The organism is Micromonospora sp. NPDC005215 (genome assembly GCF_040607915.1).
Classification (GTDB): Bacteria; Actinomycetota; Actinomycetes; order Mycobacteriales; family Micromonosporaceae; genus Micromonospora.
Genome location: NZ_JBEXHQ010000057.1, coordinates 1 through 48406 on the forward strand (window position 1 = coordinate 1; position 48406 = coordinate 48406).

At 72.8% G+C, this 48406-nt stretch carries 49 protein-coding genes and 3 pseudogenes; 10 read left to right on the forward strand and 42 right to left on the reverse strand.

Annotated features, from left to right (window positions below; all coding sequences use genetic code 11):
• Positions 1-250 precede the first annotated feature (250 nt).
• The 3 genes from trpA to trpC are packed head-to-tail and all read right to left on the reverse strand — an operon-like array spanning position 251 to position 3132.
• Positions 251-1054 (reverse strand): tryptophan synthase subunit alpha, encoded by an 804-nt coding sequence (gene trpA / locus ABZU25_RS29825; protein WP_355032691.1) that lies wholly within the window; start codon positions 1052-1054, stop codon positions 251-253.
• Position 1055: 1 nt separating this feature from the next.
• On the reverse strand, positions 1056-2294 hold the full coding sequence (gene trpB, locus ABZU25_RS29830) for a tryptophan synthase subunit beta (RefSeq protein WP_355032692.1): 1239 nt from the start codon (positions 2292-2294) through the stop codon (positions 1056-1058).
• Between the two features lie 34 nt (positions 2295-2328).
• Complete coding sequence (gene trpC / locus ABZU25_RS29835) at positions 2329-3132, reverse strand: indole-3-glycerol phosphate synthase TrpC (RefSeq protein WP_355032734.1); 804 nt, start codon at positions 3130-3132, stop codon at positions 2329-2331.
• Positions 3133-3619: 487 nt separating this feature from the next.
• Between trpC and ABZU25_RS29840 the strand changes: the two genes are divergently transcribed.
• Positions 3620-3889: a hypothetical protein gene (locus ABZU25_RS29840; RefSeq protein WP_355032693.1), complete on the forward strand. Its 270-nt coding sequence runs from the start codon at positions 3620-3622 to the stop codon at positions 3887-3889.
• A gap of 18 nt (positions 3890-3907) precedes the next feature.
• Here the strand turns inward: ABZU25_RS29840 and ABZU25_RS29845 are convergent, their stop codons facing one another.
• The 4 genes and pseudogenes from ABZU25_RS29845 to ABZU25_RS29860 all read right to left on the reverse strand — a co-directional run.
• A complete protein-coding gene (locus tag ABZU25_RS29845; RefSeq protein ID WP_355032694.1) occupies positions 3908-4498 on the reverse strand; it encodes a Trp biosynthesis-associated membrane protein in 591 nt (196 codons plus the stop codon).
• A 114-nt stretch (positions 4499-4612) separates the two neighbouring features.
• Positions 4613-6166: an anthranilate synthase component I gene (locus tag ABZU25_RS29850; RefSeq protein WP_355032695.1), complete on the reverse strand. Its 1554-nt coding sequence runs from the start codon at positions 6164-6166 to the stop codon at positions 4613-4615.
• Positions 6167-6224: 58 nt separating this feature from the next.
• Positions 6225-6656 (reverse strand): phosphoribosyl-AMP cyclohydrolase, encoded by a 432-nt coding sequence (gene hisI, locus ABZU25_RS29855; protein ID WP_355032735.1) that lies wholly within the window; start codon positions 6654-6656, stop codon positions 6225-6227.
• Between the two features lie 180 nt (positions 6657-6836).
• Positions 6837-7673: pseudogene (locus ABZU25_RS29860) on the reverse strand (hypothetical protein); the annotation flags it as partial.
• A gap of 45 nt (positions 7674-7718) precedes the next feature.
• Here ABZU25_RS29860 and ABZU25_RS29865 point away from each other — a divergent pair.
• The 3 genes from ABZU25_RS29865 to ABZU25_RS29875 all read left to right on the forward strand — a co-directional run bounded on the left by ABZU25_RS29865 (position 7719) and on the right by ABZU25_RS29875 (position 9885).
• Positions 7719-8474, forward strand: coding sequence for an ABC transporter ATP-binding protein (locus ABZU25_RS29865; RefSeq protein ID WP_355032696.1), 756 nt, complete (start codon positions 7719-7721; stop codon positions 8472-8474).
• Positions 8471-9226: an ABC transporter permease gene (locus tag ABZU25_RS29870; RefSeq protein ID WP_355032697.1), complete on the forward strand. Its 756-nt coding sequence runs from the start codon at positions 8471-8473 to the stop codon at positions 9224-9226. The genes ABZU25_RS29865 and ABZU25_RS29870 overlap by 4 nt, the downstream gene beginning before the upstream one ends.
• 62 nt (positions 9227-9288) lie before the next feature.
• Complete coding sequence (locus ABZU25_RS29875) at positions 9289-9885, forward strand: TetR family transcriptional regulator (protein ID WP_355032698.1); 597 nt, start codon at positions 9289-9291, stop codon at positions 9883-9885.
• Between the two features lie 71 nt (positions 9886-9956).
• Here the strand turns inward: ABZU25_RS29875 and ABZU25_RS29880 are convergent, their stop codons facing one another.
• The 3 genes from ABZU25_RS29880 to ABZU25_RS29890 form a co-directional block, all read right to left on the reverse strand.
• A complete protein-coding gene (locus tag ABZU25_RS29880; RefSeq protein ID WP_355032699.1) occupies positions 9957-10706 on the reverse strand; it encodes a DUF2470 domain-containing protein in 750 nt (249 codons plus the stop codon).
• Positions 10707-10780: 74 nt separating this feature from the next.
• A complete protein-coding gene (locus ABZU25_RS29885) occupies positions 10781-12547 on the reverse strand; it encodes an ABC transporter ATP-binding protein (protein ID WP_355032736.1) in 1767 nt (588 codons plus the stop codon).
• 127 nt (positions 12548-12674) lie between these two features.
• Complete coding sequence (locus ABZU25_RS29890; RefSeq protein WP_355032700.1) at positions 12675-14558, reverse strand: ABC transporter ATP-binding protein; 1884 nt, start codon at positions 14556-14558, stop codon at positions 12675-12677.
• A gap of 173 nt (positions 14559-14731) precedes the next feature.
• Between ABZU25_RS29890 and ABZU25_RS29895 the strand changes: the two genes are divergently transcribed.
• The 3 genes from ABZU25_RS29895 (at position 14732) to ABZU25_RS29905 (ending at position 18401) form a co-directional block, all read left to right on the forward strand.
• Positions 14732-15361 (forward strand): TIGR03085 family metal-binding protein, encoded by a 630-nt coding sequence (locus tag ABZU25_RS29895; RefSeq protein WP_355032701.1) that lies wholly within the window; start codon positions 14732-14734, stop codon positions 15359-15361.
• A gap of 199 nt (positions 15362-15560) precedes the next feature.
• Positions 15561-16436, forward strand: a complete 876-nt coding sequence (locus tag ABZU25_RS29900; RefSeq protein ID WP_355032702.1) for a terpene synthase — start codon at positions 15561-15563, stop codon at positions 16434-16436.
• 138 nt (positions 16437-16574) lie between these two features.
• Positions 16575-18401 (forward strand): long-chain fatty acid--CoA ligase, encoded by a 1827-nt coding sequence (locus ABZU25_RS29905; protein ID WP_355032703.1) that lies wholly within the window; start codon positions 16575-16577, stop codon positions 18399-18401.
• A 63-nt stretch (positions 18402-18464) separates the two neighbouring features.
• Here ABZU25_RS29905 and ABZU25_RS29910 read toward each other — a convergent pair whose 3' ends face one another.
• The gene (locus ABZU25_RS29910) at positions 18465-19922 is read right to left on the reverse strand and encodes a PLP-dependent aminotransferase family protein (RefSeq protein WP_355032704.1); all 1458 of its coding nucleotides are present in this window, start codon (positions 19920-19922) and stop codon (positions 18465-18467) included.
• Between the two features lie 59 nt (positions 19923-19981).
• Here ABZU25_RS29910 and ABZU25_RS29915 point away from each other — a divergent pair, with 59 nt between their 5' ends.
• On the forward strand, positions 19982-20653 hold the full coding sequence (locus ABZU25_RS29915) for a hypothetical protein (protein ID WP_355032705.1): 672 nt from the start codon (positions 19982-19984) through the stop codon (positions 20651-20653).
• Positions 20654-20755: 102 nt separating this feature from the next.
• Positions 20756-21217, forward strand: a complete 462-nt coding sequence (locus ABZU25_RS29920) for a hypothetical protein (RefSeq protein ID WP_355032706.1) — start codon at positions 20756-20758, stop codon at positions 21215-21217.
• Between the two features lie 5 nt (positions 21218-21222).
• Here ABZU25_RS29920 and hisF read toward each other — a convergent pair whose 3' ends face one another.
• From hisF to hisD, 12 genes are all read right to left on the reverse strand, one after another.
• Positions 21223-21999, reverse strand: coding sequence for an imidazole glycerol phosphate synthase subunit HisF (gene hisF / locus ABZU25_RS29925; protein WP_355032707.1), 777 nt, complete (start codon positions 21997-21999; stop codon positions 21223-21225).
• 76 nt (positions 22000-22075) lie between these two features.
• On the reverse strand, positions 22076-23074 hold the full coding sequence (locus ABZU25_RS29930) for an NADP-dependent oxidoreductase (protein WP_355032708.1): 999 nt from the start codon (positions 23072-23074) through the stop codon (positions 22076-22078).
• 46 nt (positions 23075-23120) lie between these two features.
• Positions 23121-23552, reverse strand: coding sequence for an organic hydroperoxide resistance protein (locus tag ABZU25_RS29935; protein ID WP_355032709.1), 432 nt, complete (start codon positions 23550-23552; stop codon positions 23121-23123).
• A 5-nt stretch (positions 23553-23557) separates the two neighbouring features.
• Positions 23558-24004, reverse strand: a complete 447-nt coding sequence (locus ABZU25_RS29940; RefSeq protein WP_355032710.1) for a MarR family transcriptional regulator — start codon at positions 24002-24004, stop codon at positions 23558-23560.
• A gap of 84 nt (positions 24005-24088) precedes the next feature.
• Entirely contained in the window at positions 24089-24478 is a 390-nt protein-coding gene (locus ABZU25_RS29945; protein WP_355032711.1) for a RidA family protein, read from the reverse strand.
• Positions 24475-25200: a bifunctional 1-(5-phosphoribosyl)-5-((5-phosphoribosylamino)methylideneamino)imidazole-4-carboxamide isomerase/phosphoribosylanthranilate isomerase PriA gene (priA, locus tag ABZU25_RS29950; protein WP_355032712.1), complete on the reverse strand. Its 726-nt coding sequence runs from the start codon at positions 25198-25200 to the stop codon at positions 24475-24477. Before priA ends, ABZU25_RS29945 begins: the two co-directional genes overlap by 4 nt.
• Positions 25201-25214: 14 nt before the next feature.
• Positions 25215-25538: a hypothetical protein gene (locus ABZU25_RS29955; protein ID WP_355032713.1), complete on the reverse strand. Its 324-nt coding sequence runs from the start codon at positions 25536-25538 to the stop codon at positions 25215-25217.
• A 36-nt stretch (positions 25539-25574) separates the two neighbouring features.
• Positions 25575-26207: an imidazole glycerol phosphate synthase subunit HisH gene (hisH, locus tag ABZU25_RS29960; protein WP_355032714.1), complete on the reverse strand. Its 633-nt coding sequence runs from the start codon at positions 26205-26207 to the stop codon at positions 25575-25577.
• Positions 26204-26377, reverse strand: coding sequence for a hypothetical protein (locus tag ABZU25_RS29965; RefSeq protein WP_355032715.1), 174 nt, complete (start codon positions 26375-26377; stop codon positions 26204-26206). The genes hisH and ABZU25_RS29965 overlap by 4 nt, the downstream gene beginning before the upstream one ends.
• A complete protein-coding gene (gene hisB / locus ABZU25_RS29970; RefSeq protein WP_355032716.1) occupies positions 26377-26988 on the reverse strand; it encodes an imidazoleglycerol-phosphate dehydratase HisB in 612 nt (203 codons plus the stop codon). The genes ABZU25_RS29965 and hisB overlap by 1 nt, the downstream gene beginning before the upstream one ends.
• The gene (locus ABZU25_RS29975) at positions 26985-28058 is read right to left on the reverse strand and encodes a histidinol-phosphate transaminase (RefSeq protein ID WP_355032717.1); all 1074 of its coding nucleotides are present in this window, start codon (positions 28056-28058) and stop codon (positions 26985-26987) included. Before ABZU25_RS29975 ends, hisB begins: the two co-directional genes overlap by 4 nt.
• Complete coding sequence (gene hisD, locus ABZU25_RS29980) at positions 28055-29377, reverse strand: histidinol dehydrogenase (protein ID WP_355032718.1); 1323 nt, start codon at positions 29375-29377, stop codon at positions 28055-28057. The genes ABZU25_RS29975 and hisD overlap by 4 nt, the downstream gene beginning before the upstream one ends.
• 106 nt (positions 29378-29483) lie before the next feature.
• Here hisD and ABZU25_RS29985 point away from each other — a divergent pair, with 106 nt between their 5' ends.
• On the forward strand, positions 29484-30188 hold the full coding sequence (locus ABZU25_RS29985; protein ID WP_355032719.1) for an LON peptidase substrate-binding domain-containing protein: 705 nt from the start codon (positions 29484-29486) through the stop codon (positions 30186-30188).
• Here the strand turns inward: ABZU25_RS29985 and ABZU25_RS29990 are convergent.
• The 19 genes and pseudogenes from ABZU25_RS29990 to ABZU25_RS30080 all read right to left on the reverse strand — a co-directional run bounded on the left by ABZU25_RS29990 (position 30103) and on the right by ABZU25_RS30080 (position 48178).
• A complete protein-coding gene (locus ABZU25_RS29990) occupies positions 30103-31101 on the reverse strand; it encodes a DUF2567 domain-containing protein (RefSeq protein WP_355032720.1) in 999 nt (332 codons plus the stop codon). The two genes, ABZU25_RS29985 and ABZU25_RS29990, sit on opposite strands and share 86 nt — an antisense overlap.
• 56 nt (positions 31102-31157) lie before the next feature.
• Positions 31158-32906, reverse strand: coding sequence for an ATPase (locus tag ABZU25_RS29995; protein ID WP_355032721.1), 1749 nt, complete (start codon positions 32904-32906; stop codon positions 31158-31160).
• A 95-nt stretch (positions 32907-33001) separates the two neighbouring features.
• Positions 33002-34033, reverse strand: coding sequence for a hypothetical protein (locus ABZU25_RS30000; protein ID WP_355032722.1), 1032 nt, complete (start codon positions 34031-34033; stop codon positions 33002-33004).
• Between the two features lie 42 nt (positions 34034-34075).
• A complete protein-coding gene (locus tag ABZU25_RS30005; RefSeq protein WP_355032723.1) occupies positions 34076-35020 on the reverse strand; it encodes an RluA family pseudouridine synthase in 945 nt (314 codons plus the stop codon).
• Positions 35017-35631, reverse strand: coding sequence for a signal peptidase II (gene lspA / locus ABZU25_RS30010; RefSeq protein WP_355032724.1), 615 nt, complete (start codon positions 35629-35631; stop codon positions 35017-35019). Before lspA ends, ABZU25_RS30005 begins: the two co-directional genes overlap by 4 nt.
• A gap of 65 nt (positions 35632-35696) precedes the next feature.
• Positions 35697-36116: a TraR/DksA C4-type zinc finger protein gene (locus tag ABZU25_RS30015; protein ID WP_088988421.1), complete on the reverse strand. Its 420-nt coding sequence runs from the start codon at positions 36114-36116 to the stop codon at positions 35697-35699.
• Positions 36117-36343: 227 nt separating this feature from the next.
• Positions 36344-37843, reverse strand: coding sequence for a potassium/proton antiporter (locus ABZU25_RS30020; protein ID WP_355032725.1), 1500 nt, complete (start codon positions 37841-37843; stop codon positions 36344-36346).
• A 22-nt stretch (positions 37844-37865) separates the two neighbouring features.
• The gene (locus ABZU25_RS30025; protein WP_355032726.1) at positions 37866-38171 is read right to left on the reverse strand and encodes a DUF167 domain-containing protein; all 306 of its coding nucleotides are present in this window, start codon (positions 38169-38171) and stop codon (positions 37866-37868) included.
• Positions 38172-38181: 10 nt separating this feature from the next.
• Positions 38182-38412, reverse strand: a pseudogene (locus ABZU25_RS30030) (hypothetical protein); the annotation flags it as partial.
• A 252-nt stretch (positions 38413-38664) separates the two neighbouring features.
• Positions 38665-39009, reverse strand: a pseudogene (locus ABZU25_RS30035) (hypothetical protein); the annotation flags it as partial.
• Positions 39010-39089: 80 nt separating this feature from the next.
• Positions 39090-39890, reverse strand: a complete 801-nt coding sequence (locus ABZU25_RS30040) for a DivIVA domain-containing protein (protein ID WP_355032727.1) — start codon at positions 39888-39890, stop codon at positions 39090-39092.
• A 44-nt stretch (positions 39891-39934) separates the two neighbouring features.
• Positions 39935-40240 carry a YggT family protein gene (locus tag ABZU25_RS30045; RefSeq protein ID WP_030334503.1) on the reverse strand — a complete coding sequence of 102 codons (306 nt, stop codon included), beginning with the start codon at positions 40238-40240 and terminating at the stop codon, positions 39935-39937.
• Positions 40241-40271: 31 nt separating this feature from the next.
• Complete coding sequence (locus tag ABZU25_RS30050; protein WP_355032728.1) at positions 40272-40964, reverse strand: cell division protein SepF; 693 nt, start codon at positions 40962-40964, stop codon at positions 40272-40274.
• A gap of 189 nt (positions 40965-41153) precedes the next feature.
• A complete protein-coding gene (locus ABZU25_RS30055; protein ID WP_355032729.1) occupies positions 41154-41897 on the reverse strand; it encodes a YggS family pyridoxal phosphate-dependent enzyme in 744 nt (247 codons plus the stop codon).
• Between the two features lie 9 nt (positions 41898-41906).
• Positions 41907-43022 (reverse strand): cell division protein FtsZ, encoded by a 1116-nt coding sequence (gene ftsZ, locus ABZU25_RS30060; protein ID WP_355032730.1) that lies wholly within the window; start codon positions 43020-43022, stop codon positions 41907-41909.
• A gap of 245 nt (positions 43023-43267) precedes the next feature.
• The gene (locus ABZU25_RS30065; protein WP_355032731.1) at positions 43268-44086 is read right to left on the reverse strand and encodes an FtsQ-type POTRA domain-containing protein; all 819 of its coding nucleotides are present in this window, start codon (positions 44084-44086) and stop codon (positions 43268-43270) included.
• Positions 44083-45648, reverse strand: coding sequence for a UDP-N-acetylmuramate--L-alanine ligase (gene murC / locus ABZU25_RS30070; protein ID WP_355032732.1), 1566 nt, complete (start codon positions 45646-45648; stop codon positions 44083-44085). Before murC ends, ABZU25_RS30065 begins: the two co-directional genes overlap by 4 nt.
• The gene (murG, locus tag ABZU25_RS30075; protein ID WP_355032733.1) at positions 45645-46751 is read right to left on the reverse strand and encodes an undecaprenyldiphospho-muramoylpentapeptide beta-N-acetylglucosaminyltransferase; all 1107 of its coding nucleotides are present in this window, start codon (positions 46749-46751) and stop codon (positions 45645-45647) included. Before murG ends, murC begins: the two co-directional genes overlap by 4 nt.
• Positions 46751-48178, reverse strand: coding sequence for a putative peptidoglycan glycosyltransferase FtsW (locus ABZU25_RS30080; RefSeq protein WP_355032737.1), 1428 nt, complete (start codon positions 48176-48178; stop codon positions 46751-46753). The genes murG and ABZU25_RS30080 overlap by 1 nt, the downstream gene beginning before the upstream one ends.
• Between the last annotated feature and the right edge of the window lie 228 nt (positions 48179-48406).

Consider the following 48406-nt stretch of genomic DNA (forward strand, 5'->3'; position numbering starts at 1 on the left):
CAACGCCAAGATCCGCCTGATCACCCGGGTGGCCTTCGGCTTTCACTCACCCGACGCCCTCATCGCCCTGGCCATGCTCAACCTCGGCGGCCACCGACCCCAACTCCCCGGAAGATGATCACCGGCGACCCACACATCCAACACAAGACCCATAAAAATGACTCAGAGGTATACCGCTCACCAGGCACACATGCCCGAGAGCTGCACGGCCAGCAGCCGTCCCAGCGTGAGTGCGAGGACCGGCCCAGGCTCAGCGGGCGGGGTTGCGGACGCCCTCGGCCAGCTCGGCGCTGAGGGCACGCAGGGCAGCCAGCCCCTCCGCCTCGGTGGGCGCGTCGAGGAGGCACCGGATCAGCGCACTGCCGACGATCACCCCGTCGGCGTAACCGGCGACGGTGCCGGCCTGCGCGCCGGTGCCCACGCCGAGACCGACACCCACGGGGAGGTCGGTGACCTCCCGGACCCGGGAGACCAGGGTCGGTGCGGCGTCGGAGGTACGCGCCCGGGCTCCGGTCACCCCCATGACCGCTGTCGCGTAGACGAAGCCGCGGCAGTGCTGCACGGTCATCGCCAGCCGCGCGTCGGTGGACGACGGGGAGACCAGGAACGTGCGGTCCAGTCCGTGGGCGTCCGAGGCGGCCAGCCACTCGGCCGCCTCCTCGGGAATCAGGTCGGGGGTGATCAGACCGGTGCCACCGGCAGCGGCGAGGTCACGGGCGAACACGTCCACGCCGTACCGCTCGACCGGGTTCCAGTAGGTCATGGTGACCACCGGAGCGCCGGTGGCCGCCACCGCCTCGATGATGCGCAGGGTGTCCCTGGTGCGTACGCCGCCGGCCAGCGCGATGTCGCTGGCCTTCTGGATCACCGGCCCGTCCATCACCGGGTCGGAGTAGGGGATCTCCACCTCGATGACGTCGACGCCGGCCTCGACCATGGCGGTCATCGCGGCGATGCTGCCGTCGACGGTCGGGAACCCAGCCGGCATGCAGCCGATCAACAGGGCCCGCCCGTCGGCGCGGGCCTTGTCGAAGGCCACCCCGATCCGGCTCATCTCACCGCTCCTTGTCGAGGATGCCGAAGTAGTCGCCGGCGGTGTGCACGTCCTTGTCGCCCCGCCCGGAGAGGTTGACCACGATGGTGGGCTCCCGACCCAACTCGGCGGCGAGCTTCGGGGCCAGCGCGACGGTGCCGGCGAGCGCGTGGGCGCTCTCGATCGCCGGGATGATCCCCTCGGTGCGGCAGAGCAGCTCGAACGCGGCCATCGCCTCGTCGTCGGTGACCGGGAGGTAACTCGCCCGGCCGGTGTCGTGCAGCCAGGCGTGCTCGGGCCCGACGCCCGGGTAGTCCAGGCCGGCGGAGATCGAGTGCGACTCCAGCGTCTGCCCGTCGGCGTCCTGCAGCACGTAGGTGCGGGTGCCGTGCAGGACACCGGCCGACCCACCGGTGATGCTCGCCGCGTGCCGGCCGGTGGCCACCCCATCGCCGCCGGCTTCGAAGCCGTACAGCCGCACGTCCTCGTCACCGACGAACGCGTGGAAGATGCCCAGCGCGTTGGAGCCGCCGCCGACGCACGCAGTGACCGCGTCCGGCAGTGCGCCGGTGAGGTCGAGGCACTGCTGACGGGCCTCGTCACCGATGCCCCGGACGAAGTCGCGGACCATCGCCGGGAACGGGTGCGGACCGGCGGCGGTGCCGATCAGGTAGTGCGTCTCGTCGACGTTGGCCACCCAGTCGCGCATCGCCTCGTTCATCGCGTCCTTGAGGGTGCGCGAGCCGTTGGTGACCGGAACGACGGTGGCGCCGAGCATCCGCATCCGGGCCACGTTGAGCGCCTGCCGCTCGGTGTCGACCTCGCCCATGTAGACCACGCACTCCAGGTCGAACAGGGCGGCGGCGGTCGCGGTGGCCACGCCGTGCTGGCCGGCGCCGGTCTCAGCGATCACCCGGGTCTTGCCCATCCGCTTGGTGAGCAGCGCCTGGCCGAGCACGTTGCGCACCTTGTGGGCGCCGGTGTGGTTGAGGTCCTCGCGCTTGAGCAGCACCCGCGCACCGAGCTTCGCCGAGAACCGCCGGGCCTCGTAGAGCAGCGACGGCGTACCCGCGTAGTCCCGCAGCAGCGCGCCGAACTCAGCCTGGAAGGACTCGTCGGTCATCGCCGTGCGCCACGCCCCGTCGAGTTCGTCGAGCGCGGCCACCAGGGCCTCGGGGACGAACCGACCGCCGAAGCGGCCGAAGTGGCCGGCGGAGTCGGGCTGCGGGCCGGCCACCGGGGCCAGCGCGTCGGCGCTCATCGGAAATCCTCTCGGTGGGGCGTCCGGTGCGAGGTCAGCGCACCGGCCGGGGCGTTGCCGGGTGGTTACCCGCGTTGACCAGCTCGGCGACCGCCTCGCGAGGGCTCTTCTGGGTGACCAGGCCCTCGCCCACGAGGACCGCGTCAGCACCCGCGGAGGCGTACCGGATCAGGTCGTGCGGACCACGAACGCCGGATTCGGCGATCTTGACGACGCTGCTGGGCAGGCCGGGTGCGATCCGCTCGAACACCGACCGGTCGACCTCCAGGGTACGCAGGTCACGGGCGTTGACCCCGATCACCTGAGCGCCCGCCTCCAGCGCGCGGTCGGCCTCTTCCTCGTCGTGCACCTCGACCAGCGCGGTCATGCCCAGCGACTCGATCCGCTCCAGCAGACCCATCAGCACGTTCTGCTCAAGTGCGGCGACGATCAGCAGCACCAGGTCGGCGCCGTGCGCGCGCGCCTCGTGCACCTGGTAGCTGGAGACCACGAAGTCCTTGCGCAGCACCGGCACGCTGACCGCGGCACGGACGGCCGCCAGGTCGTCAAGTGAGCCGCCGAACCAGCGCCCCTCGGTCAGCACACTGATCGCCCGCGCCCCACCGGCCGCGTAGTCGACCGCCAGGTCGGCCGGATCAGCGATCTCGGCCAGCCGCCCCTTGGACGGCGACGAGCGCTTCACCTCGGCGATCACGGCCACGCCGGGCTTACGCAGCGCCGCGTACGCGTCCAGCGGCGGCGGCGCCGCCGCCGCCAGTTCACGGATCCGCTCCAGCGGAACCTGCTCCTGGCGTCGGGCGACGTCTTCACGCACGCCAGCCAGAATCTCGTCGAGCACGCTTACGGACGCTGCCTGACCGGCCTCGTCCCCCTCCGCGTGCGCATGCTCAGCAGTCACCAACGGACTCCCCTCTCCGGGCGTCATGGGCCGATGCTATGGGCAGCCGACCGACGCCGTATGCCGGGGGTATGGCGCTGCTCACGAAAAGGGCTGCGGCATAATGGCCGACTTGCCGTGAACGGTATGTCACGCAGCGCCACCTCCCGTATCGACAATCGTCACGCGGTATGGAGTATGGCGACCGCGCTCGGAGCGTGCCGTTGCATCGATCATGCCACCAGTTCCGGACCGGCGCCCGACGACAACGGCGCCTGTCGATGTTGTGAGCAAGCTCAAGGCCGAACGGACGGTCCCTGGTCACGGCCGAGGCGGGACAGTTGACCGGGCGGTCACGACGTCGAAACGTCAGCCGGCCAGCATCGTCCTCGGGCAGACTCGATAGCGCGCCTGCCCCGACCGTCGCAACTCCTCGTGCGAGGTGACCATGAGCATGTCCGAGCCGCAGCACACCATCGGCCTGACGACCATCTCGCGGACGGTGGCGTCGCTCGCCGTCGGGGTGGTGCACACCGTTGAGCGGGCCGTCGTGGGCGAGGGACGGATGCGCACGGCGCGTGGCAACGCCTGGGAGGCGGTCTGCGCCGACCGGGCCCGCGCCGACCAGCGCGCCGAACTGAACCGCCTGGTGGAAGAGCTGACCGCCGCCCGCGCCGCCGCTCACCGACCGCAGCGGGACCGTCAGCCAGTCGGCTGACACCCACCGGCCGTCGCGTCAGTCGGCCGTCGGGTCCTCACCCCGATCCAGCGCGTTCCACGCCTCGGTGGTCCGCCGCCCGGCCATCGGCGCGGGCGGCTCCGGTGCCCCGGTCGGCGTAGGCGCGGCCTGCGGGGCGGTGCGGGCCGGCCGTTCGTACCGGGCGCCCATCGCGGGCCAGCCGCCACCGCGCACCGCCGTCCAGAAACCGCCAGCGGCGGCCAGCAGGCCGCCGAGCAGGCAGAGCACCGGCCACTGCCGGTTCACCGAGCCGTCGACGTCGACGACCAGCCCGTACCCACCGCCGACCGCCACGGCCAGAGCGAGCACGCCGAGCAGCGCGCCGAGCACCTGCCGCAGCCGGCCCCGGGTAGCCAGCACCGCGCCACCGCCGGCCAACGTCACCAGGGCCAACGCCGGCAGCCAGGGCAGCAGCCCGGCACCGCTGCGGGTGTCGCGTACCGGCGGCAGCGGCGCCGGGCGCACGGTCAGCTCGACCGACCAGGTCCGCGTCGCGGCCCACAGGGCCAGGGCCGCGCCGACCAGGCAGAGGAGTACGGCGTACGCCAACTCGCGCCGGCCCACGGCGGACCGCTCGCCGCCCCTCACCGGGCTGCTCTTTCGTTCGCGACTGCGGGGCTCCGCTGCGCTGCACTCCTCGCGCTCACCGGGCTGCTCTTTCGTTCGCGACTGCGGGGCTCCGCTGCGCTGCGCTCCTCGCGCTCACCGGGCTGGCCGCAACGTCTCGGCGGCGGCGATCGCCGCCAGCACGGCGGCGGCCTTGTTCCGCGTCTCCTGGTCCTCGGCGGCCGGGTCCGAGTCGGCCACCACCCCGGCTCCGGCCTGCACGTAGGCGCGGCCGTCGCGGATGAGCGCGGTCCGGATGGCGATCGCCATGTCCAGGTCGCCCCCGAAGCCGAAGTAGCCCACAGTGCCGCCGTAGAGGCCGCGGCGGACCGGCTCCAACTCCTCGATGATCTCCATGGCCCGCACCTTCGGCGCGCCGGAGAGGGTCCCGGCCGGGAAGGTCGCGGCGAGCGCGTCGAACGCGCTCTGGTCGTCACGCAACGTGCCGGTGACGGTGGAGACGATGTGCATGACGTGGCTGTACCGCTCGATGGTGGCGAACTCGGGCACCTCCACGCTGCCGGGCTGACACACCCGACCCAGGTCGTTGCGGCCAAGGTCGACAAGCATCACGTGCTCGGCCCGTTCCTTCGGGTCGGCGAGCAGCTCCGCGGCGAGCACGGCATCGGCGGCGGGGGTGCCGCCGCGCGGCCGGGTGCCGGCGATCGGGTGCAGCAACGCGCGTTGCCGCCCGCCCGCGCCGCCGGTGACCTTCAGGTGCGCCTCCGGAGAGGAGCCGACGATGTCGAACCCGTCGAAGCGCAGCAGGTACATGTACGGGCTGGGGTTGCTGGTGCGCAGCACCCGGTAGACGTCCAGCGGGTCGGCGTGCGTCGACCGCTCGAAGCGCTGGGAGAGCACGATCTGGAAGCACTCACCGGCCCGGATCGCCTCCTTGGCGGCCTCCACCGCCTTCGGGTAGCCGCCGTCGGGCGTACGGCAGAGCACCTCCCCCGCCGGCGGACGCTCGACGGTGGAGATCATCGGTGGGATGGGCCGGGACAGCGCAGTGGTCATCGCGTCCAGCCGGCCCACCGCGTGGTGGTACGCGGCGGCGACCTGCGGGGCGCGGTCCGGGGCGTCCAGCGGCGGCAGCACCGCGTTGGCGACCAGGATCGCCGAGCCGTCGTAGTGGTCGAGCACCACCAGGTCGGTGGCGAGCATCATGCCCAACTCCGGCACGCCGAGGTCGTCGTCGGTCAGCTCGGGCAGCCGCTCGAAGCGGCGGACCAGGTCGTAGCCGAGGTAGCCGACCATGCCCCCGGTCAGCGGCGGCAGACCGTCGGACGGGTCCCCGACCGGGCCGGCGAGCGCCGCCACCGTCTCCCGCAGCACCCGCACCGGGTCACCCTCGGTGGGCAACCCCGCCGGCGGCTGGCCGAGCCAGGTCGCCACGCCGTCCCGCTCGACGAGGGTGGCGCTGCTGCGTACGCCGATGAACGAGTATCGCGACCAGGCCAGGCCGGCCGAGCCGACCCCCTGCTCGGCCGATTCCAGCAGGAACGTGCCGGGCCCACCGGCCAGCTTCCGGTAGACCCCGACCGGCGTCTCCGCGTCGGCCAGGAGCCGCCGGGTCACCGGCACCACCCGCCAGTCGGCAGCCAGCGCGGTGAAGGTGCCCAGGTCGGGGCTGACGGTGCCGTCGGTCATGGCTGGGTCTGCCTTTCGTTCGCGGCTGCGGGGCTGCGCCGGGCCGCGCCGCGCGCGCTCACAGTGCCTCCGGGGCGGTGACGGGCAACTCGGTGTAGAAGCAGGTCCGGTGCCCGGTGTGGCAGGCGGCACCGACCTGGTCCACGCTGATCAGCAGCGCGTCTCCGTCGCAGTCCAGCGCGACCGAGCGGACGTACTGGTGGTGCCCGGAGGTGGCCCCCTTGACCCAGTATTCGCGTCGGCTGCGCGACCAGTAGGTGGCCCGGCCGGTGGTGAGGGTGCGGTGCAGCGCCTCGTCGTCCATCCAGGCGACCATCAGCACCTCGCCGGAGTCGTGCGCGCGGACCACCGCGGCGACCAGCCCGTCGGCGGTGCGGCGCAACCGGGCCGCGATGGCCGCGTCGAGTCGGGACGGGCGAGCCGACCCGGATGCCACCGGGCCGCTCGGATCGCTGGGGACGCCGATCGCCGGCGAGTCAGGTACGGACACAGTGTCCAAGTGTCCCGCACGTGGCGCGGGCACCGGCGACCGCTCCCGGCGGGGCTGCGGCGCGGGCCCGTCGGGCCGGGCCAGCTGGGCCACGTAACGATCCAGCCGGCCGTCGACCAGGGCGGCGGCCAGGTCCGCGCCGGCCGCCTCGGCGATCTCCTCGGCGTACGGCCGGATCAACGGCAGGGTGCCGGCGACCAGCCGTACGGCGGCGGCCCACAGTTGGCCGGTGGCGCCCGGGCGCAGCCCGAGGCAGAGCAGCATGTCCGCCCGGTAGCCCGGTGGGGCCACCGGCAGGTCCAGGGCCGCCGCGAAGGCCGCCCGGCGGGAGTGGACCCGTACCGACGGGTTGGCCGGGCGCAGCACCGAGGGGCAGAGTCGGGCCAGGTCGGCGACGGCGAGCCGGATCCCGAGGCGGTCGTGGGCGGACCGGGCGGCCGCTGCCTTACCGAGCGTGGCGATCAGCTCCTCGAGTCGGGGTTGCTCGGCGGGCTGGCAGAGCACCGGCAGGTCGATTCGGGGCCGCCAGTGCGGGTCGGCCCAGAGCAGCCGGGCCGGCGCGGTGACCGGCAGCCCGAACGCCCAGTCGGCCGGTTCGCCGAGCCGGTGCACCCAGGAGCGGACATCGCGGGCGGCGACCGAGACGTGGGTGACCCGGCCTGCGGATTCGGCCAGGTACGCCTGCCGCGCGGCGTACGGCGCGCCGCCGACCAGCACGTCGAGGTCGACGTCGCTGTGTGCGGTGGCGGCCCGGCGGGCATGGCTGCCGCGCAGCAGGATGCCGACGACCGGCCGCTCGGCGCCCTGCCGCAACCGCGCGGCCCAGTCCTCAAGAAAACCGCTGTCCGGTAACGGAGCGTGACCCACCGCGCCATCGTGCCGTACGCCCGATCGGCGCGCAATGCCCGTTGGCGGACTTGGTGTCCGGTCCGGAGCCGACTGCCCGTTCTCACGCTCTGCGCGACGGCGGGCAGTCGGACACGGGTCCCGGCCGTTGCGCCCGGGTCGGTATTTCATCTAGCGTTGAGTTCAACAGATGATGAGTTTCTTTGGAGGTGCACGATGGACGACGCGATAGCCGTCCGCGACCTGGTCGTCGACCGGGGCGGGCGGCGGGTGCTGGACCACATCAGTTGCGGGGTCCCACGCGGCGCCGTCACGGGGCTGCTCGGCCCCAGCGGCAGCGGCAAGACCACGTTCATGCGCGCCGTGGTCGGGGTGCAGGTGGTCAGCGGCGGGACGGTCACCGTGCTTGGTCAGCCGGCGGGCAGCCCCGCGCTGCGGCACCAGGTGGGCTACCTCACCCAGGCGCCGAGCGTCTACGCCGACCTGACCGTGCGGGAGAACGCCCGCTACTTCGCGGCCCTCTACGGGCGCGGGCGGGTCGAGGCCGACCGGGCGATAAGCGATGTCGGGCTGGCCGAGGCCGCCGGCCAACTGGTCGCCACCCTCTCCGGCGGTCAACGCAGCCGGGCCTCGCTGGCCTGCGCTCTGGTCGGGGAGCCGGAGCTGGTCATTCTCGACGAGCCGACCGTCGGTCAGGATCCGGTGCTCCGGGCCGACCTGTGGGCCCGGTTCCACGCGATGGCCGCGGCGGGCACCACCCTGCTGGTGTCCAGTCACGTGATGGACGAGGCGGCCCGCTGCGACCGGTTGCTGCTGATCCGCCAGGGGCGGTTGATCGCCGACGACAGCCCGGCTGCCGTCCGCGCCGCCGCCGGTGTGGACGACCTCGACGAGGCGTTCCTGCGCCTGATCCGGGCCGGCGAGGCCGGTCCGACCAGCACTTCCACGACAGCCGGACAGGAGCAGCGATGAACCCCCGGATCCTGGCGGCCACCACCGGCCGCATCCTGCGTCAGCTCCGGCACGATCGACGGACCATCGCCCTGCTCGTGGTGGTGCCGGCCGTCCTACTCACCCTTGTCTACTTCATGTACGCCGACCAGCCGACCCCACCCGGACAGCCGACGACGTTCGACCGGGTCGCGCTGGTGATGCTGGGCATCTTCCCCTTCGTGATCATGTTCCTGGTGACCAGCATCGCGATGCTCCGCGAACGCACCTCCGGCACCCTGGAACGTCTGCTCACCACGCCGCTGGGCAAGCTCGACCTGCTCTTCGGGTACGGCATCGCGTTCGGGTTGGCCGCCGCCGTGCAGGCAGCGGTCGCCGCCGCCGTGGCGTACTGGGTCTTCGATCTGGACACCGCCGGCAGCATCGGGCTGGTGATCGGGATCGCGGTCGTCGACGCCGTGCTCGGCGTCGCCCTCGGGCTGCTGTGCAGCGCCTTCGCCCGCACCGAGTTCCAGGCAGTACAGTTCCTGCCGGTCGTGGTGGTCCCCCAACTGCTGCTCTGCGGGCTGTTCGTGGCCCGCGACGAGATGGCCGGTTGGCTCCAGGCGCTCAGTGACGCCTTCCCCCTGTCGTACGCCATCGAGGCGTTGCAGGAGGTCGGCGCCCACGCCGAGCCGACCGGCACAATGTGGCGGGACGTGGCGGTGGTGCTCGGCGCGGTGGTGCTGGCGCTGGTGCTCGCGGCGGCCACCCTGCGCCGACGCAGCGGGTGAGGCTGCGGCAGCCGTGGGCAGACCGGCCCACGGCTGCCCAGGTGGACGAACGAAGGGCGGCGATGACGCGGCGGACCGGCCGGCGACCCGGCAACCCGGACACCCGGGAGGCGATCCTCGACGCGGCGCGCACGGCGTTCGCCGAGCGTGGCTACGACGCCGCCTCGATCCGCGCCATCGCCAGCACGGCGGGCGTCGACCCGGCGCTGGTGCACCACTATTTCGGCAGCAAGGACCAGCTCTTCCTCAGCGCGATGAACTTCCCGGTCGACCCTGGCCAGCTGGTGCCGAAGGTGCTCGCCGGCGACCAGGACGCCGTCGGTGAGCGCCTGGTGCGCACCTTCCTCGGCATCTGGGACTCCCCGGCCGGCGGCGCCGCGCAGGCGCTGCTGCGCTCCGCGGTGAGCAACGAGTGGACCGCTCGCCTGCTGCGCGAGTTCATCACCACCCAGGTCCTGCGGCGGGTGCTCGAACAGCTCGACGTCGATCCGGCCCAACTGCCGCTACGCGGTTCCCTGGTGGCCAGCCAGATGATCGGTCTGGCCATGATGCGGCACGTGGTGCGCCTGGAACCGGTCGCCTCGGCGGACCCGGAGACCCTGGTCGCCGCGATCGGCCCGACGATCCAGCGCTACCTCACCGGGCCGCTGTCGGCCTGACGCGGCACCGGGGCCAGCGTGACACCGGGGCCAGCGTGACACCGGGGCCAGCGTGACACCGGGGGGCGCGGTCAGCGCGGTGGGCGGGTGCCGGCGGGGAGGCGCAGCGGCGGCAGCAGTCGCGGCAGGTCGGCCGGGTCGGCCACCGGGCCGGGGAACGCCAACCGGATCCGACGTCGGGCGCCGGGGTGGCCGAGGGCTACCACCAGCCCGTAGCGGTCGATGCGCACCACCCGGGGCGGCCCGTCGAGGGTCTGCTCGGTCAGGCCGAGCTGCCGGCGCAGGTACTCGGTCACCTGGGCACCGTGGCGCTCGGCGAGGTCGGCGAGCAGCCGCGCCTCGACCGGGTGCACCGGGTCCGGCTCTGCCTCGGCGTACTCCCCCGGGTCGATCCGGTACACGGCGCCGGCGCGCTCCCAACGGACCTCGACCACCTCGAAGCGGAACAACCGGAACCGGGTGCCCAGGTCGAGCAGGTCGCCGGTCGGCTCCACCGCGGCGAAGTCGAGCGCCGCGCGGCGGGCCTCGTCGCCGTGCAGCTCGCCTGCCCAGCCGGAGACCCAGGCCCGGCCCAGACCGGGCGCACCGGCGGCGGGTGGCAGGTCGAGCACGTCGAGCACCACCGCGACGTCGCTGACCCCGGCGACCGGTTGCAGCGCGGCGGCCAGGTGGCTGGCCACCGGCACCAGCAGCAGCACCCGCCCGTCCGGGTCGGTCACGTGCCGGGCGTGGTGCGGGCCCGGCCGGTGCGCGAGATGGACGAGACCGGGCAGGCGGCCGGCGACAAGGGTACGAACGATCTCGGCGGGATTGGGCCGCATGGCGCGACCTCCTTAAGAGGTTAGGCTTACCTAACTCGGAGCCTAGAGCACCCGCCCGTCGTCGTCCACCACACTCACCGGGTCTGCTCCAGCCAGGAGGCGTAGAGCAGGCCATAGACCGAGTCGGCATCGCGGACCAACTCGTCGTGCGGGCCGCGCTGCACCACCCGACCCCGGTCCACCACGATCACCTCGTCGGCGGCCTGCGCCGTGGAGAGCCGGTGCGCGATCGCGAGGGTGGTCCGCCCTCTGGTGACCGCGTCCAGGGCGCGTTGCAGGCGCACCTCGGTCGCCGGGTCCACCGCGCTTGTCGCCTCGTCCAGCACCAACAGGTCCGGGTCGGCCACGTACGCGCGGGCCAGGGCGACCAGCTGCCGCTCACCGACGCTGAGCGCCTCGCCGCGCTCGCCGACCGGAGTGTCCAGACCCGCCGGCAGACCCTCCAGCCAGTCCGACAGGCCCAGCTCGGTGAAGGCCACGCTCAGCTCCGCGTCGGTCAGCTCCGGCCGGGCGAACCGGACGTTGTTCCCCACCGTCGCGTCGAAGAGGAAGCCGTCCTGCGGCACCATCACCACCCGGGAGCGCAGCGAGTCGAACCGCACCTCCGCCAGCGGCACCCCGGACAGCAGCACCGCCCCGGCCGACGGGTCCATCAGACGGGTCAGCAACTTGGCGAAGGTGGTCTTGCCGCTGCCCGTCTCGCCGACCACCGCCACCCGGCTCTTCGCCGGAATCTCCAGGTCGATGTCGTGCAGCACCGGCGGGCCACCCGGATAGGCGAACCGCACACCGGCGAACCGGATGTCCAGCGGCCCGGCCGGCAGCTTGCGCCCCTGCTCCCCCGGGTCGGCCACGTCGGGGGCGACGTCCAGCACATCCAGCACCCGACGCCAGCCGGCGATCGCGTTCTGCGCCTCGTTGAGCACCTCGGTGGCGATCTGCACCGGCTGGATGAAGAGCGTCACCAGGAACAGGAACGCTGTCAACTGGCCGATCGACAGCGTGCCGTCCACCCCCAGCGTCACCCCGAGCACCACCACACCCGCCAACGCGAGCCCAGCGGCCAACTCGCCGACCGAGCTGCCCACGATGCTGATCCGGATCGCCCGCTGCTGCGCCAGCCGCTGCCCGTCGATAGCCTCGTCCAACCGCCGCTCGGTACGCCCCGCGATCCCGTACGCCCGGATCACCGGCGCGCCCACCACGCTCTCGCCGATCGTGCCGAGCAGCGTGCCGGTGCGCTGACGCACCGTCGCGTACGCCGAACCCAGGCGCTGCTGCAACTGCCGGATCACGAACACCGCCGGCAGGAACGCGGCCAACACCACAAGCGTCAACTGCCAGGAGTACGCGAGCATGACGGCGGTGGTGACCACCAGCTGACCGAGGTTGACCAACAGGATCACCCCGCCCCACTGGAGGAACTGGGTGATCTGGTCGACGTCGCTGGTGACCCGGGAGACCAGCGAGCCGCGCCGCTCCGACTGCTGGTGCAACATCGACAGGTCGTGCACGTGCCGGAACGCCCGCGTCCGTACGTTGGCCAACGCCGTCTCACTGACAGTGAACAGTCGGCGCATCATCAGGTAGCCGCAGACCGTCGTGATCGCCAGGATCGCCGTGGTGATCGCCACCACCGTCCACACCACGTCGAGGTTCAGACCACCGACGAGGCCGCGGTCGATGCCCTGCTGAACGGCGACCGGCACGGCCACCCGGCCCACCATGTAGACAAGCGCCAGGGCCAGGGTGCCGGCCAGGCCGGTCCGCAGCTCCGGGGAGAGCGCCAGCCCCCGGCGCAGGGTCTGCCAGGTCGTCTCCTCCCGCTTGGCGCCGTCCATCGTCGTCGTCACCGGATCCCGCCTCTCGTTCGCGACCGCGGGGCTCCGCCTCGCCGCACTCCTCCCGCTCACCGGGCCGGCCTTTCGTTCGCGACCGCGGGGCTCCGCTTCGCTGCACTCCTCGCGCTCACCGGTCCACCTCGATCTCCAGGCCCGAGGGCAGCGGCGCGACCTCGTCGCCGTACACGCTCTCCTGCGCCCGGTCGACCTCCGCCTGCTCGTACGCGGTGACCAGGTCGACGTAGCCGGGCACGGTGGCCAGCAACTCGCTGTGCGTGCCCCGGGCGAGCACCCGTCCCTGCTCCACGTAGATGACCTCGTCGGCGAGCGCGATGGTGGCCCGGCGGTACGCCACCACCAGGATCGACGCGACCGGCACCCCCGGCTCGGCCGTCGACGACCGCAGCCCGGCCAGGATGGCCGCCTCGACCCTCGGGTCGACAGCGCTGGTCGCGTCGTCGAGCACCAGCAGGCGCGGCCGGCCGGCCAGCGCGCGGGCCAGGGTGAGCCGCTGCCGCTGCCCGCCGGAGAGCGAGGTGCCCCGCTCGCCGACCATGGTGTCCAGACCATCGGGCAACGCGGCGACGAACCCGTCCGCCTCGGCCAGCCGCAGCGCCGCCCAGACTGCCTCGTCGTCGATGCCCGGCCGGTCGAGGGCGATGTTCGCGCGGACCGTGTCGTCGAAGACGAACGGCACCTGGGCGACCAACGCCACAGTGCCGGCCAGCGAGGCGGCGGTCAGCTCGCGCACGTCCACCCCGTCCAGGCTGACGGTGCCGGAGTCCGGGTCGACGAGGCGCACCGCCAGCGAGGCGATCGTGGACTTGCCGGCGCCGGTGGGCCCGACCAGGGCCACCGTTCGCCCGGCCGGCACCGTGAAGCCGACCTCGCCGAGGACCTGCGCGCCGAGCAGGTGCGCCTCGGCCGGCGGGTAGGAGAAGTGCACGTCGCGGAAGGTGAGGGTGGCCGGGCCGGCGCTGGCCGGGCCGAGCACGCGCTGCCCGTACGGCATCTCGCCGGTGGCGTCGAGCACCCGGCGGACCCGGTCCCAGCCGGCGACGCTGCGCGGCAGCTCGGCCAGCACCCAACCGATGGCCCGCACCGGGAAGGCCAGCACTGTGAAGAGGAAGGCCACGCTGACCAGTTCGGTCACGCTGATCGCGCCCTGGCGCAGCCGGAACGCCCCGACCACCAGCACGGCGAGGGTGCCGAGGCTGGGCAGGGTCTCCAACAGCGGGTCGAAGATGCCGCGCAGCCGACCGACGGCGATCAGCGAGTCGCGCAGCTCGCCGGCGCGGTCCGCGAAGCGGGCGGTCTCCTGGGCCTCGCGGCCCATGGTCTTGACCACCAGGGCGCCGTCGAAGCTCTCGTGGGCGATGCCGCTGACCTCGGCGCGCAGGCGCTGCGCCCGGGCCTGCCGGGGTGCCATCCGGCGGGAGTAGACGACGTTGAGCGCGAACAGCGCGGGGAAGACCGCGAGGCCGACGAGGGCCAGCGCCCAGTCGGTGGCGAAGAGCGACACGATCGCGCCGACCAGCATCACCAGCGTGCCGACGGCGAAGGGCAGCGGTGCGATCGGGTACCAGGCCGCCTCCACGTCGGAGTTGGCGTTGGACAGCAGGGTGCCTGTCGAGTTGCGGTGGTGCCAGGACAGCGGCAGCTCCAGGTAGCGACGGGTGACCCGGCGACGGTAGGAGGCCTGGAGGCGGTACTGCATGTAGCCCGCGCCGAGCCGCCGGCCGAAGATGCCCGCCACCCGCAGCACGCTGATCCCGAACAACGCGGCCGCCGCCAGCGCCAGGGTCCCGGCGGCCACCTCGCCGCGTTCGATGGCCGGCAGCGCCACCTCACCGATGACCGTCCCGACGACCCGTGCGCTGACGATGATCATCCCGCCGAAGAGCACGCTGCCGACGACCGCGACCGTGAAGATCCGGGGCTGCTCGCGGATCGCCTGCCGCAGGACCCCCAGCCCTCGGCTGAGCACGTCCCGACTTGTCTTGCTCGCCACGCTTTCCCCCGCCGTAAGCCGCAATTATCTCCCTCATCCTTACCGGTCCGGGCCCGCGCTGCCGACCCGGAGCGGATATGTCGACCATCACGTACCGGATGCCGACGAGCGGCGGGCGCCGAGCTGGCGACCGGTGTCGCGCGCCAGCGAGCGGCCGGGCCTACGATCGGCCCATGCCGCGGTACGCCCGAGCCGAGCGCGAGGCGCTGGCCGATCTCCTGCTGGCCCTCGGGCCGGACGCCCCGACGATCAACGAGGGGTGGGCGACCCGTGACCTCGCCGCGCACCTGGTGCTGCGGGAGCGCCGCCCGGACGCGGCCGGTGGGATCATGCTGCCGCCGCTGCGCGGCTACGCCGAACGGGTCCGTCGCCGACTCGCCGCGCGGCCCTACCCGGAGCTGGTGGCGCAGGTACGACGGCCGCCGCTGTGGAGCCCGGTCAGCAACCCCCTGACCGACGAGTTGGCCAACACGATGGAGTTCTTCATTCATCACGAGGACGTGCGGCGGGCCGGCTCCGGGTGGCAACGGCGCGACCTGCCCGCCGGCCTGCAGAGCGCCCTGTGGAAGCGTGCCGCGCCACTGGCTCGGCTGGCCCTGCGTCGTTTTCCGGCGGACCTCTACGTGCAGGCACCCGGTCACGGCGAGATCTCCGTCGGTCGGGGCGGGGAACCGCTGCGGTTGGTCGGCGCCCCCGCCGAACTGGTCCTGTTCCTCTCCGGCCGGCAGCGGGTGGCGAGGGTCCAACTGGACGGCACGACAGAGGGCGCGCGTCGACTGCGCGCCGCCAACCTGGGCATGTGACTCCCTGAGCTTAAGCGGTCACAAGTCAAGTGTGGCGTTCCCCACACCCAGCGAAGCACACTGATGTCTCCTCCCGTACGCTTCACCGCGCCGCTCCGCGCCGGGCGGTACGAAGTGGGGGCGCACTGTGCGGAATTTCGCAATTTCGGCGCTGTGGGAGCCCCCTTTCCCTGCGGGGCACCATGGGGCCACGGAGCAGGTGGCGAGCGAGAGCGTCGAGTGGGCGCGCGCTTTCGGGCTTGTCGATTCCAGCCAGCGTGTGCACCGGCTGCAACGGGCCGACGCCGCCGGCCTGGCCGGTCGCGCCTGCCCGGAGGGCTCGCTGGACGGGCTGCGCCTGCTCACCGACCTGATCAGCTGGCTCTTCGTCATGGACGACGCCTGCGACGAGGACGGCCTGGGCGCCGACCCGGCTCGGCTGGGGCCGGCGATCAGCACCCTGATCGACGTGCTCGACCGATGCGGCGACCCGGACGTCGTACCGCCCGCCGTCGGGCCGCTCGGTGACGCGCTGCACGACCTGTGCCGCCGGACCCGGTTGCACGACCGCCCGGCCCTGCTGCTGCGGTTCGTCAGCCAGATGCGGGAGTACCTGCTGGCGTTGCTCTGGGAGGCGGCCAACCGGGAGCGTCGGCGGGTGCCCGAGGTGGCGGAGTACGTCCAACTGCGGCGACACATCGGCGGCGTACGCCCATGCCTCACGCTTACCGACCTGGCGGCGGCCCAGCCACTCGGGCCCACCCAGCGCGCCGATCCGGCGCTTGTCACACTGGATCTGCTGGCGGTGGACCTGGTCTGCTGGTGCAACGACCTCTTCTCCTACGGCAAGGAGAGCCAGGTGGACCCGGACGCGCACAACCTGGTGACGGTGCTCTCCCGCGACAGCGGCGCGGACGAGGCGGACGCGCTACGGGCCGCGGCGGACCAGTTCAACAAGGGGCTGGCCGCGTACCTCGATGTCGAGAAGGCGCTGCTGGCCAGTGGGGACGACGGCATGCGCTCCGCGCTGGCCGCACGGCGAAACTGGGTTCGTGCCACCTACGACTGGTCAGTCGTGGCCGCCCGGTACGCCTGATTCGACAGTACCGGTCGGTGGGGTGGGACGGCCGGACGATCATCAGGACTAGCCGACGCACCACGCCAGGCAATACTCTTCGGTAACCATCATGACGTGACGATCGTCACGCCACCACCCCCGAAGGCGGCTACAGCGATGGCTCTCGATGTACCGTACCGCTCCATCCCGGACATGTTCCTCAAGCGCGTGGCGGCCACCCCCGACCGGCACGCGTTCGCGTCTCCGAACGCCGACGACTCCGGGCCGGTCTGGCTGACCTGGGAGCAGGTCGGCCAGCGCGCCAAGGCGGTCGCCGCCGGCCTGCACGGCCTGGGTATCGGCCAGGAGGACCCGGTCGCGATCCTCGCCAACACCCGGCTGGACTGGGTGATCGTCGACCTCGGCATCATGTGTGCCGGTGGGGCGACCACCACCGTCTACCCGACCACCGAGCCGGCGGACGCCACGTACATCCTCGCCGACTCCGGGTCGAAGGTGCTGTTCGCGGAGAACCCGACCCAGGCGGCGAAGATCGTCGGCGCCGACCTGCCCGCGCTGACCCATGTGGTGCTCCTCGACGGCGCCGTCGACCCCGCCGCCGCGATCCCGCAACTGACGCTCGCCGAGTTGGAGGACCGGGGCGCCAGCGCGCTGGCCGCCGAACCGGAACTGATCGACATGCTCGTGGCCGGTATCGGCCCCGACCACCTGGCCACCCTGATCTACACCTCGGGCACCACCGGCCGACCCAAGGGCGTCGAGCTGCTGCACGGCGGTTGGTGCTGGGAGGCCGTGGCACAGGCGGAGGCCGGGCTGCTGCTCGACGACGACCTGCAGTACCTGTGGCTGCCGCTGTCCCACTCGTTCGGCAAGACGCTGCTCTGCGGCGCCACCCACGTGGGGCTGCCCACCTACGTCGACGGGCGGGTGGACAAGCTTGTCGACCTGCTCTCGGTGATCCGTCCGACGCTGATGTGCGGCGCCCCCCGCGTGTTCGAGAAGGTCTACAACCGGGCGGTGACCACCGCGCAGAGCGCGGGCGGCGCGAAGGCGAAGATCTTCGCCTGGGCCGTCCGGGTCGGCAAGCAGAAGGTGGCCCTGGAGCAGGCCGGCAAGCCGGTGCCGGGCGGGTTGACGCTGCGCTACGCGCTGGCCGAGAAGTTGGTGTTCAGCAAGCTACAGGCCCGCCTGGGCGGCCGGATGCGGGTGCTGGTCTCCGGCGCCGCCCCGCTCAGCCCGGAGATCGCCACCTTCTTCGCCGCGGCGAACCTGCCGATCTCGGAGGGCTACGGCCTGACCGAGACCAGCGCCGGCAACTTCGTCAACCCGCCGGGCGGGTTGCGGATCGGCACTGTGGGCCAGCCGTTGGGTGACCTGGAGTGCCGGATCGACGCCGACGGGGAGATCCTGCTGCGGGGCCGGCCGGTGATGCGCGGCTACCACAACCTGCCGGCGGAGACCGCCGCCGTGTTCACCGAGGACGGCTTCTTCCGTACCGGTGACATCGGCACTCTCGACGAGCAGGGCTACCTCCAGATCACCGACCGCAAGAAGGACCTGGTCAAGACCTCGGGCGGCAAGTACATCGCACCGTCGCACATCGAGGGGATGTTCAAGGCCATCTGCCCGTACACCTCGCAGGCGGTCGTCGTCGGCCAGGCTCGCAACTTCTGCACGATGCTTGTCACGCTGGACCCGGACGCGATCCGGGGCTGGGTCGCCGGCGGGCCGCTGGAGGGGCGCGGCTACACCGAGATCGTCGCCTCGCCGGAGGCCCAGACGATGGTCGATGAGTACGTCGCCCAGCTCAACGCCAAGCTCAACCGCTGGGAGCAGATCAAGAAGGTGGCCATCCTGCCCCGCGATCTCACCATCGAGGACGGCGAGATCACCCCGTCGTTGAAGATCAAGCGGCGTGGTGTGGAGAGCAACTTCGCGAGCGAGATCGACAAGATGTACGCCGGCAGCCTCGCCGAGCTGTGACGCGTCGCCGGTGGCCCCGCACCCACACCCGGCTGGGGGCCACCGGCCTGTCGTCGGTCGGGCTCAGGCGATGACGGACGGCTCCCGCCACCGCTGTCGGCCGCCCCGGTCCAGGTCGTAGCGGACCGCCGCGATCCGCCCGACGGCCTCCACCAGGTCCGCGGCGGGCAGGGTGAACGGCAGCCGCAGGAAGCGCTCCAGGGTGCCGTCCAGGCCGAACCGGGGGCCGGGCGCCAGTCGTACGCCGACCTCCTCGGCGGCCCGGGCCAGCGCGCTGGAGACCGGGCCGTCCAACTCGGCCCACAGCGTCACGCCACCGCGTGGGACGGTGACCCGCCAGTCCGGCAGCCGGTGCGCCAGCGCGCCGAGCAGGGCGTCGCGCTGGCCGGTCAACTGGACGCGGCGGTCGGCCACGACGGCGTCGGCGTCGGCGAGCAGGTGCACCGCGACCAGCTGGTCCAGCACCGGGCTGGCCATGTCCACCCCGACCCGGACGGCGGCCAGCCGCTGCACCTGCGGCGCGGAGGCGCGCACCCAGCCGATCCGCAGGCCACCCCAGTAGAGCTTGCTCATCCCGCCGATGCTGATCACCCGAGAGTGCCGGTCGTAGACGGCGACCGGGGGTGGCAGCTCGGTGCCGTCCAGCGCGAGGTCCACGAAGGACTCGTCGATGACCAGGTCGGTGCCGGCCGCGTGGGCGGCGGCCACCACACGCTCACGTAGTGCGGCGGGCATCAGGTGCCCCGTCGGGTTCTGGAACTCCGGGATCAGGTAGGCCAGCTTGGGCCGGGTCTGCCGCAGGCTGCCCAGCAGCAGGTCCGGATCCCAACCAGCGGCGTCGGCGGCCAGGCCGTGGGTGGCGATCCGGGCCCGCCGGCCGGCCAGCGCGGCGAGCGCGTTGGGATAGGTCGGCGACTCGACCAGGACGTTGCCGCCGGGGGACAGCGCGAGTCGCAACACCAGGTCCAGGGCGTGCTGGGTGCCGCTGGTGACCATGACCTGGTCGGCCGAGGTCGGCAGACCCCGAGCGGTGTACGCGCCGGCCACCGCCTCGCGCAGCTCGATGATGCCGGTCGGGTGATAGCCGGCCCCGCCCAGATATCGGGGCAGGTCCTCGGTGGCCGCCCGAGCGGCCGTCAGGAGTTGTGGCGGGGCGGCCAGCGCGGCGACGCCGAGGTCGAGCATGTCCCGGTCGTCGAGGGGGGTCCACAGGCCGGTGCTGGCCACCCGGTGGTTGCCGGGCAGCATCGTCCAACTGCCGGCGCCCCGGCGGCTGGCCAGGTGCCCGGTCTCCCGCAGCTGCCGGTACGCGGCGGTGACAGTGGTCCGGCTGATCCGCAGCGCCTCGGCCAGCTCCCGTTCGGCCGGGAGTCGGACGCCCAGCGGCAACCGGCCGTCGGCGAGCAGACCGCGCACCGCGCCGGCCAGAGCGGCGTAGTCGGGGCTGCGCCGACGACCCGGCAGGGCATGCCACTGACCGAGCAGACGGGCCAATTGGACGCCGCGCACCTGCCCGGTCATGGCCACTCCTCGGATATTGGCTTCTTCGTCAACGACAATTGGCACCTAGAGTGGCATGCATGGCACTGATTGGCAATCTACGGCAGCAGCCGGTCCGGCGACTGGTCCAGCTCTACCTCGGGCTCGCGCTCTACGGCGTCAGCATGGCCCTGATGGTCCGCTCCGATCTGGGCCTCGACCCCTGGGACGTGTTCCACCAGGGGCTGTCCAAGCTGACCGGGCTCTCCTTCGGCACCGTCACCATCGCCGTCGGCGCGCTGGTGCTGCTGCTCTGGATTCCGTTACGACAGCGGCCGGGCCTCGGCACGGTCAGCAACGTCGTGGTGGTCGGCCTCGTCGTGGATGCCACGCTGGCCCTCCTGCCGACCGGTGGCCCGCTCGGCGTGCGGATCGCGCTGCTGATCACCGGGATCGTCGCCAACGGTGCGGCCACCGCCCTCTATCTCGGCGCCCGACTGGGTCCCGGCCCCCGAGACGGGCTGATGACCGGCTTCGTGGCCCGCCGGCCGGGCTTGTCGACCCGGCTGGTGCGCACCGGCATCGAGGTCACCGTGCTTCTGCTCGGCGCGCTGCTCGGCGGCACCGTCGGGCTGGGCACCGTCGCGTACGCGCTGGCCATCGGTCCGTTGGCCCAGCTCTTCATTCCGATGTTCGCGGTGCCCGACGATGCCGCACCGGACGACGCCGCGCCCACGCCGGGCAGCGCCGCGCCGGTCGCCCCCGCCGGCTGAATCCTCACCGACCGTCCGCGAACCGGTACGTCGTGGTGGTGCGGCGTACCGGATGGGAGGGTGGGTGTTCCCTTCCGCGACGCGCGCCGTCATCATCTCTGCATGGGGGAGAACGGTTGGCGCTGGACGGACGCCTGGATCTTCGTGTCGCTGGTCATCGCGAGCGGAGCCGGCCGGCACCGTCGGTCGGCGACAAGTCGACGGCCGGAGGGCGTCCGCCTGACCGACGTGCTCTCCACCGCCGACCACCTCAACCACGCGATTCCGCAGCGGCACGAGGTGGAGGCCGCGGTCCAGCGGCTGGTCGGGGCCGGGCTGGTCAGCGTCGCCGACGGCTGGTTCCGGATCACCACCGAGGGTGAGCAGCTCTGGCGCACCCGCCCGCGCGCCGGAGTGGCGACCATGGTGGACACCGTGCAGGGCGTGCTGACCCGCCGACACGCGCCCGGCAGCGCCGACTGGAGCCTGGACGAGGCCGACCACGCGGCGGCCGTCCAGGAGTACGCGGTCCGCTCGATCCCCACGCCCCGCCGGTCACCGGAGGGGCACTCCGGCGGGCACTGACCGCCTCAGCGCACCGGGTGGCCGCTGTGCCGTAGCGCGTCCTTGACCTCGGCCACGGTCAGCTCGCCGAAGTGGAAGACACTGGCGGCGAGCACCGCGTCCGCGCCCGCGCCGATCGCGGGCGGAAAGTGAGCCACCTCGCCGGCACCCCCGCTGGCCACCACCGGCACCTCCACCACCGCCCGCACCGCGGCGATCAGTTCCAGGTCGAAGCCGGCCTTGGTGCCGTCGGCGTCCATCGAGTTGAGCAGGATCTCGCCCGCACCCAACTCGGCCCCCCGCTGCGCCCACCGCACCGCGTCGATCCCGGTGCCGCGCCGGCCGCCGTGCGTGGTGACCTCGAACCCGCTGGGTGTGCCGCCGCCCGGCGCCCGGCGCAGCCGGCGTACGTCCAGGGAGAGCACCAGCACCTGCCGGCCGAACCGGTCGGCTATCTCGGCGATCAACTCCGGCCGGGCGATGGCGGCGGTGTTCACGCCGACCTTGTCCGCGCCGGCGCGCAGCAGCGTGTCCACGTCGGCGACCTGGCGGACACCGCCACCGACGGTGAGCGGGATGAACACCGACTCGGCGGTGCGGCGCACCACGTCGAGCATGGTGCCCCGGTCGTTGGAGGACGCTGTCACGTCGAGGAAGGTCAGCTCGTCGGCCCCGGCCCGGTCGTACGCGGCGGCCAACTCCACCGGGTCACCGGCGTCGCGCAGGTCGACGAAGTTGACCCCCTTGACCACCCGTCCGGCGTCCACGTCGAGACAGGGGATCACCCGTACCGCCACCGTCATGCCGCGAGCCTATCGTCCGCACGCGCGGCGACGACCGACCGGTGAGGCCGGCCACCGCCGCGCATCGGATCGGGATTCACACCCGGACGAGCATCTTGCCCAGGTTGTCGCCGCGCAGCAGACCGAGGAACGCCGCCGGGGCGTTCTCGATGCCGTCCACGATCGTCTCGTCGTAGGACAGCGTGCCCTCGCGCAGCCAGCCCGCGACGTCGCGGACGAACGCGGCACGCAGGTGGTTGTGGTCGCCGACCAGGAAACCGCGCAGGGTGAGCCGCTTGCCGATGACCTGGGACAGGTTACGCGGCGCGGCCGGCGGCTCGGTGTCGTTGTACTGCGCGATCATGCCGCAGATGGCGGCCCGGCCGTGCGGCCTCATCGCCGAGATCGCCGCCTCCAGGTGATCGCCGCCGACATTGTCGAAGTAGACGTCGACGCCGTCCGGGGCGGCGCCGCGCAGCGAGTCACGGATCGACCCGTCGTGGTAGTCGAAGGCGGCGTCGAAGCCCAACCCCAGCAGCCGCTCGACCTTGGCCGGCGAGCCGGCGCTGCCGACCACCCGGCCGGCACCCTTGAGCTTGGCGATCTGGCCCACCAGACTGCCGACCGCGCCGGCCGCGGCGGAGACGAAGACCGTCTCGCCGGGCTTCATGGCGGCCACCTCGAGCAGCCCGGCGTACGCGGTCAGCCCGGTCATGCCCAGCACGCTGAGGTACGCGCTGACCGGTGCCAGGCTCGGGTCGACCGGCCGGGCGGCGGTGGCGTCGAGCAGCGCGTACTCCCGCCAGCCCAGCCCGTGCAGGACGGTGGCGCCGACGGGGACGTCCGGCGCCTCGCTGGCCACCACCTCGCCGATCGCGGCACCGTCGAGCGGCGCGTCGAGCGCGAACGGCGGCACGTACGACTTGACGTCGTTCATCCGCCCCCGCATGTACGGGTCGACGGACAGGTACTGGTTGCGGACCACGATCTGGCCCGGGCCGGGCGTCGGGACGTCGGTCTCGACGAGCCGGAAGGTGTCCTCGGTGGGCCAGCCCTGCGGACGGCTGGCCAGGTGGATCTCACGATTGCCGGTCACGGGGTGGTCGTCCTCTCGTCGGCGGTGGGGGCCTGGGTCCGCGGTGTCACGCGGCCGAGGTCTCGCGGACGGTCAGCGTGACGTCGATGTTGCCGCGGGTGGCGTTGGAGTACGGGCAGACCTGGTGGGCCTGCTCGACGAGCTGCTCGGCGGTCTCCCGGGAGACGGCGGGCAGGTCGACGACGAGCTGCACGGTGAGCCCGAAACCGCCGCTGCCGTTCGGGCCGATGCCCACCTCGGCGGCGACGACGGAGTCGCTCACGTCGGCCTTGGCCCGGCGGCCCACCAGCCGCAGCGCGCTGTGGAAGCAGGCCGCGTAGCCGGCGGCGAAGAGCTGCTCGGGATTGGCGGCCCCACCGGCGCCACCCATCTCCTTCGGCACGGCCAGGTCGAGCGCGAGGGTGCCGTCGGAGGTCTCGACGTGGCCGTCACGGCCATCGCCGCTGGCGGTCGCGGACGCGGTGTAGAGAACCTGCATGAGAGTCACTGCTCCTTCTGTCGGTGGATGGTCTCGGTGACCCGGGTGAGGGTGTCGCGCAGCGCGACCAGCTCGCCGAGGCCCAGCCCGGTGGCCTGCGCGATGCGCAGCGGGACGTCGCAGAGCTGCTCGCGCAGCGCCCGCCCCTGCTCGGTGAGGCCGACCTCGACCCGCCGCTCGTCGCGGGCCGACCGCCGCCGGGCCACCAGACCCGCCCCCTCCAGCCGCTTGAGCAGCGGGGAGAGCGTGCCGGAGTCCAGTCGCAGCTCGGCGCCCAGCTCGGACACCGTGGGGGCGTCGTCGGGGCGCTCCCAGAGCACCAGCAGCACCAGGTACTGCGGGTAGGTCAGCCCGACCTCGTCGAGGATCGGCCGGTAGACATCGGTCAGGGCGCGCGACGCGGCGTAGAGCGCGAAGCACACCTGCCGGCGCAGCACCAGGTCATCGGTCACCGCCGAACCATAGCCCACAATTGAATTGTGCACAACTTATCGGACCGGCAGGCGGCCAACACGGCGCTCCCCGCCGGGCCGACCTCAGCGATCGCCGAGGTACGCCTCCAACTCCACCTCGACCAGCTGCTCCGGGTCCAACAGACCGGCCACCACCACCAGCGTCGCCGCCGGCCGGACCGCGCCGAAGACCGCGTTGTGCGCCCGGCCCACCTCGTCGGCGTGCCGCCGGTCGGTCACGTACATCCTGGTCCGGACCACGTCACCCGGCTCCGCACCCACCTCGGCCAACGCGTCCAGCCCGATCCGCAGCGCCTGCGCGGTCTGCGCGGCGGCGTCACCGACGTGCAGCACCCGGCCGTCCACCGTCGCCGTGCAGCCGGCCGTGAAGGCCCGATCGCCGGCCCGGACCACCCGGGAGTAGCCGTAGAGCTGCTCCCACGGGCCACCCGACCCGAGCCGCGTGACAGTCACACCTCGGCCAGGGTCCGCAGCGCCTCGGCCACCGTGAAGGCACCCGCGTAGAGCGCCTTACCGGCGATCACGCCCTCCACCCCGATCGGCTCCAGGGTCGCCAACGCCCGCAGGTCGTCCAGCGTGGACACCCCACCGGAGGCGATCACCGGCCGGTCGGTGCGGGCACACACCTCGCGCAACAGGTCCAGGTTCGGACCGCGCATCGTGCCGTCCTTGGTGATGTCGGTGACCACGTACCGACTCGCGCCCGCCTTGTCGAGGCGCTCCAGCACCTCGTACAGGTCACCGCCGTCCCGCGTCCAGCCCCGCGCGGAGAGGGTGTGACCCCGCACGTCCAACCCGATGGCGACCCGGTCGCCGTACTCCCCCACCACCCGGTCACACCACACCGGGTCCTCCAGGGCAGCGGTGCCGATGTTCACCCGGGCCGCCCCGGTGCCCAGCGCCGCCCGCAGCGACTCGTCGTCCCGAATGCCGCCGGAAAGCTCCACCTTCACGTCCAACTGGCGCACCACCTCGGCGAGCAGGTGCGCGTTCGTGCCCCGACCGAAGGCCGCGTCCAGGTCGACCAGGTGGATCCACTCAGCGCCGTCCTGCTGCCAGGCCAGGGCGGAGTCCAACGGGTCACCGTAGATGCTCTCGCTTCCGACGGCGCCCTGCACGAGCCGGACGGCCCGGCCGTCTGCGACATCCACGGCGGGTAACAGGGTGAGGCTCAACGTCTTCTCCTCGATCAGGTACGGCGGTCCAGGGCGATCACGACGATCGCCGGCAGTACGAGCAGCAACAACACGATCAGCGCGATACGCAGCGCCAGGTTGTCGACGAACGACCAGATCAGAATCAGCGCCGCTCCGGTGAGCAGCACGATGGCGGCCCGCTCACCCCGGGTGTGCCGGGCCAGCCGCCCGGAGCGGCCCCGCCGCAGCCGCGGGGTCAACCGGCGGACCACCGCGCGACGGCGCTGCCGGCGCGCCACCCGACGCTGCCGGACCGCCCGCTCCCGGGCCTGCTCCGCCTCCCGCTCCGCCCGCCGGCGGGCCCGTTCCCGGCTCACCGCGACGCCCTCGGGTCAGGCGTCGGGCACCGACGCTCAGCCACCGGTGGGCAGCGTGGCGAGCCAGTTGCGCAGCAGCGCGGCACCGGTGTCGGCGGACTTCTCCGGATGGAACTGGGCCGCCGAGAGCGGACCCCGCTCCACCGCGGCGACGAAATCCGTGTCGTGCCGCGCGGTGGTCACCACGGCGCCGGCGGCGGCCAACGCCGCCGGATCGCCCATCGCGTACGAGTGGACGAAGTAGAACCGGTCCTGCTCCGACAGCCCCGCGAAGAGCACCGACCCCGCAGGTGCCCGGACGGTGTTCCAGCCCATGTGCGGCAGCCTGGTGGCGGCCAGTCGGGTCACCCCGCCGGGCAGCAACCCCAGCCCCTTGGTCACCACGCCGTGCTCGTCGCCGTGCTCGAAGAGAACCTGCATGCCCACGCAGATGCCGAGCACCGGCCGGCCGGCGGCCACCCGCTCGGCGATCACCGGACCAGCGCCGAGCGCCTCGAGCCCGGCCATGCACGCGGCGTACGCGCCCACCCCCGGCACCACCAGACCATCGGCGGCGGCCGCGGCGGCCAGGTCGTCGGTCACCCGGACGTCCGCGCCGGCGGCGACCAGCGCCCGCTCCGCCGAGCGCAGGTTGCCCGAGCCGTAGTCGAGCACCACCACGGCGCTCACGCGTCGCCTCCCGGCAGCAGCCACAGCACCCCGCCGATCGTGGCGAGCACCGCGAGCAGCGCGGTGACGACCACCGCGCTCTTCGCCGCGCCCTGGCGGTACAGCGACCAGGTGCCGCCGACCAGCACCCCGGCCAGGACCAGCAGCAACGTCGGCAACGCGGCGCCCATCAGAGCGCGCCCTTCGTGCTCGGGATCGCGCCCGCCGCCCGGGGGTCGATCGCGGTGGCCTCGCGCAACGCCCGGGAGACCGCCTTGAACTGGGCCTCCACCACGTGGTGCGCGTCCGGGTGACCGCCCGGCCGGGCCGCCCGCAGCACGTCGACGTGCAACGTGACCCGGGCCGCCTGACCGAAGGACTCCCAGATGTGCCGGGTCATGCTTGTCGCGTAGACCGGCCCGATGTACGGGGCCAGCGCCGGCTCGTCGTGCACCACGTACGGCCGACCGGACAGGTCCACGGCGGCCCGGACCAGCACCTCGTCCATCGGTACGGTCGCCGAACCGTACCGCCGGATGCCGGCCTTGTCGCCCAGCGCCTGGTCGAACGCGGCGCCCAGGGCCAGGGCGGTGTCCTCGATGGTGTGGTGTGCGTCGATCTCCAGGTCACCCACGGTGCGTACGGTCAGGTCGAAGCCGCCGTGCCGGGCGATCTGGTGCAGCATGTGGTCGTAGAAGCCGACCCCGGTGCTGATCTCGGCGGCGCCGTTGCCGTCGAGGTCGATCTCGACGAGGACCTTGGTCTCCTTGGTGATCCGCTCCACCCGGGCCGTCCGGCTCATCGCACAGTCTCCATCGCAGAAAGGAAGGCGTCGGTCTCGGCCGAGGTGCCCGCGGTCACCCGCAGCCAGCCGGGCAGGCCGACGTCGCGGACCAGCACCCCCTGCGCCAGCAGGGCGTGCCAGACGGTGCTCTGGTCGCCGCCCACCTCGAAGAGCACGAAATTGGCGTCGCTGTCGGCGACCCGCAAACCACGCTCGCGCAGCGTCGCCACGATCCGATCCCGCTGCACCATGATCGCGCTCACCGTACCGAGGAGGGTGTCGCGGTGGGTCACCGCCGCACGGGCGGCGGCCTGGGTCAGCGTGGAGAGATGATACGGCAGTCGAACGAGCTGCACCGCCTGCACCACCGCCGCGTCGGCGGCCAGGTAACCCAGCCGCCCGCCGGCGAAGCCGAACGCCTTGCTCATCGTCCGGGTGACCACCAACCGGGGGTGGCCGGGCAGCACCGTGAGGGCGCTGACCGTCCCGGGCCGGGCGAACTCGGCGTACGCCTCGTCGACGACCACCATCCCCGGCGCGACGTCGAGCACCCCGGCGATCACCGCCGGGTCCAGGGCCGTGCCGGTGGGGTTGTTCGGCGAGCAGAGGAAGACGACGTCGGGTCGGTGCTCCCGGACCTGGGCGACCGCCTCGGCGACGGTCAGACCGAAGTCGACGCCGCGCCGCGCGGGCACCCACCGGGTGCCGGTGCCGAGGGCCAGCAGCGGGTGCATCGAGTACGCCGGAACGAAGCCGAGGGCACTGCGCCCCGGCCCACCGAACGCCTGCAACAGCTGCTGCTGGATCTCGTTCGAGCCGTTGGCCGCCCACACCTGCTCGACGGTGAGCCCGTGCCCGAGATATTCGGCCAGGTCGGCGCGGAGCGCCACCGCGTCCCGGTCCGGATAGCGGTTCAACTCGCGCAGCTCGGCAGCGAGCGCCTTGCCGATCGCCTCGACCACCGGCTCCGGCACCGCGTACGAGTTCTCGTTGGTGTTGAGCCGCACCGGCACGTCCAGCTGCGGCGCGCCGTACGGCGACAGCCCCCGCAGGTCGTGGCGGATCGGCAGGTCCGCCAGGCCGCTCACGTCGACGCTCCCGGGAAACGAGCCTGGACCGCCTGGCCGTGCGCCGGCAGGTCCTCCACGTTGGCCAGGGTGACCACGTGGGGGGCCACCTCACGCAGCGCGGTCTCGGTGTACTCGATCAGGTGCACACCACGCAGGAACGACTGCACCGACAAACCGGACGAGTGCCGGGCGCAGCCGCCGGTGGGCAGCACGTGGTTGGACCCGGCGCAGTAGTCGCCGAGCGACACCGGCGACCAGGCGCCCACGAAGATCGCCCCGGCGTTGCGGACCCGCAGCGCCCACTCCCGGGCGTCGACCGTCTGGATCTCCAGGTGCTCGGCCGCGTACGCGTCGACCACCCGCAGCCCCGCCTCCAGATCGTCGACCAGGACCACGCCGCTCTGCTGGCCGGTCAACGCCGTGGTGACCCGGTCGGCGTGTTTGGTCGCCGGCACCTGCCGGGCCAACTCCCGCTCGACCGACTCGACAAGCGTCAGCGACGGCGTGACAAGCACGCTCGCGGCGAGCGGGTCGTGCTCGGCCTGACTGATCAGGTCGGCGGCGACGTGCGCCGGATCGGCCGTGTCGTCGGCCAGGATGGCGATCTCGGTCGGCCCGGCCTCGGCGTCGATGCCGACCACGCCGCGCAGCAGCCGCTTGGCGGCGGTCACCCAGATGTTGCCGGGGCCGGTGATCAGGTCGACCGGGTCGCAGCGCAGCTCACCCAACGGGTCGACCGCCGCGCCGTACGCCAGCATCGCCACCGCCTGGGCCCCGCCCACGGCGTACACCTCGTCGACGCCGAGCAGCGCGCACGCGGCGAGCACCCGGGGGTCGGGCAGACCGCCGTTGTCCTTCTGCGGCGGGCTGACCACCACCAGCGACCGCACACCGGCCGCCTGGGCGGGCACGACGTTCATCACCACTGTCGACGGGTACATCGCCAGGCCGCCGGGCACGTAGAGGCCGACCCGGTCGACCGGCAGCCAGCGCTCGGTGACAGTGCCACCGGGCACCACCTGCGTCGTGTGGTCGGTGCGCCGCTGGTCGTCGTGCACCCTGCGGGCTCGGGTGATGGACTCCAGCAGCGCGGCGCGCACGGCCGGGTCGAGCACCCCCTCGGCCTCGGTGATCGCCTCGACCGGCACCCGCAGCACCTCCGGGGTGATGCCGTCGAACCGCTCGCTGGCCTCCCGGATCGCCGGGTATCCATGCTCGCGCACCGCCTCCACCAGAGGGCGGATCCGCTCGACGGCAACCGACACGTCGAGCTGGGCACGGGGCAGCAGGCGGCGCGGGTCACCGAGACCGTTGCGCAGGTCGATCCGATTCAGCACCCTTGCGAGTCTAGGCGGCCGGCGCGGAGCGCACCCGAGCCGCCCGTCCGCCGGGACGGTGAGCCGGGCCACGCCTCCGGGGACGAGATTGGTTAGGCTCGACCATGTGACCGCACGGCTGCCGGTGTTCCCGCTCGCAACAGTGCTCTTTCCCGGGTTGGTGCTGCCGCTGCACATCTTCGAGGAGCGCTACCGGACGCTGGTGCGGCACCTGGTCAACCTGCCCGAGGGCGCTCCGCGTGAGTTCGGCGTGGTGGCCATCCAGGCCGGTTGGGAGGTCGCGCCCGCCGGTCCCGGCGCCCGCGCCACGCCCAGCGCCGGCGACGTCACCCTGCACGAGGTGGGCTGCACCGCCGAGCTGCGCCAGGTGACCGAGCTGGCCGATGGGGGCTTCGACATCGTCACCGTCGGCCGGCGTCGCTTCCGGATCGCCGAGGTCGACGACAGCTCCGCGCCCTACCTGACCGCCGACGTGGAGTGGTTGCCCGACCCGGCCGGGCCGGACGAGGTGGCCGAGTTGCTGGCCGCCCGGGTGATCGCGGTGTTCCGGCAGTACCTCGGCCTGATCCGCTCCGATCCGGAGGAGATCTCCGAGCAACTGCCGGAGGACCCGACAGTGCTCTCCCACCTGGTGGCCGCGACCGCGGCGCTCACCGTCGACGACCGCCAGCGGCTGCTGGCCATCGACGACACCGCCGCCCGGCTCCGCGCCGAGCTGCGGCTGCTCAACCGCGAGGCGGCTCTGCTTCGTCAGGTGCGGGCGGTTCCGGTGCCGCTGACGGAGTTCGCGTCCCCGCCGACACCCAACTGAACCCCGCCGGGTCCGGTTCCGGGCGCAGCCCCGGCCACCGCGACCAGCCGGCCAGCAGGGTGTACATGATCGCGGCACCGAACGCCGGCAGCAGCAGGTTGCCGTGCGGCACCGGCAGCACGCCCAGCAGCCAGTCGACCCCACCGGCCCGCAGGTCCGCGGGTTTGGTGAAGGCCTGCCCGGCTGGGGCGGTGGCCAGCAGCCGATCGAAGGTGGCCAGGCCGACGCGTCGACCCACCTGCCAGGCCACCGGTGCGGCGACCAACGCGCCGAGCACCGCGGCGAGCAGCCCCACCGGACCGCGCCGCCGCCGCAGCACGAACCACAGGGCAAGCGCGACAAGCAGCCCGAAGCCGAGCCCGAGCAGGCTGAACCACCCGTCCGCGGCGATCGGCTGCTCCGGTTGCGGGTCGGCGTAGATCGCCCCCTCGACGGTCTTGACCACCGGCGTGTCCGGCGCGAGCGCGGCCCAGAGCAGCCCGAACGGCACACCCAGCACGGCCAGGGCGAGCACGGCGCCCAGCACCGTCACCGCGGCGCGCAGCGGACGGCGCGGCTCGTCGAAGCTCAGCTCCAGCGAGCTCTGGTACGCCGCCGAAGGGCCAGAGCCAGCCGACTGCTCGCCCACCGACGGCGGCTCGGCGACAGGCAGCTGCCAGCCCACTGACGGCGGCCCGGCGACTGACGGCGGCCCGCCGGCTGACGGCCGCCCGGCGACAGGCAGCTGCTCGCCCACTGACGGCGGCTCGGCGACTGACGGCTGCCCGCCCACTGACGGCGGCTCGCCGGCTGACGGCTGCTCGGCGACCGACGGCGGCTCGGCGACCGAGGGTGTCGCGCCCGACGCTCGGGGCGGCGTGGATCGGTCGGGCTCGTCGACGGGCCGCTCACGGTCGGGGTTGTCCGGGCTCACCCGATGATCCTCTCAGGCCCGGTACGGGGCCGGGGCCCCGGTGGCGGCAGACCAGCTCACCGGGCGAACGGCTCCACCATCATCGCCGCCGCGCGCAGCCACGCCTGCCGGGTCTCCGGCTGGAGCTGGTGGTACTCGATCGACGACCCGGTCTCCAGCGCCGGGTCGTACGGCACCACTGCCACCCCACGGGTGCGGGTGGCGAAGTGCCGCTCCAGGTCGTCCTGCAGGGGCGAGCGACCCGGGGTCGGGCAGGAGATGAGGGTGATCGCGTTGTCCGCCAGCTCGCCCATGCCCTCCTCGTGCAGCAGGTCGAGCATCCAGTCCGCGCTGAACGCCGCGTCCTCGCGGGGCACGGTGGTGACCACCAGCTGATCCGCGGCCTGCATCACCGTGCGCCAGTTGGGGCTCTCCACGTTGTTGCCGGTGTCCACGCACACCACCTCGTGGGTACGCCGCAGCAGCTCCAGCACCCGTCGGACGGTGAACTGGTCAAGTCGCTGGGCGAAGCGGGGGCTCTCCTCGCCGGCCAGCACGTCGTACGAGCCGTCGGAGGCGTGCCGCAGGTAGTCGTCCAGCCGACCCAGCAGGGTCGAGTCCTCCAGGATCTCGATCTGGGCCAGGTCGCTGACCAGGTGCCGGATCGTCCGGGCGTGTCGGGCGCTGCCGGCGCGCAGTCCGAGGGTGCCGCGCAGCTCGTTGTCGTCCCAGGCCAGTACGCCCTTCCCGCGCACGCTGCCGACGGTGGCCGCGGCGAGCACGGTGGCGGTGGTCTTGTGCACCCCGCCCTTGGGATTGGCGAAGGCGAACACCCGGGGCGTACCCAGGTCGCGGCGGAGCACCCCGTTGGCCCGCTCCTGCTCCGGGTCGACGCCCTGCTGGCGCCACTCGACCCGGGCCGGATAGGCGCGTTCGGCGATCGCCGAGCCGACGGACGGGGTGGGCGGCGGCACGACTGGCGGAGCAGGTGTGGGTGCCACCGGTGGGGGTGGCGGCGCGACCGCCGGGTAGCCGGTCTCCGGCTGGTAGCCGGTCTCCAGCAGCGCGTACCGCGACTCCACCGGCGGGTCACCCTGCCGGTAGCCGTTGTCAAGCAGCGCGTAACGGGACTGGGCGGGGTCGGGCGCGCGGGGCGGCGGCTCGGGCTCGGCCCGGTACGCCGGTTCCGCCTGGTAGCCCGGTTCCGCCTGGTAGCCCGGCTCGGCGCGGTACGCCGGCTCGGCACGATATTCCGGCTCCACGCGGTATTCCGGTTCGGCGCGGTAGCCCGGCTCGGCGCGATACGCCGGCTCGGCGCGGTAGCCAGGCTCAGCGCGGTAGCCAGGCTCGGCGCGGTAGTCAGGCTCGGCACGGTAATCCGGCTCGGCGCGATACGCCGGCTCGGCCCGGTAATCGGGCTCCGCGCGGTAATCGGGCTCCGCGCGATAGGCCGGCTCGGCCCGGTATTCCGGCTCCGCGCGATAGGCCGGCTCGGTCCGGTACGCCGGCTCCGACCGGTAGTCCGGCTCGGCCCCATAGCCGGGCTCCGCCCGATAGGCGGGGTCGACGCGGTACGTCGCCTCGGCCCGGTAGGCGGGATCTGCGCCGTACGACAACTCGGCCGGATGCCCGACGGCGGATGCCCGCCCGGTGTACCCGTTCGGGGCCGCACGTCGTGGCAGCGGGTCCGGCGGCGCCTCGTCGGCCCGCCGCTCCGGCTCGGTCTGCTCCGCGCCGCGACCGCCCAGCCGGGCGCGGTCCAACAACGCGCGCCACCGCGGCGCTGGTTCGGCCGGCCGGCCCCAGCCGGTCTCACTGCCCTCCACGGCCCGCCCTCCCAGCACCATCGATCTTCGTCTGACAGGCTACGAAGCAAACCCTATTCGGACCACACCTCAGAACGCACACCAGCCGACGCAGATCACGACGACGTGGGCGTCGGCGGCTCGACGGCGGTGGTGATGTCCGGCGAGGTGGAGACGCTCGGCGGGGGCGGCTCGGCGGGCTCCGGCGACGACGGTGCGGGTAACGGAATCGTCACGACGGGTGCGGGTTCCGACGATTCGCCCATCGACGCCGAGGGCACGGGTGTGCCCGGTGCCGACTCCGACCGCTCGGCCACAGTCGGCTCGGGCCCCGGCCCGGTGTCGGCGGGCGGGCGCACCACGTCACGCTGCTCGGGCAGGGGCGGCGTGAAGACCGTGCGGTCCAGCCGGTACACCTCGGGGGCGGGGTCGACCGCCCGCACGTCCGGCCGGGCCGCCATGCCCCGCAACACCCCCGGCGCCGCTCGTACCACCGCCGCGTAGACGCAGGCGCAGCCGGTGCGGTACGCGGCCGCCTCGGCGGTCGCCACCTCGGCGCCGCTGGCGTAGCGCGCACGCAACTCCCGCTCGCTCGCACCGTCGCCGTCGACCGCGGTGGCCCTGGCCCGGTAGTCGGCGGCTTCGGTCTCCTTACGGGCCGCCACCTGCTCCATCCCGGCGACCACGTCGTCCGGCACCCGCAGCGCGGGAATCTTGACGATCTCGGTCTGCCGCCCCGGCAGCGGAACCCGCCCGAACACCGTCGAGACCGGAACGTCGCCGAGCACCGTCGCCAGACGCTGCGGCGGCAGGTACGCGACGAGTGTGACAAGCGCGTAGGTCCCGTCCCCGGCGGCCGGGGCAGACTCGGTCAGCGCGGCCAGGTCGGCGGCGGCGGACCGCAGGTAGCCGGGCACGGAGTCGCCGTCGACGACGCCGACCCGGGTCACCTCGCCCACCGTCCGGTCGCCGAGCGGAGTCTCGTCGGCGGCCCAAAGCGCGGTGCCCAGCACCGCCGCCGCGGACAGCGCGGCCGCCCAGGTGAGCACCCCGGACCGGGTCGGCCGGTCGCCCAGCCGGGTCACGGCCCGGGTCAGCGGCGGCAGCAACCGTTGGTCCAACTGCCGCAGCAGGTTGCCGGCGCGCACGGGCGGGATCCCCTCGTCGGATCGGTGTCGGGCGGTCGCCGCTCAGTCCCGCAGGATCTGGAGCGCGCGGTCCAGGTCGTCAGGGTAGTCGCTGACGAACCGGACCTCGTCCCCCGTTCGGGGGTGCAGGAAGCTCAGTTCGCGGGCGTGCAGCCACTGTCGGGCCAGGCCGAGGCGGGCCGAGAGGGTGGGGTCGGCACCGTATGTCAGGTCACCCACGCACGGGTGCCGCATTGTGGAGAAGTGCACCCGGATCTGGTGGGTCCGGCCGGTCTCCAGTCGGACGTCGACCAGGCTGGCCGCCGGGAACGCCTCCAGGGTGTCGTAGTGGGTGATGCTCGGCTTACCGCCGGAGACCACCGCCCAGCGGTAGTCGTGGGTGGGGTGCCTGTCGATCGGCGCGTCGACAGTGCCGCGCAGCGGGTCCAGGTGACCCTGCACCACCGCGTGGTAGCCCTTGTCCACCTCGCGGTACTTGAAGGCCCGCTTCAACGCCGTGTACGCCTGCTCGCTCTTGGCCACCGCCATGATCCCGGTGGTGCCCACGTCGAGCCGGTGCACCACGCCCTGCCGCTCGGCGGCGCCACTTGTGGAGATGCGGTGCCCGATCGCGGCGAGGGCACCGATCACCGTCGGGCCGGTCCACCCGGGGCTGGGATGCGCGGCCACCCCCACCGGCTTGTCGACCACCACGATGTCGTCGTCGGCGTAGACCACCCGCAGGCCGGGCACCGCCTGCGGCACCACGCTCGGCGGCGCGACCGGGGCGGGGAGCGTGACGTCCAGCCAGGAACCGGCCTTGACCTTGTGCGAGTTGGCCCGGGAGACGCCGTCGACAAGCGCGTCCCCGGCGTCGACAAGGGCTGCGGCGGCGGTACGGGAGAGCCCGAACAGCCGGGACACCGCCTGGTCCAGTCGCATGCCGTCGAGGCCGTCCGGGACCGGGAGGGAACGGTGGTCGCCGCCCGCGGCGAACGTGGAGGTCATGCCCGCTCCCGCTGGTCCGCGCCCTGGGGGGCGTCCGTCTCGACCGGGGCGCCGTCGCGACCGGCGCGCCGGCCGTCCCGCTGCCGGCCGGTCAACTCCAACAGCATGGCCAGCAGCACACCGCAGACCAGTGAACTGTCGGCCAGGTTGAACACCGGCCAGACCTGGCCGTACGGGTCGAACAGGCTGATCATGTCGACCACGTGCCCGTGGAAGGGCGCGGGGGCCCGGAAGATCCGATCGACGAGGTTGCCCAGCGCGCCGCCCAGCACCAGGCCGAGGCAGATCGCCCAGGGCAGCGAGCGCAGCCGCAGAGCCATCCAGACGATCCAGCCGACCACACCGATGGTGATCAGCGGGAAGATCCAGGTGTGGTCCGCGCCGATGCTCCAGGCGGCACCGCTGTTGCGGGTCAGGCTCAGGTAGACGGACCCGCCGAGCAGCCGGACCGGCTCCCGGTCGGTCAACGCGGCCAGCGCGAGGTGCTTGGTGACCAGGTCGGCCAGCAGGGCCACCAGGGCGACTCCGGCGAGGATCGCGACGGCCCGGGGCCGGCGTTTGTCGCCGCCCGGGTCGGTGCGGCCGGGTTCGGCGGACGGTGCTGCGGTCATGCGCTCCCCATCGAGGTGTCTCGGCGGTGATCGCTCACCGTCTCATCGCCGCCGGGGAGCGGACCTCAGCGCCGCTCCTCCAGCTGCTTGCACGTCACACACTGGGTGGCCGACGGGAAGGCGGCGAGGCGCTCGACCGGGATCGGGTTGCCGCACCGCTCGCACCAGCCGTAACCACCCTCGTCGAGACGCTCCAGAGCGCGCTCGACCTGCGTGATCCGTTCCAGAATGCTGTTGGCGAGAGAGATCTCCTGCTCCCGCTCGAGCGTCTTGGTGCCCGTGTCGGCCTGGTCGTCCCCGGCCGAGTCGGTCAGCCGATCGCGCTGCAGCTCGGTGATCTCACTCAGCGTCTGATCGTACTCGGCGCGAAGCTCGTCCCGCCGCGCCGCCAGCGCCGCCCGGATCTTCTCGGTCTCCGCGGCGCTGCGGGTGGCCTTGGCCACCGGCTTGCGCCCGGCGGTCCTGGTATCGGCTGGCTTCGCCATGGGTCGCTCCCTCGGCCGGGGAGCCGCGTTGTCCGCGGCACCTGGTCAGGGGGCGTCAACCACGACGTCCCCTAGATGTACGAAAAGGGGCGCACGGCGACGATGGCCGCGCACTCCGGAGGTTGGCAAGAATACGGAACGTACAGGCGTCCGACAACGTGCCGCACCGTCGCACCGCTCAACTACCCCTAGCCCTGCCCAACTGGGGCAAAAGGAACGCTAGCAGGTCAACCGACCGCCTCATCCCCGTACTCGCCAAACCATCGGGCCAGCCGACCCCGCCGGCTGACCGCCCGCAGCCGCCGTTCGGCGGCGTCGCGCACCCCGGCCGTCGCCACGATCAGCAGACTGTCGCCGGTCTTCAGCCGAGTGCCCGGGGTGGGCACGAAACCCACCCCGTCGCGCAGCACCAGGGTGACCGACGCGCCCAACGGAAGCCGCAACTCGTCGACGTGCACGCCCGCCAACCGTGAGCCCGGCGGCACCTCCAGCTGAAGCAGGTCCGCCCGCATCCGCTCCAGCGGCGCCGTCTCCAGATGGATCTCGGTGGCCTCCGCCGGCGCGGTCACCCGCAACCGGCGGGCGAACGGCCCCAGCGTGCCGGTCTGCACCAGCGTGAAGATCACCACCAGCACGAAGACCACGTCGAAGAGGCGCTCCGCCCCGGGCACCCGCTCGGAGAGCGGAATGGTCGCCAGCACGATCGGCACCGCCCCGCGCAGCCCGGCCCAGGACAGGAACGCCTGTTCCCGTAGGCCGACCCGGAACGGCAGCGCCGAGACGGCCACCGACAGCGGGCGGGCCAGCAGCACCAGGGCCAGCCCCGCGACCACCGCCGGCAACACCGCCGCGTCCAACCGGCCCGGCGAGGCCAGCAACCCGAGCAGCACGAACAACCCGATCTGGGCGAGCCACGCCAGCCCATCCGCGAAGCCGAGGATCGCGTGCCGGTGGGACAACCGGGCGTTGCCCAGCAGCACCCCGGCCACGTAGACGGCGAGGAACCCCGAGGCGTGCAGCACCGCCCCCGCGGCGTACGCCAGCACGGTGATGCCCACCGCGGCGATCGGGTAGAGCCCCGCCGAGGGCAGCGCGGCCCGGCGCAGCGCCCAGGTGCCGGCGAAGCCCGCGCCCACGCCCACCGCCGCACCGACGCCCAACTCGTAGCAGACCAGCCCGACCTCGTACCACCACGGGTGCGACCAACCCTGGTGCGACAGCAGCACCACAAGCAGCACCACCGGGGCGTCGTTCATGCCCGACTCGGCCTCCAGCGTCGCCACCAGGCGGGGCGGCAACCGCAGCCGGCGCAGGGTGGCGAAGACGGCCGCCGCGTCGGTGGACGAGAGCACCGCGCCGTAGAGCAGCGCCAACCGCCAGTCCAGCCCCAGCAGCAGGTGTACGGCGACGCCGACCACCACGATGCTCACGACCACGCCGACAGTGGACAGCGCGGACGCCAGCCCGAGCACCGGTCGCAGCGTGGACCACCGGGCGGTCAGACCGCCCTCCGCGATGATCACGATCAGCGCGCAGAAGCCGAGGGTACGGGTCAACTCGACGTCGTCGAAGTGGATGCCCAGGCCACTCTCGCCGATCGCCACGCCCAGCGCCAGATAGACCAGGAGGCTGGGCACACCCAGCCGGGTGGAGAGTCGCACCGCGCCGACGGCGACCAGCAGCACGGCCGCTCCCAGCAGCAGCGCGATATCAAACCCGGGCGTCACGGCTGCCTGGCCTGGGCGTTCCTCACTCGGCGGATCCGTCGCGCAGTCGGCCCAGCACCTCGGACAACTCCGGGCTGGGCCGATCGACGAGGAAGAGCTTGTCCCGACTGGCCGCGCCGGCGCGCAGGGCGACCTCGGCCCGGCGGACACCCAGGGCAGCGGCCAGGGCCCGGCGAGCCGCCTCGGTCGCCCGACCGTCGACGGCCGGCTCGTGCACCGCGATCACCAGGGCGGGCCCGTGTGGGCCGTCGAAGCGACCGCCCACCCGGGCGGACGAGGCGCTGGGCTTCACGCGTACCGCCACGGTGAGCGTGTCCTGCGCGGGCACCGGGGCCGCTTCAGATCGGCCGGGCGTCGGCGAGCAGGACGGTTGCTGGCGCACAGTGCGCGCACGGGGTGAAACCGAGCTCGGCGGCCTCGGCGACCGGCAGCGTCTCGGGCACCCGGCCAACGAGGTGTGGGCAGCTGGCGAGGTGGTAGCGGGGGTGGCCGTCCACCACCTCGACGGCGTCGGTGAGTCGCGCCACCCGGGCGGCCTCGGAGGGGGTGACCAGTTGCTCGGCCGGCTCGCCGGCGGCCGGGGCACCGTGGCTCAGATCGTCGTCGGTCGACGGGCCCGGGCTGACCGGGCTGGCCGCAGGAGGCGCGTCGTCGGCCGACGGCACGAACGGCGACCCCTCGTCGAACGGGGCAGCGTCGTCGATCCGCGCGTCGAACCCCGGCGCGTCGCCGACCCGCGCGTCGAACGGAGATGCGTCGCCGACCCGCGCGTCGAACGGAGATGGATTGTCGAGCAGTGCGTCAGCAGCCTGTGCCGGGTGGTCGACCGGCGGCGCGGGTGGTTGCCGCCACCCGGTGCCGCCGGTACCTACCGTCGTGGGCACATGCTGGACCGGCACCTCCGGCTCGACCAGCGGCGGCCCGTACGCGACACCCGGCGTGGCCTGGCTGGCCGTGCGGGGTGCGTCGGGTTGCCGCCGGCCGGTCCGGCCGGGATCCGCCATCGCGCGGTTGGCGGCTGCCTGGCGAGCACCCACCACCAACGCCACGGCGGCCAGCAGACTGGCCGCGATAGAGATGATCAACATGAAGCTGGAGCCACCGGCCAGGCCGAGCACCAGGAGCACCACCGCGACGAGGATGAGCAGGAGACTTGCGACTATCACGGCTCACCCCCGCCGCGTCGTACCGTCCAGACAAGGCCGGCGACCGTCACCATTGGCGGAGAGCGATCGCCGGCCGGCGCTCAGCGTCCGGCTTCGAGGGCGCCGGAGCGCCCGCTGCCGTACGAACCGGCGAGACCAGCGGCGGCCAGCCCGTTGCCGCCGGCGACCCGGCCTGCCTCGGAGCGGGTCATCTCGGCCTCCAGACCCTGGCCACGACCATCGAGGTCACGCAGCTGGCTCTCCAGGTACGCCTTGAGCCGGGTGCGGTACTCACGCTCGAACTGCTTGAGCTCCTCGATGTGCTTCTGCAGGGCCGTGCGCTTGGCGTCCAGGCCGCCCATGGCCTCCTGGTGCCGCTGGCGGGCGTCCCGCTCCAGGGCGTCGGCCTTCGCGCGAGCCTCGCGGGTCACCTCCTCGGCCTTACCGCGGGCCTCGGACAGCAGCTGGTCGGCCTCGCGGCGCGCGTCGGACACGTGGTCGTCGGCGGTGCGCTGGGCCATCATCAGCACGCGCAGGGCCTGCTGCTCGCCGTCACCGGTGACCGCGGGACCGCCGGTGGCGCGGACCTGCTCCAGCTCGGCCTGCATCGCGCGGGCAGCCTGCTCGGCCGCCGACTTGTCGCGCTGCACCCGGTCCAGTTGGGCCTTGACGTCGTTGAGCTCCGCCGCCAGTCGGGCGTCGCCGCCGGGGCCGGCGGGGGCACCGCCACGGCCGCCGCGCTCCACCTGGGCGCGCAGCTCGTTGTTTTCCTCGATGAGACGGGCGAGCTCGCGCTCGACCTCGTCCAGGAAGGCGTCGACCTCCTCCTCGTCATACCCCCGCTTGCCGATCGGCGGCTTTTTGAAGGCGACGTTGTGGACGTCGGCCGGGGTCAGCGGCATCGAAACTCCTCGGGTCAGTTGCGGCCGCGAAAGCGCGTCGGTCATCAGGCAGATGCCCTGATCGACGGCCCTAACACGAACTCCATCAGCACGAACAGGATAACCAGGAGCACAAGGGAGGCCAGGTCGATGCTCACGGTACCAATTCGCAGCGGAGGGATCACACGCCTCAACGCGTTGAGAGGGGGATCAGTGACGCTCCACACGGATTCCAATCCTGCCGATGCGCCACGGCCCGGTTGCCAGCGCCGGCCGTACTGCAGGACGGCGCTCAACACGAACCGGGACAGAAGAAGAAGCAGGAAGACATAAAGGATCAGGTACAGCACTTGCAGTAAGATCGACAACACGGTCAGCGACGTCCCTCGGGTCGGGCGGGGGTCAACTCAAACTGAAAAAGCCGCCCTCAGCGATCTTGGCCTTGTCCTCAGCGGTGACCTGGACGTTAGCCGGTGAGAGCAGGAACACCCGATTGGTCACGCGCTCGATCGTACCGCGCAGGCCGAACGCCAGCCCGGCCGCGAAGTCAACCAGACGGCGGGCATCCGCCTCATCCATTTCGGTGAGGTTGATGATCACCGGAACGCCGTCGCGGAAGTGCTCACCGATGGTGCGCGCCTCCCGGTAGGTGGTCGGGTGCAGCGTGGTGATCTGGTACCGCTGCTCCTCCTCGGGCAGTGCCCGCTCGCGCGACGTGACCTGCGGCGCGAGGGCCAGATTGTCCCGGGTGTGGTACGTCAGCGCACCGGACGTCTCGCCCGCCGACGACCGGGTGATCGACCGTACGCTGGACCGCTCGACCCGTTCCGCACGCTCGCCGTCACCACGCTCGGACTCGCTCAACCGCCCGCTCGCCCGCTCGGAGAGTCGACCCCGCTCACTGGCGCGCGGCCGGGGAGCCGGCGGCTCCTCGGTGTCGTCCTCGTCCTCGTCGGCGAACTCCTCGGCGTACCGGCTCTGCCGGTACCGCGAGTCGCGGTAGCCACCCTTGTCGTAGCCACCGTCGTCGTAGGCCCGCTCGTCGTCTTCTTCGACCAGACCGAGCCAGACCCCCGCCTTGCGCAGTGCACCCATCCCGCGCCCTTCCGTCCGCCGTGCGGCACGCGCCCCCGTGCCATGTCGCCCGTCGCGAGTGGACAACCATGCCCATCGGACCGGAACCGCAATCCCCCCAGCACGCGATTCGCGTCGCGTGCACGACCCCGACCAGGAGACGCCGCCCCTGAAACAACACTGATGTAATTTGCTTGTCTCGCGGTCAGGCTACCGCAGCGTGGGACGCATTCCGAGCAACGCGCTACCGACGCGGACATGTGTCGCGCCGTATCGGATCGCGATGTCGAAATCTCCGCTCATTCCCGCGGACAGTCCGGTCGCTCCCGGATGGACCGTCCGAAACACATTGGCAACCTCCGCGAGTCGGGCGAAGGCCCGGTCCGGCTCCCAACCCAGCGGAGCCACCGCCATCAGACCGACCAGACGCAACCCCGACGCGTCGGCGATCGCCTCGGCCACCGGTTCCAACCCGGCGCCCGGATCGGCCGAACCGGGCAGCGCGCCGCCCCGGGCCGCGTCGCCGTCGATGCTCACCTGGACCATGGCGTCCAGCGGCACCTCCCGGTCGGCGGTCGCGGTCGCCAACGCCCGAGCCAGCCGGACGCTGTCCACGGAGTGCACCGCGTCGGCGTAGCGAACCACCGAGCGGGCCTTGTTGCGTTGCAGTTGACCGATGAAGTGCCAGCGGGGACGTACCCCGGCCGCGGCCACCTCGGCGGCCTTACCGGCCGCCTCCTGGTCGCGGTTCTCCCCCATGTCGGTCACCCCGAGCCCGGCCAGCGCCACCACGTCGCTGGCCGGGTGGGTCTTCGTCACGGCGATCATCGTGACCTCGGCGCGGTCCCGACCGGCCTGCGCGCAGGCGTCGGCGATGCGGGACCGGATCTGGGCCAGGCCAGCCGCCAGTTCGGCGTGCCGGTCCGGTCGTACGGTGGCTGAGCTGTCGGTCATCGGCGGTGCTCAGGACCCGTTCTTGAGAAAGTCGGGGACGTCCACGTCGTCGAACAGCACGCGACGCGGCGACTGGGCTGGTGCCGGGTTGCTGACCGGCGCCGGCACCGGAGTGCTCTGCGGCGCCGGCTGGTTGGTGTTGGTCTTGCGGGTCGGCTCGGCCGCCTTGTACGCCGGAGTGCCGCCGTCGAAGCCCGCCGCGATGACGGTCACCCGCACCTCGTCGCCGAGCGCGTCGTCGATGACCGCGCCGAAGATGATGTTGGCGTCCGGGTGGGCCGCGTCGGTGACCAGCTGGGCGGCATCGTTGATCTCGAACAGGCCCAGGTCGGAGCCGCCGGCGATGGAGAGCAGCACGCCCCGCGCGCCGTCCATGCTCTGCTCCAGCAGCGGGCTGGAGATGGCCGCCTCGGCCGCCTCGACCGCGCGGTTCTCGCCGCGGGCGCTGCCGATGCCCATCAACGCGCTGCCGGCGCCGCTCATCACGCTCTTGACGTCGGCGAAGTCCAGGTTGATCAGACCCGGGGTGGTGATCAGGTCGGTGATGCCCTGCACGCCCGAGAGCAGCACCTGGTCGGCGGTGCGGAACGCGTCCATCATGCTGATGTTGCGGTCACCCAGGGCCAGCAGCCGGTCGTTCGGGATGACGATCAGCGTGTCGCACTGGTTGCGGAGTTCGTCTATTCCCGTCTCGGCCTGCACCTGGCGGCGCTTGCCCTCGAAGGAGAACGGCCGGGTCACCACGCCGATGGTCAGTGCGCCGAGCTTGCGGGAGATGTTGGCCACCACGGGCGCGCCACCGGTGCCGGTGCCGCCGCCCTCACCGCAGGTCACGAAGACCATGTCGGCGCCCTTGAGCACCTCCTCGATCTCGTCGCGGTGGTCCTCGGCGGCGTTCTTCCCGACGTCCGGGTTGGCCCCGGCCCCCAGGCCACGGGTCAGCTCCCGGCCGACGTCGAGCTTGACGTCGGCGTCGCTCATCAGCAGCGCCTGCGCATCGGTGTTGATCGCGATGAACTCGACGCCCTTGAGCCCAACCTCGATCATCCGGTTGACGGCGTTGACGCCGCCACCCCCGATGCCGACGACCTTGATGACCGCCAGGTAGTTGTGCGGAGGTGTCATCTCCGGTCCTTTCCTTCGAGATTGGCTTCGGCCGACCGGGTACGGCGTGGCCAGACCAGCGGCCGACGACAGCTGTCACCAGCGAGGATCAGGGATGAACCCTAACCCTCTACTAGAGGCTTACAGTTATGTCAACCACTGAAGCTCTTCGAGGCAACGTAAGCGCCACCGCGCGATGAGCCAAGGACCCGGACGGCGTGTCGCCGAGCGGAGCGCGACGGGTCACCTCCCCGGGCGCTCCCCGATCAGCGAAAGGTCACCACGTCTGGCGCGCTCACGTCGATCCGGGCGGCGTCCTCATCAAGCAGGGCGGTGGCCACCCGGGCCTTGTCCGTGCCCCGGGTCGCGTCGCCCCAGACCACCGTCCGATCCCCGCGCAACCGCAGGCTGATCCGGGCCAACCCCTCCACCTGCAGGTCCACCAACTCCGCGCGGAGCTGCGGAGTCAGCGCGGTGAGCACCTCCAGCGCGGCCCGGGTGCCCGGGTCGTCGGCGGCCGGATGGCCCACCGTCACCTGCGGCAGATCGGCGGGACGCCGGTCCACCGTCCGGAACGCCACCCCGCTCCGGTCGATCAGGGCGAACGCCGCCCCCTGCGGCACCACCGCCACCGGAGTCCGCTCGGTCACCCGCACCACAAGCGCGCCGGGCCAGTCCCGGGAGACCGTGGCCCGCTCCACCGCCGGCAGCGCACCGACCCGGCGGGCGGCGGCGGCCAGGTCCACGCGGGCCAGCGGCACCCCGTCCGGCACGCCGACCGCGTCGTGCACCTGCACCGGGCTGACCAGGCCGGCACCCTCCACCCGCACCTCCCGGACCCCGAACAGCCCGGTGCCGAGCACCGTCCAGGCGACCAGCCCGGCCAACGCGAGCACTCCGGCCGCCACCGCCCACGGCAGCGCCGCACGCATCCGACGCTGCCGGGCACGAGCCATGAACCGGCGGGTCGAGGGCGGTACCGCGTCGCGGCCCGCCCGGACCAGCTGCCACCGCCGCGCCGGACCGCGGCGCGGGGCACCACCGTCGGCGGCGCTCGTCCGCCCCCGGGCCGGACCGGGACTCATCCGGCCAGGGGCGCCGCGCCGCCGGGCGCGGCGGTGCCACCGAGAGCCGCTCCGTCGCCGCCGGTCGTGGTCCCACCTCGCACCGGATCAGCGATCACCGGGGACGTGGCCGCCGGGTCGACGGTCGCGGTCGGTGCCGGGCCGGCCGTACGCTCGCCCAGGGCGGCCAGCAACTCGTCACCCATCAGCGAGATCGGCGGGGCGCCCATGGTGACCACCACGTCCCCCGAACGGGCCCGGCGGGCCACCTCGACCGGCGCCGCCTCCCACGAGTCGACGAAGACCTTGCGGTCGGCGGGCAACGCGACCGCCGCGATCAGCGCCGCCGAGCCTTCGCCGGGCTGCCGCAGCTCGCCCGGCCCGAAGACCTCCAGCAGCACCACCTCGTCGGCGATGGCCAGCGCCTCGGCGATCTCCGCCTGGTTGTCGCGGGTGCGGTACAGCCGGTACGGCTGGAAGACGACGATCAACCGTCCGTCCCCGGCCACCTCGCGCAACGTCTGCATGGCGAGGGTCATCGAGGTCGGGTGGTACGCGTATTCGTCATAGACCAGAACGCCGTCCGCGACACCCTTGCGCTCGAAGCGCCGTCGCACCCCGGGGAAGACCGCCAGCGCGCCCTCGGCCGCCTCCAGCGGCAGATCCAGCAGGTACGCGGCCAGCACGGCGGCGGCGCTGTTCAGACCCATGTGCCGCCCCGGCACCGGCAAGCGGAACTCGCCAAGCGACCGGCCGTCGATCGCGGCCAGGTAGCGCACCCCACGCGCGGAGGAGACGATCTCGGTCAACCGCAGGTCGGCGTCGGCGGCCTCGCCGTAGGTGAACACCCGCCGCCCCTCGACGCGCAGGCTCTCGGCCAGCCGCCGACTGCCCGGGTCGTCGGCGCAGGTGATGATGAACCCGTCCGGGTCGGTGAGGCGGGCGAACTCCACGAACGCCGCCTCCAGCGTCGCGTAGTCGCCGTAGGTGTTCAGGTGGTCGGCCTCGACGTTGGTGATGATCGAGACGTACGGGCGGTAGATGAGGAACGAGCGGTCACTCTCGTCCGCCTCGACCACGAAGTGCTCGCCGGTGCCGTGGTGGGCGCCCGAGCCGACCTCGGAGATCTCCCCGCCGATCACGAAGGACGGGTCCACACCGGCCTGCTGGAGCACCATGGTCACCATCGAGGTGGTGGTGGTCTTGCCGTGCGTGCCGGCGACCGCCACCGCCCGACGGCCGGTCATCGCCGCGGCCAGGGCCTCCGAGCGGTGCAGCACCCGCAGGCCGCGCCGACGCGCCTCGACCAGCTCCAGGTGGTCCTGCGGAATGGCCGACGAGTAGACGACGGTGTCCACGCCGTCGAGGTTGCTCGCCTCGTGGCGGAGGTGGATGGTGCCGCCGAGCGCCCGCAGCCCCTCCAGCGAGGGCCACTCCCGCAGGTCGCTGCCGGAAACCCGGATGCCGCGGGTGAGCAGCAGCCGGGCCACGCCGAGCATGCCCACCCCACCCACCCCGATCAGGTGGACGGCCCCGAGGTCCTCCGCGGTGAGCGTGCCGGCCGGGGTGAACTGCGCGGTCATCGGGCCACCGCCGCGATGACGAAGGAGCGCAGCGCCTCGTCACCGTCGCGCCGCCCGTACGCCGCCGCGGCGGCGCCCATCGCGGCCGACCGCTGCGGGTCGCGGATGAGGGGGATGACGGTGCGCTCCAACCAGTCCGGTGTCAGCTCCGCGTCGTCGACAAGCAGCCCACCGCCGGCCTCCACCACGGGCAGCGCGTTGCGCCGCTGCTCCTGGTTGCTGTGCGGGTACGGCACGTAGATCGTGGGTAGCCCGATCGCGGCCACCTCGGCGACGGTCATCGCGCCACCCCGGGCCAGCATCAGGTCGGCGGCGGCGTAGCCCAGCTCCATCTCGGACAGGTAGGGCAACGTCACGTACGGCACCGGCAGGTCGGTGGGGATCGGTACCGGCTCGTTGCGCGCGCCCATCACGTGCAGCACCTGCACGCCGTTGCGGGCCAGCTCCTTGGCCGCCCCGGAAACCGCCAGGTTGATCGAGCGGGCGCCCGACGAGCCACCGGAGACGAAGAGCACCGGCAGGTCCGGGCGGAGCCCGAAGTGGGCGCGGGCGGCGTTGCGCAGCGCGTACCGGTCCAGCCCCGCGATGCTGCGGCGCAGCGGCACCCCGACGATTGTGGCGTCGCGCAGCGACTCGGCCTGGCTCGGCTGGTGGGGGAAGCCGACGGCGATGTTCTTTGTGAACTTCATGCCCAGCCGGTTGGCCACGCCCGGTGGCACGTTCACCTCGTGGATCACCATGGGCATCTCCCTGCGCCAGGCGGCAAGGTAGGCCGGCACCGAGACGTACCCGCCGAAGCCGACGACCACGTCGGCCTTGACCTCGTCGATCACCTTGCCCGCGGCGCGGGCCGCGGTCCACATCCGGCCCGGGGTACGGACCAGGTTCATGTTGACCGACCGGGGCAGTTGGTACGCCGGGATCTGCCGCAGCTCGTAACCGTGCGGCGGGATCAGGTCGTTCTCCATACCGCGCGGTGTGCCGAGGCAGGTGATCCGGACGCCCGGGTCGTGTCGGCGCAGGCAGTCGGCGAAGGCGAGCAGCGGGTAGACGTGCCCCCCGGTGCCACCTCCCGCGAGCACCACCGAACGCAGCGGACCCATCAGCGTCTCCTCTCGCTCGCCGTGCCCCCACGGCTGCGGTCCTGGCGGACCCCGCGCGGCGCGGCCTGATCGTCGTGGCGCCGCTCGCGGGACCGGGGCACTGACCCTCGGCCAGCCGGCGGCGTCGCCGGTCGGCGGCGCCGGCCGGGTAGCGGCGGCAACGGGGCCCAGAGTAGTCGGACCCACCGGGCCGGCGGACGGGCATGCAGTGCTCTGGCCGCATCGGGTTCGGCGCGGGCGAAGGACGCCAGCATGCCGATCGCGGCCAACGTCACGACCAGGGCACTTCCGCCGTCGGAGATGAACGGCAGCGGCAGGCCGGTGATCGGCAGCAGCCCGACCACCCCACCGATGTTGATCACAGCCTGGCTGACCAGCCAGGTGGTCACGGCGGCGGCGGCGAGCCGACGGAACGGATCGTCGACCCGCCGGGCGATCCGCAACCCGGTGTACGCGAGGACCGCGAACAGGCTGAGGATGACGACGCACCCGATCACGCCCAGCTCCTCGGCGATGATCGCGAAGATGAAGTCGTTGTGCGCCTCGGGCAGCCAGTCCCACTTCAGGCTGCCCTTGCCCAGCCCGACACCGAACCAGCCGCCGTGTTCGATGGCCAGTCGACCCTGGTAGACCTGGTAACACGGGTCTCCGCACTCGTTCGGCGGCGGTGGGTTGAGGAAGAGCGTCAGTCGCGCCAGGCGGTAGTTGTCCGCGCCGCGCTCACCGGAGCCGGCGCCCAGCGAGGCCACCGCGATGAGCAGGCCGACGCCGAGCAGACCGACAACCGTCAGGGCGCCGAAGACCCGCATCCGTACGCCGGCGGCCCAGAGCAGACCGACCACCAGGGCCAGCAGGCAGAGCATGGTGCCCACGTCGTTGTAGCCGACCAGCACGAAGAGCAGGCCCATCACCGGGAAGAGCGGGGTGGCCAACTCCCGCCACCAGCCCAGCGCGGCGCCCTTGCGGGCGATCAGGTGCGCGCCCCAGAGCACGAGCGCGAACTTGGCCAGCTCGGAGGGCTGCACCTGGATCCCGCCGATGAACAGCCAGAGCAGCCGCGCCTCGATCGGGCCGATCCGGGCGGAATCCTGCTGGGTCAGGCGCGCGTACGCGAGCAGCAGGTTGAGCACCAGCAGCAGCGCGATCGCGGTGAACAGCAGCGGCCGACCCAGCGAGCGGTAGGTGCTGGCGGGCAGGCGCTGGCAGGCCCAGAAGACCCCGATGCCGATCACCGCGAAGATCGCCTGTTTGGTCACCGAGGCCGAGGCGTTGCCGTCCTCCGCGTAGTCCTTCACGCTGGTCGCCGAGAAGACCATGGTCAGCCCGATCAGCAGCAGCAGGCCGGCGCTGGACAACAGCAGGTAGTAGGAGGCCAGCGGCCGGTCCAGCAGGCCGCGCAGCGCGGCGAGCCCGCCGGCCGCGTCCAGCCCGCGTAGCGGCGCCGGTTCTGTCGCGCGCGGTGTCGCTCCCGGTTCCGGGCCGCGCGCGTCGTCCGGCGGCGCGCCGGACCCCCTACCGCCCGGCGTCGCGCCTGGCTTCGTCTCCCGCGCCGTCGGGCCGGGCTTCGTCTCCCGCGCCGTCGGGCCGGGCTTCGTCTCCCGCGCCGTCGGGCCGGGCTTCGTCTCCCGCGCCGTCGGGCCGGGCTTCGTCTCCCG

Coding starts and splice junctions, on each gene's coding strand:
- trpA (WP_355032691.1), bottom strand. CDS start 1,054: ATGAGCCGGATCGGGGTGGCCTTCGACAAGGCCCGCGCCGACGGGCGG.
- trpB (WP_355032692.1), bottom strand. CDS start 2,294: ATGAGCGCCGACGCGCTGGCCCCGGTGGCCGGCCCGCAGCCCGACTCC.
- ABZU25_RS29840 (WP_355032693.1), top strand. CDS start 3,620: ATGAGCATGTCCGAGCCGCAGCACACCATCGGCCTGACGACCATCTCG.
- ABZU25_RS29850 (WP_355032695.1), bottom strand. CDS start 6,166: ATGACCGACGGCACCGTCAGCCCCGACCTGGGCACCTTCACCGCGCTG.
- ABZU25_RS29865 (WP_355032696.1), top strand. CDS start 7,719: ATGGACGACGCGATAGCCGTCCGCGACCTGGTCGTCGACCGGGGCGGG.
- ABZU25_RS29870 (WP_355032697.1), top strand. CDS start 8,471: ATGAACCCCCGGATCCTGGCGGCCACCACCGGCCGCATCCTGCGTCAG.
- ABZU25_RS29875 (WP_355032698.1), top strand. CDS start 9,289: ATGACGCGGCGGACCGGCCGGCGACCCGGCAACCCGGACACCCGGGAG.
- ABZU25_RS29880 (WP_355032699.1), bottom strand. CDS start 10,706: ATGCGGCCCAATCCCGCCGAGATCGTTCGTACCCTTGTCGCCGGCCGC.
- ABZU25_RS29885 (WP_355032736.1), bottom strand. CDS start 12,547: ATGGACGGCGCCAAGCGGGAGGAGACGACCTGGCAGACCCTGCGCCGG.
- ABZU25_RS29895 (WP_355032701.1), top strand. CDS start 14,732: ATGCCGCGGTACGCCCGAGCCGAGCGCGAGGCGCTGGCCGATCTCCTG.
- ABZU25_RS29905 (WP_355032703.1), top strand. CDS start 16,575: ATGGCTCTCGATGTACCGTACCGCTCCATCCCGGACATGTTCCTCAAG.
- ABZU25_RS29910 (WP_355032704.1), bottom strand. CDS start 19,922: ATGACCGGGCAGGTGCGCGGCGTCCAATTGGCCCGTCTGCTCGGTCAG.
- ABZU25_RS29915 (WP_355032705.1), top strand. CDS start 19,982: ATGGCACTGATTGGCAATCTACGGCAGCAGCCGGTCCGGCGACTGGTC.
- ABZU25_RS29920 (WP_355032706.1), top strand. CDS start 20,756: ATGGGGGAGAACGGTTGGCGCTGGACGGACGCCTGGATCTTCGTGTCG.
- hisF (WP_355032707.1), bottom strand. CDS start 21,999: ATGACGGTGGCGGTACGGGTGATCCCCTGTCTCGACGTGGACGCCGGA.
- ABZU25_RS29935 (WP_355032709.1), bottom strand. CDS start 23,552: ATGCAGGTTCTCTACACCGCGTCCGCGACCGCCAGCGGCGATGGCCGT.
- ABZU25_RS29965 (WP_355032715.1), bottom strand. CDS start 26,377: ATGGGCGCCGCGTTGCCGACGTTGCTGCTGGTCCTGGCCGGGGTGCTG.
- hisB (WP_355032716.1), bottom strand. CDS start 26,988: ATGAGCCGGACGGCCCGGGTGGAGCGGATCACCAAGGAGACCAAGGTC.
- ABZU25_RS30005 (WP_355032723.1), bottom strand. CDS start 35,020: ATGACCTCCACGTTCGCCGCGGGCGGCGACCACCGTTCCCTCCCGGTC.
- lspA (WP_355032724.1), bottom strand. CDS start 35,631: ATGACCGCAGCACCGTCCGCCGAACCCGGCCGCACCGACCCGGGCGGC.
- ABZU25_RS30015 (WP_088988421.1), bottom strand. CDS start 36,116: ATGGCGAAGCCAGCCGATACCAGGACCGCCGGGCGCAAGCCGGTGGCC.
- ABZU25_RS30040 (WP_355032727.1), bottom strand. CDS start 39,890: ATGCCGCTGACCCCGGCCGACGTCCACAACGTCGCCTTCAAAAAGCCG.
- ABZU25_RS30050 (WP_355032728.1), bottom strand. CDS start 40,964: ATGGGTGCACTGCGCAAGGCGGGGGTCTGGCTCGGTCTGGTCGAAGAA.
- ABZU25_RS30055 (WP_355032729.1), bottom strand. CDS start 41,897: ATGACCGACAGCTCAGCCACCGTACGACCGGACCGGCACGCCGAACTG.
- ftsZ (WP_355032730.1), bottom strand. CDS start 43,022: ATGACACCTCCGCACAACTACCTGGCGGTCATCAAGGTCGTCGGCATC.
- ABZU25_RS30065 (WP_355032731.1), bottom strand. CDS start 44,086: ATGAGTCCCGGTCCGGCCCGGGGGCGGACGAGCGCCGCCGACGGTGGT.
- murC (WP_355032732.1), bottom strand. CDS start 45,648: ATGACCGCGCAGTTCACCCCGGCCGGCACGCTCACCGCGGAGGACCTC.
- murG (WP_355032733.1), bottom strand. CDS start 46,751: ATGGGTCCGCTGCGTTCGGTGGTGCTCGCGGGAGGTGGCACCGGGGGG.